This window comes from uncultured Tateyamaria sp. (genome assembly GCF_947503385.1).
Classification (GTDB): domain Bacteria; phylum Pseudomonadota; class Alphaproteobacteria; order Rhodobacterales; family Rhodobacteraceae; genus Tateyamaria.
In genome coordinates, this window is sequence record NZ_CANNDO010000002.1 from 504,245 (window position 1) to 559,445 (window position 55,201).

A 55,201-nucleotide genomic window follows, 5' to 3' on the forward strand; every position below is an offset into this window, starting at 1 on the left:
GCTGATGGACGACTATGCCGCTTGGCTGTCCTGACCGTTCTGCCCGCTACTTTTCCACGCTTTTGCGCAAGCGGCGCACAAGGCTCCAGACAAGGAACACCACCGGCAGGGTGACAAAAGCCGTCAGCATATTTTTTGACAGGCCCGTCGGTTCTTCGAGCGGGTAGAGCAGATAGGACGCAAGCGACACGGCATAGTAGCTGATCGCAACCACGGACAAGCCCTCGACCGTGCGCTGCAAGCGCAGTTGCAGGTCCGACCGTTTGTCCATGCTTTCCAGAAGCGCTTGGTTCTGGGCGGAGCGTTCCACGTCCACACGGGTTCGGAGCAAATTGGCCGCGCGCACACCCCGGCTCGACATCGCATCGAGACGTTCCTGCGCTGAGCGGACGGTACGCATTGCGGGCTGATAGCGGCGCACCATGAATTCGAGAAACGTCTGGCGTCCCGCGTGCCGTTCCTCGCGCAGCGCAGAGATGCGTTCGTTCACAATCGCCTCGTAGGCCCAAGTCGCGCCAAAGCGGAACGACGACTGGGCCGACAATGTCTCAAGCTCGGCCGAGATCGCCAAAAGCGCCTGCAACGTCTCTTCGGCCTTGGACCCTTCTTTCGACATTTCTTCCACCAGCGTCGTCAGGCGCGTGTCAAGCGTGCCAAGCTGCGCGCCCATACTGCGCACCCGGGCAAACCCCAGCATCGACATGGTCTTGTATGTCTCGATCTCGCACAGACGCTGAACGATGCGCCCCACGCGCCGTTTGCCCGTCTCCGCCCCCGCGAACACGGCAAACCGCATGTGGCCATTGGTGTCGATGCGAAAATCACCGGCCACCACGGCAGAGCCGTCCAGCACCTCACTGACCGCGAGGCTTTCTGGGACGAACCAATCCGCCAGCCGTTTCTCTATCTCCTTGGAAGGCGGCATGTCCTCGACCCGCAGCAGAATGGACGTGACCCGTTGGCCGGGTGCGGTCTCAAGCCAGTCCTGCGGAAACGGGTCAAAGGCCGCCGCTTCAAACGGGCGGTCCGCCACACCTTCGGTAAAGATCGTGTAGGTCACGAATTCGGTGTGCTGTTCCCATTTCAGCCAGTGCCTGCCGATCTGCCCGTAGTAATGCGTGGCACCCGGTTGCGGATGCGGCACACCGTGGCGGTCCAGAAGATCGTGCAAATGCGCGAGATCCTTGGTGCGGTCCCGGTTCGCCGCCATCTCAGGCTGCTTGAACGCGACATATATCGCCGCCGAGGGTGCCCGCATCGACGGAAACGGGCGGGCGTGCAACTCATTGGCCAGACGGTAGCGCAATGGGTGGTCTTCAATCGGGGCCATGTTTTGGGTCCTGCCTGCTGGTGCTATGCGATATAGCGCGCAATCCCCGCCATGCCAAAATATTTCTATATGTTTTTCAACATGTTAACAGAGTGCAATGGTATACACCGCCCGATCCGCCAAAATCCGGCGGAAATTGCGTCGGCCAGATTCCGCGCAGGCCGTATCCTGCGGGCAATGCCGCGTTGTTTGGTGGTCCGCGCCACGCCTATGCTTGTGCCACTTTTTCAGACGCGGCCCTTGGGGCCGATTATTTTCATAAAGGAGTTATTGATGTCACATAATTGTGGCTATGCCGTCGCGCTCAAAACTACGGCGGCCGGTGGCGGGGTCTTTAGCCTGACCCACGTTGATGGTGGCACCAGTTCCGCACCCCAGCGCGGACTTCAACCACGCGGATCCAGCAGCGGTGTGGGGTCACTGACCATCTACAACCCCAGCAGCAGTACAACGCCGCGCATGTATCCGGTCGAGGTCAAGTTCGACAGCAACGGGATCGCCTTGATCGACTTCATGTACGATCATGCAGTCATCCCGCATACAGTTGCAGGACCCGGCGGTATTCTGGCGACCAACTTCCGATACCGGACCAAGATCGGGTCGTCGATCGTGAATGGGAACGGGCAGTTGCTGCATTTTTCCAACATCGGCCACACCAGTCGCATGGGCCGCCACATGGCCACACCGTCCGTGCCCCTGCCCCGCGTCCAGAATGCAATTGATGCGATGGTTGCCCGTGCGCGCCAGTTGGCGGCGGTGGCCAATTCGATGTCGCGCCCCTGCCTTGCCGGTATCGTCATCGTGTAGGCCGTGTCCGACGGCACCGCGAGAGGCGCCGTCGGCATTGGTCGTTTAGTCGATCATCGGCAGCAGTTTGTCGATGGACGCCTTGGCGTCGCCGTAGAACATGCGCGTGTTCTCTTTAAAGAACAGCGGGTTCTCGATGCCGGAATACCCGGTGCCCTGTCCGCGTTTGGATACGAACACCTGCTTGGACTTCCAGCATTCCAGCACCGGCATTCCGGCGATGGGGCTGTTTGGATCGTCCTGTGCCGCCGGGTTCACGATGTCGTTCGAGCCGATAACAATGGCCACATCCGTATCCGGAAAGTCATCGTTGATCTCGTCCATCTCCAGCACGATGTCATAGGGCACTTTGGCCTCAGCCAGGAGCACGTTCATGTGACCGGGCAGACGTCCTGCCACCGGATGGATGGCAAAGCGCACGGTCTTGCCTGCGGCACGCAGCTTGCGCGTCAGTTCGGCCACGCCCTGCTGGGCCTGCGCCACCGCCATGCCGTAGCCGGGGATGATGACAATGCTGTCGGCCTCGTTCAGGGCGCTGGCAACGCCGTCCGCCTCAATCGCGACCTGTTCGCCTTCGACGGCCATCTGTTCGCCCGTCGCGCCCCCAAAGCCGCCAAGGATTACGGACACAAAGGACCGGTTCATCGCCTTGCACATGATGTAGGACAGGATCGCACCGGAAGAGCCCACAAGCGCACCCACCACGATCAGCAGGTCATTGCCAAGGCTAAAGCCAATGGCCGCCGCAGCCCAACCAGAATAGGAGTTGAGCATGGAGACCACCACGGGCATGTCCGCCCCGCCAATCCCCATGATCAGGTGCCAGCCGATGAACAGCGCCAGCGCGGTCAGCAGAACCAGCGGCAGCAGCCCACCCATGTTAAAGTAGATGATCGCAAGGATAAGCGAGCCACCGGCAGCAGCCGCATTCAGCATGTGCCCACCGGTCAGTTGCGTGGCCGCACTGTCGACCTTGCCCGACAGTTTGCCCCACGCCACGTACGATCCCGTGAATGTCACCGCACCGATCCAGATGCCCAGCACCAGTTCGATTTGCAGAATGGTGAATTCCACCGGTTCCTTTTTGGCCAGCAGGCCCGCGAACCCTTCGACGGTCGCCTTGCGCGTCGCCTCGTCCATGGCCAGCACAGAGGTCATTTCGATATGCGCGTTAAAGCCGATGATGACAGCCGCGAGGCCCACAAGGGCGTGCATCCCGGCAACAAGCTCGGGCATCTGGGTCATCTCGACCTTGGTGGCCAGTTGGTAGCCCACGACGCCGCCACCGGCGATCAGGATCAGCGACAAGAGCCACAGCCCCTGTCCCGGCCCGATCAGCGTGGCGACCACGGCAATGGCCATGCCGACAATGCCGTACCAGACGGCGCGTTTGGCACTTTCCTGACCCGACAGACCGCCAAGCGACAGGATGAAAAGAACAGCCGCAACAACGTAGGCGGCAGTGGTAAATCCGAATTCCATGAGTTCTGCCCTACCTTACGATTTCTGGAACATGGCGAGCATTCGCCGCGTCACGAGGAAGCCGCCGAATATGTTGATCGCTGCCATAAAGACGGCGAATATCGACAGGAAGGTGATGACCCCCGAGTTTGACCCAATCTGGATCAGCGCACCGAGGATCACGATCGACGAGATCGCGTTGGTCACGGCCATAAGTGGTGTGTGCAGGCTGTGCGCCACGTTCCAGATCACTTGGAAGCCGATGAACACGCTGAGCACAAACACAATGAAGTGCTGCATGAAGCTGGCAGGCGTATAGAGACCGGCAAGCAGGATCAGACCGCCGCCAATGGCCAGCAAGGTCACCTGCTGTTTGGTCTGGGCCTTGAACTCCGCAACCTCTTGGGCGCGCTTTTCCGCGGCTGTCAGTTCTTTGGCCGGCTCCTTTTTCGGAGCCGCAGCAATGGCGGCCACCTTGGGCGGCGGCGGCGGGAACGTGACGGCCTTTTCGTGGGTGATGGTCGCGCCACGGATCACGTCGTCTTCCATGTCGTGGTTGATGATGCCGTCTTTTTCCGGCGTCAGGTCCGTCATCAGGTGGCGAATATTGGTCGCATAGAGGCTGGACGCCTGCGTCGCCATCCGGCTGGGGAAGTCGGTGTAGCCGATGATGGTCACGCCATTGTCGGTCACGATCTTTTCGTCGGCCACGGTCAGCTTGCAGTTGCCGCCCTTTTCCGCCGCAAGGTCCACAATGACCGATCCGGGTTTCATCGAGGCCACCATGTCCTCGGTCCACAGTTCCGGCGCTTCGCGGTTGGGGATCAGGGCGGTGGTGATGACGATGTCGACTTCGGGGGCCAGTTCGCGGAACTTGGCCAATTGCGCCTCGCGGAACTCAGGCGAAGACACGGAGGCATATCCGCCCGATGACGAGCCGTCCTGCTGTTCCTCCTCGAAATCGAGATAGACGAACTCAGCGCCCATCGATTCGACCTGTTCGGCCACTTCGGGCCGCACGTCAAAGGCGTAGGTAATCGCACCCAACGATGTCGATGTGCCAATCGCGGCAAGGCCCGCAACGCCCGCGCCCACCACCAGAACCTTGGCCGGGGGCACCTTGCCCGCCGCCGTGATCTGACCGGTGAAGAAACGGCCAAAGTTGTTGCCCGCCTCGATCACCGCGCGGTAGCCCGCGATGTTTGCCATTGATGACAGGGCGTCCATCTTTTGCGCACGGGAAATCCGCGGGATCATCTCCATCGCGATGACCGTGGCGCCCTTTTTGGAGGCGGCCTGCATCTTGGCCTCATCCGCGACGGGGCTAAAGAACGAGATCAGCGTCTGACCATCCCGCAGCCGCTTCATCTCGGCGTCGTCGGGCACGCGCACCTTGGCGACCACATCAGCGGCCTTCCACAAGGCTGCCGCTGTTTTGACCACCTCGACGCCTGCGGCCTTGTAATCGGCGTCCGCAAAGCCGGCATCCAATCCGGCCCCCGTTTCGATCACACAGTCATGGCCCAGCTTTTGCAGTGCGGTCGCACTGTCCGGTGTCATCGCAACGCGGCGTTCACCGGCAAATGTCTCTTTTGGCGTACCGATTTTCATACGGCAGTTCCCCCGTCCTTCTTGGCAGTGGCAGAGTGCGCAACGTGATGCACATGGCGCGCCTGTCCACTACTCGCAACGCGCGGTCAGCGCAAGAACCGCCCCAACGTCAGGGCGAAACAATCGCAAAGGATTAAATCCAGCGGCGCACTTTCCTTTCGTAGCGTGCGAACTCTGCCCGAAACAGGCGGCGCATCCGGTCCTCCTCCGCGATGATAAAGTGCCGCTCAATCCACCAGACAAAGATCGGGATCAGCGGCAATGACAGGATCGCGTCAAATCGCAGGATCAACCCGGAAAGGATCAGCGCGTCAGCAAGGTAGATCGGATTGCGCGTTACACCAAAGACGCCACGCGTAATCAGTTTTGTCGGTTCCTGATGCGGAATGATCGTGGTGCGTGCGCGCCGGAATTCCCAAGCGGCCAAGGCGATCAGGACAACCCCGCCACCGATCAGCAGGCCCGCGATGGCCTGTGTGACCGCATGGTCCAACGACAGCCCAAGCGTCAAATAACGGCTTTGAAGCCACGCCAGCACAATGGCCAGCACCAACCAGACAGGCGGAATGTCGAACATCGGTTTCATGGCGCGAGCCTCGGGCGATGGACGACGCATGACAACTGCAAATCCGCATTGAGCCACGACAAAACTGTCGCGCGGCAGCATGACGCGGTGCAAAAGGAGGCAGGTTTGAGCGGTGTCAGGATACGTTGCGCAGCACAGGCGTGGCGCGCGCTCCGTCCACCCAAGCGCGACAGGCCGCGCCAAACGCTTCGAACAGCGGGCGCGAGACAGGGTCGCATTTGGCGTTCCATTCCGGGTGCCATTGTACGGACAGGGTAAAACCGGGCGCGCCGTCGATATACATGGCCTCCGGCGTGCCGTCGGGCGCATGGCCATCCACCACCACACGCGGTCCCGGTTCCTTGATCCCCTGCCCGTGCAGCGTATTGGTCGGCACAGACGGGCGTCCCATCAGATCGTGAAACACTCCGCCTTCGCGAAAGGTTACGTCATGGCGCAGGGCAAATTTCTCTTCCAGCGTACCGTCCGGGGGCATCCGGTGGTTGTCGCGGCCCGGCAAATCCCGGATTTCCGGGTAGAGAGAGCCGCCCATGGCCACGTTGACCTCCTGAAACCCCCGGCAAATGCCAAGGATCGGCTGGCCCCGCTCCACACAGGCGCGGATCAAAGGCAGTGTCAGCCGGTCGCGATTGCGGTCAAACTGCCCGTGCGCCTCGGTCGGTTCTTCGCCGTACTCTTCCGGATGGACATTCGCCCGCCCCCCGGTAAAAACAAATCCCGCACAATGTTCCAGCAGGTCGGACACACGGATAAAACTCGGATCCGCCGGGATAAGCATCGGCACCCCATCAGCCACTTCCGCCACCGCAGAGATGTTGATCATCCCCGCTGCCTGCACCTCGTATTCGTCGTTGATCACGTGATGGTTGGAAATGATGCCAATAATCGGACGGGCCATGCTGTTCCTCTGTGCGCTGCGTTCCAGACGATATATCGTCCGGCCCGCAGGCTGAACAGCCCAAGGCGCGCGCAATCCTATGTGCGTGGGTGAAGAGACAGGGGGTTTGCCCAAATCGCGGGCAGGCAGACCGGGCGACGACGCGCCGCCCGGCCCCATGGTCTCAGGCTGCGGGCCCGTCCGCGACGGCCTGCAAATGCGCGTCCGGGTTTTCCAGCCGCGTGACGACCTGCGGGCAGCGGTGGCAGGCCTCTGCGCCCGCCTGCGCATACCACCGGCACGTGCGGCGGATGGCGCAGGCCGGCAAGACGTCTGTCACAGGGTCCAACCCCTCAACGATCCGCCCGACAAGGCGACACGCGCCTTGCCGGAAATGCTGGCACCGCCCCGTTTCGCATTTGCCCGCAAAGCGCATGACAAGCGTGGGCGGCACCGGCCCGGTTGCGCTGACGACGTCGTCCGTTGCGGGCACATGACCCGCGGCATAGGCCAAACGCGGGCCACCAGCGTCCTGCTGGATCACGCCCAACACCTGCGCGTCCTGAAAATCAGGCTGCGCTGACGGGCATTTCAGATCGTCCTCATCCGTGGGCCGCGCGGTGTGCGCAGCATCGGTCATGGCCCAAACTGTTCAAACAGAATGTCAGGGCCTATCTTGCCGCCCATGGTGATGATGTTGTCGACCAGTTCGACCTGAAGCTCCACGCCGCGGAAACTGTCGGCCAGCCGGGCGTGGATGCCGCTCGCGGTCTTGACCAAATCCGCCGCCTGAACGCCGTCCAGCGATTTGCAAAAGATGCGACCGCCCATGATGCCGCCATCCAGAAACAGGCCAATCTCGACCTTTTCGGCGTTCCAGTTGCCCGCCCGTTCATGCAGGATTTTCATCGCAGCCTCGGTGGCGACCGAAGCCACCTTCTCCGTGGCAATGCTCTCGGCACGTTGATACTTCATTGAAAAATCTCCTTCGTTAAAAAACTGCCGGACCGGTAATAATCCGGCGGGTATCGAGGCCTGAAAATAGGTGGCCTCGATACCCTCATAGCACGAAATCGATCCAAAATCAGCCCGCAGGCGGCGACATGCGCTGTTCGCCGCCCATGGCAAGGGATCAGCCGTCGGCTGTCAGGCCCACCGCCTCGATCCCCGCAAGCGCCGCCAGCAGGTCGTTGTCGGACGTGTCACCGGTCACTCCGACGGCACCGATCACAGCGCCTTTTTTGTCGCGCACCAGCACGCCACCCGGAACCGGCACGACCTGTCCACCGAAGACGCCGTTCACAGCTGTCATGAAATAAGCCTGCGCCTCGGCCCGCGCCATCTGCGCCGTGCCCGCCATTCCCAGCATGACCGCACCATAGGCCTTGCCATGGGCAATCGCGAACCGGCCCGGCGCAGCACCATCCTCACGCTCAAAGGCCTGCACGTGGCCGCCGCCATCCAGCATCACAACCGACAGCGGTTTCAGTTCCAGCGCACGACCCTTTTCCAGTGTTTTGCGAATGATCGTGCGCGCCCGGCGCAATGAAATCGACATATTGTCTCCATGTGGAACGCCAGCCCGTCCCCGTCTCTGTCCAAAAAAATCCCGGGGAGCGCGAGGGGCTGGCCCCTCGTTCCCGTTGGCGTCACCCGCTCAGGCGGCCGCCTTGTACGCGAGACGGCGCGCATGAAGCACCGGCTCGGTATAGCCGGACGGCTGCACCCGCCCCTTGAGCACCAGATCACAGGCCGCCTGAAAGGCCATGCCGTCAAAGCCCGGCGCCATGGGCACATAGCTCGGATCATCCGCGTTCTGACGGTCGACAACTGCCGCCATTTTCTTGAGCGCGGCCAGCGCCTGCTCTTCGGAGATCACGCCATGATGCAGCCAGTTGGCCAAGCCCTGTGCGCTGATCCGGCAGGTGGCGCGGTCTTCCATCAGGCCCACATCGTTGATGTCAGGCACCTTGGAACAGCCCACGCCGGCATCGACCCAGCGCACGACGTAGCCAAGGATACCTTGCGCGTTGTTTTCCAGTTCGCGCGTGATTTCCTCGTCCGAGAAATTGCGACCAAGAGCCGACGGGATGGTCAGCAGATCCTCCAATGTGCCCCGCGCGCCACCGGCTTTGATCTCGTCCTGACGGGCCAGCACATCGACGCTGTGATAATGCGTGGCGTGCAGCGTCGCCGCCGTTGGTGACGGGACCCATGCACACGTGGCACCAGATTGCGGGTGGCCAATCTTGGTCTCCAGCATTTCGGCCATACGGTCGGGCATGGCCCACATACCCTTGCCAATCTGCGCGCGGCCCTTGAGCCCGCAGGCAAGGCCGATGTCCACGTTGCGGTCCTCATAGGCGCTGATCCACGCCGCGCCCTTCATTTCCCCTTTGGGGATCATCGGACCCGCTTCCATGGAGGTGTGGATTTCATCGCCCGTACGGTCAAGGAAACCGGTATTGATGAAAGCCACGCGAGATTTGGCCGCGCGGATACACTCTTTGAGGTTGGCGGAGGTGCGCCGCTCTTCGTCCATGATGCCCAGTTTGACGGTGTTGGCAGGCAGGCCCAGGACTTTTTCAACGCGGGTGAAAATCTCGTCAGCAAAGGCAACCTCTTCGGGCCCGTGCATTTTGGGTTTCACCACGTAGACCGATCCCTTGACTGAATTGCGCACGCCTTCGGCTTTTTGCAGATCGTGCATTGCAATCAGCGTGGTCACCATTGCGTCCATCAGCCCTTCGCCGATCTCAGCCCCGTCGCGGTCAAGGATCGCGGGGTTCGTCATCAGGTGGCCCACATTGCGGATCAGCATGAGGCTGCGGCCCTTGAGCGTGACCGCCGCGCCGTCGGGCGCAGTGAACACACGGTCGCCATGCATCCGCCGATGTACCGTTTTGCCGCCCTTTTCAAAGCTCTCCTCAAGATCGCCGCGCATCAGCCCCAACCAATTGGAATAGGCCAGCACCTTGTCTTCGGCATCGACTGCGGCGACGCTGTCCTCGCAATCCATGATCGTGGACAGGGCCGATTCAATGATCACGTCCGCGATGCCAGCCGGATCCGTTTCACCGATGGGGTGGGTCTTGTCGAGGCGTATAATAATGTGCAGACCGTTGTTCTTCAGGCAGATTTCGTCCCCGTCGTCAGAGCGTCCGACCAATTGTTCCGGCGCCGCCAGCCGCGTCTCAAGCGCCGCCGTGGTGGCAGTCAAATCGGACCCGCTCACGCCTATCGCCGTCACATCAGCCCAAGACGCACCCGCCAGAGGCACGGCCTCGTCCAGAAACGCTTTGGCACGCGCAATGACCCGTGCGCCGCGTTCCGCGTCATAGCCCTTGCCGGAGGGCAAATCGCCCAAGGCATCGGTCCCATAGAGCGCATCATAAAGGCTGCCCCAGCGTGCGTTTGCCGCGTTCAGCGCAAAGCGTGCGTTCATGATCGGCACAACCAGTTGCGGGCCGGGGGTGGCGGCAATCTCGGGGTCCACGTTTTCGGTCTCAATCTCGAAACCGGGGCCTTCGGGCACCAGATAGCCGATGTCGGTCAGGAATGCGCGGTAGGCTTCGGCGTCAAACCCTCCGGCCCGGTGTTCCACGTGCCAAGCGTCGATTTTGCCCTGAATTTCAGTGCGTTTCTGCAAAAGTGCCCGGTTCTTAGGTGCCAGATCATGCACCATTGCCGAGAACCCAGCCCAAAAATCCGCAGACCCCATGCCTGTTCCGGGCAATGCCTTGTCCTCAATGAATTGGGCCAGCGTGTCCGCAACTCTGAGATCTGCGCGGTCAAGATAGTTGGTCATGGCATGGGCCTCCGGCGTTCTGAAACTGTGTCAGGGCCGGTTTAGAGAATAAGTTTCCTATCGTAAACAAGATTGGTTTGGAAACATGACCAATTTATTTTGACGTCAGGTTAGTCTGGCTTAACCGAAGATTTGGCTGACCTGCGGCAGCGGTCCGAGCAGTATTTGACCTCGTCCCAGACGCGCTCCCATTTTTTGCGCCACGCAAACGGGCGCTGGCAGACCGGGCACATCTTTTCGGGCAGGTCCGATTTTCGGCGCATCCGGCCCATCAGAAATCAAACCCCATCTGGCGTGTGTCCTTTCGCTTGGGCGCGCGGTCGTTGACGAAATGGCCCTGCGGGTCTTTGCGACTGGCATGTTTGTCGATCACTTTGCGCGCCTCGTCCCGGAACGCACCGCCGCGCCGCACGGACCAGACCCGTTCGCGCGCCTCCCGTGCCGCTTGGGCGACGTCGACGATCGGCGCCGGATACGTGCGGCCCAGAATGCGGTCCGCCCCATCCCAGAGCCAAGGCTCTTGCAGATGTACGTCCGGCACGTCGCGCAGTTCCGGGCACCAACGGCGCGTGAATACACCTGTCGGGTCCTGATCCTTGCCCTGCTTGACCGGGTTGTAAATGCGCACGGTGTTCATGCCGGTAGTGCCTGATTGCATCTGCGCTTGTGGCCAATGAATGCCCGGTTCGAAATCCGTGAACTGACGCGCCAGATGCAGACCCGTCACGCGCCAGTCGAGCCAGAGGTGATAAGATGCCACCGCCATCACCATCGACCGCATCCGAAAATTCAGCCAGCCGGTCGCGTTGAGATACCGCATACAGGCATCGACAAAGGGCAACCCGGTTTCGCCCCGCTCCCACGCGGCACGCCGGGTCGCATCGTCGCCGCGCAGCCCCTCATAGGCGGAATGCAGGCAACGCTGTTCCAACGCCGGTTCGTCTTCGAGCTTTTGCATAAAGTGATCGCGCCATGCGAGCCGCGCCTGAAACGATTTGAGCGATCCGCCCCAGCCTTCGCGGGTGCCCTTGACCTCACGCTGACGCGCCGCAGCGGCTTGCGCCGCCTCACGTCCGCTCAAGCACCCAAAGGCAAGGTAGGGTGACAGGCGCGAGCAGGACATCTCGCCCGTGACGGGCGAAGACATATCCTTTCGATAATGCCTTCCCCGCTCGGTCAGAAACGATCCCAGCAGGCTGAGCGCCATGTCGCGCCCGCCCTGCTGACGCTGTGGGCATGGATCATCCGCGACCAGACGCGGCACAGTATCCGACGCCAGCGCCGGGCCGCTCAATCGGTCCGGTACGTCCACCTGTGGCTGGCGCAGGAAGGCGTTGCGCTGTTTGGCCCAGCCGTCGCGCCCGTTCAAACGACGCACAACGCCCGACTGCGCCAACTCTTCCCAAACGACGCCGTTGGCTCCACACCAAGCGGCCACGGCCCGATCCCGCGCATAGGTCCACGCGCTGCCCGTCTCTTCGTGGCTGATTACCCGCTCAAACCCATGCTCGGCCTTCAGCGCGCCCAGCACGTCGACAACCGCGCCCACCCGCACGGTGAGCGGCACACCCAATCTGTCGAGCGCGTGGCCAAGCGATGCGACACTCTCGGTCACAAAATCAAACTGGCGGCCTGACACGTCCGGCTCTGCCCAATACGCGGGCTCAAACACATAAAAAGGCAGCACCGCGCCCGACCCGGCGGCGCGCGCCAATGCCGGGTGGTCCGTCACCCGCAAATCCCGTTTGAACCACACAAGCGTTGTCATGCCGGTTCAGTTAGACTGGCGTGCGCCCCCGCCAAGGCCACGTCTTGCCGCACTCAGCCTGTCTCGCGGTCACGCAGGTGGCATATTGTGCCCGGAACGCCCGGCAGCCATGGTTCGCGCCGCACCGTCCAAAGCTCGTATTCGGGTTCGAACAGCCCAGGATCGTCAAGGCAGCCCAGATGCACCTCGACCTCGCCCGCGCTGCGGGCAAAGACGGACCCACCGCAGCGGGGACAAAAGCAGCGGTCGTCAAAAGCGGCATAGGCACCTTCGATCTCGACAGCGTCCGCCGGGTAGATGGCTGCGGCATAGAATACGGCGCCATGATGCTTGCGGCAGGCAATGCAATGACACATCCCCACCCTGTCGGGCGGCCCCGTCGCCACGATCCGCAGACTGCCACACAGGCACCCGCCCCTGACCTGTTTCATGCAAGCCCCATTGACCCAAACCGGAGCAGATGTCGCATGGATGCCGCGCCCAAACAACTGGCGACGCGCTGCCGGTCGCGCTCCACACGCGCCATTGCAGTCACCCGGCCCCGGACCTACGGTTGCGACAAGCCCCTGATCGAGAGAACACCATGCGCGACGCATCTCCCCAGACCATCTACCTCAAGGATTACACGCCTTTCGGCTTTGCCGTCGAAGACGTCCACCTGACCTTTGACCTTGCGCCATCAGCGACCCGCGTCACCTCGCGCATCAGGTTCGCGCCAAACCCGGAGGCAACGGATCAGACTTTTTTCCTGCATGGCGAAAACCTGTCGCTTTTGTCTGCAAGGATCGACGGCGAGACGGTCAAACCCACCATCACTGATGACGGGCTGACCTGCGAGGTGCCCAACGTCCCCTTCACATGGGAGGCGGAGGTTCAGATTGATCCGGCCGCGAACACCGCGCTTGAAGGGTTGTACCAATCGGGCGGCATGTACTGCACCCAATGCGAGGCCGAAGGCTTTCGCAAAATCACCTATTACCCCGACCGGCCCGACGTGATGAGCACCTTTACGGTGCGCATCAACGGCCCGCACCCGGTGCTGTTGTCCAACGGCAACCCGGTTGCAACAGGCGACGGCTGGGCCGAATGGCATGATCCGTGGCCAAAACCTGCCTACCTCTTTGCGCTGGTAGCGGGCGAATTGATTGCGCATCGCGACACCTTCACCACGATGGAGGGACGCAAGGTCGATCTGGCGCTTTATGTGCGGCCCGGCGACGAAGGTAAATGCGCCTTTGGGATGCAGGCACTCAAGGATTCGATGACATGGGACGAGGATGTCTATGGTCGTGCTTACGACCTCGACGTGTTCAATATCGTGGCCGTCGATGACTTCAACATGGGTGCGATGGAGAACAAGGGACTGAACATATTCAACGCCTCTGCCGTGCTCGCCTCGCCCGAGACGTCAACAGACGGAAACTTCGAGCGGATCGAAGCGATCATCGCGCATGAATATTTCCACAACTGGACCGGCAACCGCATCACTTGCCGCGACTGGTTCCAATTGTGCCTCAAGGAAGGGCTGACGGTGTTCCGCGACAGCCAGTTCACGTCTGACATGCGGTCGGCCCCCGTGAAACGGATCAGCGACGTGATCGACCTGCGCGCGCGTCAGTTCCCTGAGGATCAAGGACCGCTGGCGCACCCTGTGCGGCCCGAAAGTTTTCAGGAAATCAATAACTTCTACACCGCAACCGTCTACGAAAAGGGTGCCGAGGTCATTCGGATGCTCAAAATCCTTGTGGGGGATGAGGCATATACGCAGGCGCTTGACCTCTATTTCGACCGCCACGACGGGCAGGCCTGCACCATCGAGGATTGGTTGCACGTGTTCGAGGACACCACCGGGCGCGATCTGACGCAATTCAAGCGTTGGTACAGTCAGGCGGGCACGCCGCACGTGTCGGTCGAGGACAGCTTTGACAATGGCACCTACACACTGACCTTCCGTCAGCACACACCGCCAAGCACGGCCACGCCCGACCCGCAGCCGCAGGTGATCCCTGTCGCCGTGGGCCTGCTGGCCGCCGACGGGACCGAAGCGATGGGCACGCAGGTGCTGGAATTGACGGAGGCCGAGCAACGCTTTTCCTTCCCCGGACTGGAGGCCAAACCGGTGCCGTCCATCCTGCGCGGTTTCTCTGCCCCTGTGGTGTTGAAACATGATGCGGACCACGCGTTCTTGCTGGCGCATGACACTGATCCCTTCAACCGCTGGGAGGCGGCGCGGTCGCTGGGCAAGGCGTCGCTGCTGAACGCGGTGACCGAGGGCACCCCGCCCGAACAGTCCTGGCTTGACGGTGTTGCGGGTGCATTGACCGACGAGACGCTCGACCCGGCGTACCGGGCCTACACGCTTGCATTGCCGGGGCAGTCGCAATTGGCCGCCGATCTGCACAATGCCGGGCAGACACCCGATCCCGACGCCCTATGGGCCGCGCATGAAGCGCACCGGCAGGCACTGGCCGACCGTCTGGACGATGCCCTGCCCGGCCTCTTCGCCTCACATCAGGTCGATGCGCCCTATGCGCCCACTGCGGGCCAGTCCGGCACACGCGCGCTTGGCAACGCAGTGCTGGCCCTGCTCACCCGACAGGACGGAGGCGACGCAGCGCAGGCGCAATTCGATACCGCCACCAACATGACCCAACAGCTTAGCGCGCTGGCCTACCTGATCCGGGCGGGTCGCGGAGATGCGGCGCTGGCCAAGTTTGAGGCGCAGTGGCAGCATGACCGGCTGGTGATGGACAAATGGTTCGGTCTGCAGGTGATGGAGGCCAAGCCCGACGACGCCGCCGACACTGCGACTGCTCTGACAAAACATCCCGATTTCAACTGGAAAAACCCCAACCGGTTCCGTGCCACGCTGGGCAGCTTTGCCGCGCATCACGCCGGGTTTCACGCCAAGGACGGGTCGGGCTACACCTTGCTGGCCGATTGGCTGATCACACTGGACCCGGTGAACCCGCAAACCACTGCACGCATGTGCGCGGCCTTCCAGACATGGCGGCGCTACGACGCCATCCGCCAGTCAATGATTTCCCGTGAACTGGCGCGGATTGCGGACACGCCGGGCCTGAGCCGTGACACGACCGAAATGATCACCCGCATTCGCGACGCCTAATCCCGCCCCTGCCGCGCAAGGTACGACATCGTATGGACCTCTTTTCCGTTACCGTTCCGCCGCTGCGACGGCTCACCGATGCGGTGCCGCGGTTGCTGAGCCGGTTTCAGCACGACAGCCCATTGCGCGCCCGGCTGGCCGCCGACGGCATGGCCGGAGGGGAGCATTTTTGCGTGGCTCTTGGATATGTCGCCCGCACCGTGTTGCCGCTGACGGGACAAGCGGTGCCCGATCAACCATGCGCGCCGGACCGCGCCGTCATTCTGGCCCTTGCGGTCGAGATGCGCGCGCTGCTGAGCGATCTGACGCCCGAGAATTTTGCGGGCGCTGAGACGCGCCAAATATCCCATGCCGCCGGTGAGGCGCGTCTGACGCAGTCGGGCACGGATTATGCCCTGCTCTATGCTTTGCCCAACGCGCAATTCCATCTGACCCTCGGCTATGCCACCTTGCGCATGACCGGCGTGTTGGTGGGCAAGGGCGATCTGGATGGATTTCACCGCTATGCACCGGGTACAAATTTCGCGGCATCTGCCGACTGAGCAAAAGGACCACGCATATGACACACCGCCCCGTCTGCCTTATCACCGGAGCCTCAGCCGGGATTGGCGCTGCGTGCGCCCGGCTGGCAGCTGCTGACTATGATTTTCTGCTGACCTATCGCTCTGATCCGGACGGTGCGGCAGCGGTCAAAACCGCGGTCGAGGCGCAGGGCGCGCGCGTCATTTTCGTGCAGGCCGACGTCGGCGAAGAAGCCGGGATCAAGGCGATCTATGATGCGCTCGACGCCAGTTTCGGGCGTATTGACGTGCTGATCAACAACGCGGGCATCGTGGATCAATCCGCCAAAGTGACCGAGATTGATCACGCACGGCTCACCCGCATGATGAACGTCAATGTCATTGGCGCGATGCTCGTCGCCAAAGAAGCCGTGATCCGGATGGAGGCGCAAGGCGACGGCGGCGTGATCATCAACATCTCTTCTGCTGCGGCCCGTCTGGGATCGGGCAATCAATATGTCGACTACGCCGCGTCCAAAGCGGCCATTGATACCTTTACCAAAGGCTTGTCTGACGAAGTGGCGCCGTCGGGCATCCGCGTCATGTCAATCCGCCCCGGCCTTATTGATACGGAACTGCACGCCAAAGGTGGTGAGCCGGGCCGCGCGCAAAAGCTGGCGCACATGGTGCCGATGCGTCGCGAAGGCAGCGCAGAGGAGGTCGCAAGGGCGATCCTCTGGCTCGCCTCGGATGCGGCCAGCTATGTCACCGGCAGCACGCTTGATGTGACCGGAGGGCGGTAACCCATGCATATCATCCTTGGCATCATCGGGCTTGCGACCGCCGCGTATTTCCTTGTCCTGCGCGCCCGGCGCGGAGCCGAGGTCGCGAGCGACATGGTGGATGTGGGTCGCGATGTGGCCGCCGCTGCGCGCCGCTTTGGCTTTCGCCGCCGCTACAACCAGCACCCCGTCGACAGTGTGGACGAACCGAACCTCGCCATCGCAGCCCTCGCCACAGCGTTCATAGCGCTTGATGACCTGCCAACCGCCGAAGACCGCAAGCGGCTCGACATTGCGTTGCGCAAGCATCTGGACCTCGACGCCTCTGGTGCCGAAGAAATCGAAGTGCTGGGCCAGTGGCTGGTTTCGGAATGCAAAGGTGCGGAACCTGCGGTGCCCCGGCTCGCCAAACGGCTGAACAAGCTGGACGGCGGCGCGTCCTTTGGCACGTTGATGGAGGTGATCCAGACCGCCGCACGCACGCCGCTCAGCCAACGCCAGACAGCGGCGTTGCACGATATAAAGACTGCATTCCGGCTCCAATGACGCCCTACGCCTATCAGACCAGCGGGCGCAATCGTGCGACATTGATCACCGTGTTTGCGGTCTGGGCCATACTGGGCCTTGCCATCCTGTGGCTGGATGCGGCCCCTTGGCTGATGGGCCTGTTCGCACTGGCCACGATCCCGGCCCTGATCGACCTGATCAGCGGGCGTGCATCCGGCCTGCGACTGGATGTGGACGGTATGCACTGGTTTTCGGGTCGGCGCACGGGTGAGGTTGCGTGGCCGCGCATCTCGCATATTCGGCTGGACACGCGACTTGATTTTTCGATCCGCGCCAGTGCCGTGCTGACCTCGGGCCGCAAGGTGCGCCTGCCGCTGGAGGCAACGCCCCCCTCTGACGATTTCGAAGAGGCACTGACCAGCCGGGGCATCAAGGTCGAACGTCACCATTTTTCGCTGCTGGGATGAGAGGGGCGGCCCTTGTCCTGTTGGCATGGTTGGCGGCCTGTGCGCCCGTGCCGCGCCCTGTCTCAGACCCTTTGATCTACGATCAAGCGGCCTTTGCACGCGCCGACCATCTGGTGATCGGCATCCCCGGCGCGCTCAGCCCGGTGCGGGTGATGGCTCCGCTGAAGCGGCTTGCGACGCAGGATCGCGCCGTCGCCTTCTATCGCCTGCCCGGATTTGATGGTCGGCCCGCAGATGAATTCGTCAATATGGACTTTGCTGCCGCCCATATTGTCGACACGGTGGGACAAGGCGGTTTCAAGCGTGTCGATCTGGTCGGCCACTCGACCGGCAGCGCCATTGCCATCGAGGCCGCCAAGGCCCTGCGCCAGCGCATCCCGCAGGTCGACGTGCGGGTCGCGGCCATCTCAACCGCCCTGCCCGCACCGCAACCTGTGCTGGCCGGGGCGCGCGGCGCATTGGGCACGGTCGGCGCTGCGGCACGGGCCGGCAGTCTGTCACCGCGCAAGGTCTGGCTGGAGTATTACCGCACGCTTGCTTACGGCCCCAACGCGGACACCGACCCGCAGATCGCGCAAGCGGCGGATGCACTTGTCACCGCGAATGAAGGGCGCATCAGCCTGCCGCAGGACGGCTTGGCCCGCAGGCATACGCGCGCATTGCGTCGCTGGACCAATCCCGCCCCTGAAACCCTGCAAGGCGTTGAAATCACGCTTTATCATGGTGCCGTGGACCCGGTTTTTCCACCCCGCGCCGTGGTGCGGTTTGCCGACACATTGCCTCGTGCCGACGTGCAACTGATTGATGCGCACGGCCATCTGTTGATGCTGACCTACCCTGAGGTGTGGTCGCGCATCACCAGCCAGCTCAATCGCTAGTGCGTGATCCGTGGGCGCGCCTGTGGCCGTACATTGGCCAAAGGACGACAATAGGTCTGCCGCCGCAGCCAGCCCGCCATATCCGCACGTTTGGATGCGGACCGCATTGGCCCCCAATCCGCCGCAACCCCGCGCCCGCCGCGACCATAGATAACGCCATCACGCGGGACGGTGACAGCCATGATACGCACAGCACAGCTGAGATTTGCCGCGCCGTTCTTGAGCGCTTCTCCGGTGCCGACATTGCACTTGTAGCCACGCGCCGTTGCCGGAAGGATCTGCAACAGACCGTACCACTTGCCACCCCCGCCCACCGCACGCGGTTTGTAGGTGCTTTCGTATTTGGCCAACGTGGACATGAACCCCACCCAAAAGGCACGACGATCCGTTGGGGTGGCATCCGGATAGCGGGGGCACCAGTCGGCGATATCGCGCGGCACAAGATCAACAAGAGGTCGGCCATGGGATTTGAGCGCCGACAGCGCAGCGCGGTTCCACAACACGTGGTCCGGCTGATGGGTCCAGCGCGTGCGTGGCACATGCCCGTCCCGCGCTGGTGGTCGCAGCCCGCCAAAGGCGTCCGCCCCCAGCACCCGAACGTCCTGCGCCTGCGCGGGCAACAGGCCGATCACCCCACACAATACCGCGATGCAAATCGTCAATCTCATGGCGCACATTATGTCGGCTGGCCGCACAGCCTGTCCATGGCCCGCAAGACCTCTATCGGCGGCATTCCGAGCAGTGCGCGCAACAATCATCCCGGCGTGGTTGTACTGTGCGCACCATTGGTTGCAGTTTTCGCAAAATGATCTTGGCATTTGCCTGTTCTGGACCCGCGAGCGCCCTGATTACGTCTCAATCTGGGTGGATATTGTTCCCCGTTACTCAGTACTGGAAAGTTAATTATGGCCCTAGCAGAACGCGTCCTTGCTCCGCTGCAGCGTATGCGATCCCTGATCGCAGACCGCGCAGGTATTTCATCGCAAGCACGCGTTCTGCACAGCGCCTCCGACATACCGCCCTCGGCACCCCCTGTATGTGCACCTCAGGATATGCTCACGATCCCCTGCCCCGATCCCACGGCAGAAGAGCACGCGCGCGACTCGCACCAGAACGCAGGCCTCAAGCTGGCCCGGCAGGAGGATTGGGACACCCTTGCCCAGCAATTGCAGGCGCTGGACGCCAAATGCGCCAAAACCGACGGTGGGATGCCCATCGCCGAGCTTATGGCGTTTGGAGCACGCGCAGATGTGGTGGCAGCGGCCGAACACGCGCTGGTCACTGGCCGCCCGGCCCATGACGCCCCGATCATGGACGGCATCGAGGCGTTGGAGCAGGTTCTGGACGAACATCCCGACGATCCGATGATCGCCGCTATCGTGGCGCACGCGCATATCGACATCGGCTGGGCATGGCGCGGCACAGGTTGGGACATCGAAGTCCCAATGCCCAACCGCGAAGCCTTCGACGCCCATTTTGAACGGGCAGGAAACATCCTTGCCCCGTTTATCCGCGCAGGCAGCAACTCTGCACTGATTGCATCCGCGAAATGCGCGGTGAATGCGGGTGCCGGAGTACCCCTGTCGCGGGTTGTGGCGGACTATGAAAGCTGGATCACGCAGGACCCCCGCAATCCCAAGGCGATGCGCGCCTTTGGTGGCCATTTGCTGCCCCGCTGGCACGGCACATATGAGCGGCTGGACCTGGAGGCGCGCCGCATGGCTGGCCTCACCCATGATGTGTGGGGCGCTGGCGCTTATGCTTGGGTGATGATGGACGCAATCTCCACCGATACCGAGGCCTGTGCACGCCTTGATCTGGACTTTTTTCTGGACGGGTTGCGCGACATCCTGCGGTGCACCCGCGATCAGCACATCGTCAACCTGCTGGCCGCCTATTGCGCCAATACGATGGGTGCTACGCCGACGGGCCATGATGAGGCCGATTACATGCGCACACAGATCGCCGAGGCCGCCGCATGGATCGTTCGGGATCATCTGACAGAACTGCATCCGATGCTGTGGGCCCATGCCACGCGCGGCTTTGACAATGCCATGCGCATCCGGTGCCGGGACCGCTTTGCCTCTGCTGGCTATGCGGATGCCTTGCGTGTTCTGTCGGACCTGTTCCGCCGCGAGATTGCCGCAGGTCAGCGCATCGTGTTCACAAAAAACGGCCCTGTGACCCACGGTGCCTGAGCCGCCGTGCCGCCCCGGCAAGCAATGCGCGCGCGTAAATCCTGTGCGCACTCAATAGGCTGTGAAACACAGGCCCCAGTGTGAGCCGCCCACGCCTGTCCCGCACCGGCGTCACGACCGACCCAAAAGACAACCCGTCCGCCACCGACAGCCACGACATTGTGCGCCCCGATGCATCCACCATCAACAGCTCTGTGTCTGTGCGCGCCGACACGTGCCACACCGCAAACCGATCGATTTCCCCGCGCGCCAGTGCGGCAGCCTCATCGTCTGTCGAACGGGCACCGGCTGCAACCCGCAGCAGCAGACGCTCTGCCTTAAACAGCGGTTGTGTATAGAACGCCTCAATATAACCGCACAGGTCCGACTGTGCGCCGTGCGCGACAAAGCAATCGGTGTAATACCCTTCACGCGCGGCAAATTGCGCGATCAGACTGCGGTCAGGTACATCTGCCTCTTGAATATCCATGTGCGCACCATGCCGCGCGCCGCGCCCCTGCAAAAGGCGCGCAATGGTCGCGGCCCCTTGCGGCACGCCGCCCCCTGAATTACACCGCGAGCGTTGAAAAAGGACGACAGACGATGCTGGATCTGACCTACGACACGCCCAAAGTGAAAACCATTGCCGGTGCCAAGCATGACTGGGAACTGGTCATCGGGATGGAAGTGCACGCACAGGTGTCGTCCAACGCCAAACTCTTTTCCGGTGCGTCGACTCAATTTGGGGCCGAACCCAACTCCAACGTCGCATTTGTGGACGCGGCCATGCCCGGCATGTTGCCTGTGATCAACGAATATTGTGTGGAACAGGCCGTGCGCACAGGCCTTGGCCTCAAGGCCGAAATCAACCTGCGCAGTGCCTTTGACCGCAAGAACTACTTTTACCCCGACCTGCCGCAAGGCTACCAGATTTCGCAACTCTACCACCCCATCGTGGGCGAAGGCGAAGTGCTGGTCGAAATGGGCGACGGCACCGCGCGCCTTGTCCGGGTTGAGCGCATCCACATGGAACAGGACGCGGGCAAGTCGATCCACGACATGGACCCGAACATGTCCTTTGTCGATCTCAACCGCACAGGCGTCTGCCTGATGGAAATCGTGAGCCGCCCTGACATTCGCGGCCCCGAAGAGGCGGCGGCCTACCTGACCAAATTGCGCCAAATCCTGCGCTATCTGGGCACATGCGACGGCAACATGCAGAACGGCAGTATGCGCGCGGATGTGAACGTCTCCATTTGCCGCCCGGGAGATTACGAGAAGTATCAGGACACACAGGACTTTTCCCATCTTGGCACGCGCTGCGAGATCAAGAACATGAACTCCATGCGCTTTATCCAACAGGCAATCGAGGTGGAGGCGCGCCGCCAGATCGCCATCGTCGAAGGGGGTGGCAAGGTCGATCAGGAAACCCGCCTGTTCGACCCGGACAAACAGGAAACCCGCTCCATGCGGTCCAAGGAAGAGGCGCATGATTACCGCTACTTCCCGGACCCCGACCTGTTGCCGCTTGAGATTGAACAAGCCTGGGTTGACGACATCGCGGCGCATTTGCCAGAACTGCCCGACGCCAAAAAATCCCGCTTTATCAATGAATTTGGCCTGACAGACTATGACGCATCGGTGCTGACAGCCGAAGTGGCAAGTGCAGCCTATTTCGAAGATGTCGCCGCGGGTCGTGACGGAAAAACAGCGGCAAACTGGGTCATCAACGAACTCTTTGGAAGGCTGAAGCGCGACGACGACAAGGGCATCACCGCCTCACCCGTCTCGCCCGCCCAACTGGGCGGCATCATCGACCTGATCACCACGGGCGACATTTCCGGCAAGATCGCCAAGGACCTGTTCGAAATCATCTATACCGAGGGCGGCGACCCCGCCGCGGTGGTCGAGGCACGCGGCATGAAACAGGTGACCGACACCGGCGCCATCGAAACGGCGGTGGACGAGGTCATCGCAGCCAACCCCGCACAGGTCGAAAAGGCCAAAGCAAATCCAAAACTCGCAGGCTGGTTTGTGGGTCAGGTGATGAAAGCGACGGGCGGCAAGGCCAATCCCAAGGCGGTGAACGAAATCGTGGCCGCGAAACTCGGCCTCTGAACGTAGGCCGGGCTTCAGCCCGGCGCAGCCTTACGCATCCAGATCCAGCGCAAGTGCGTGGATGCGCGGCACGATATCGCCCAGTGCCTTGTGCACAGCGCGGTGGCGCGCCACGCGGCTCAGACCCGCCAGATCGGCGCTGCGCAGCATCACGTTGAAATGGCTCTCCCCCGCCGCAGGTGCGCCAGCATGTCCGGCATGGGACGCACTGTCATCCACGACCTCAATCTCGCGCACATCAAACCCGGCCCGCAGCCGCGCCTCAATCTCATCTCTTACAGACATTTTTTTCTCCTGCCCTCTTCCCTCTGCCAACCCATAGCCTAAACTGCCGTCCTCGAGTCGAAAAGGAGACATCCCATGCCCAAGCCCGATCCGTTCGGTTTCGATATGTCCGTCTCCTCGGCCAAGAAGAAAAATCCCCGTGGCCGGCGCGGAATGTCCGGCGCGTCCGAGACATCGACCCGCGTGTGCGACCATGACGGCTGCGAAGAAGCAGGCAAATTCCGCGCGCCCAAAGCGCCCGACGTTCTGGATGATTTCTATTGGTTCTGCCAACAGCATGTGCGCGAGTACAACACCAAGTGGAACTTCTTTGACGGCACGACCGAGGCCGAGATCAACGCGCAGCAATCCAAGGACAAAGTGTGGGAACGTCAGACAAAGCCCATGGGCGATCCCGAGGCGCGCGCATGGGCCCGCCTGGGCATCGAGGACCCGCATCAGGTGCTGGGCAAGAACGCCACACAAAACCCCGGACGTGGTGGTAATGCAGCCGCCCGCCGCCTGCCCCCCACCGAAAAGCGGGCCATCGAGATTCTGGAGGCCAAGCCCGACGACACCAAGGCCGATGTGCGCAAGGCCTACAAGAAGCTGATCAAGGTCCTGCACCCCGACATGAACGGCGGCGACCGGTCTCAGGAAGAACAGCTGCAAGAGGTGGTCTGGGCCTGGGACCAGATCAAGGACAGCCGGAACTTCAAGTGATCACAGTGGTTTGAACGGGTGCAGCGGGAGGCCGCGCACCCGCCGCATCGCCATATGAACCCCCGCCAGCGACAGGCCCCACGTCCCCGCAACAAACGGACTGGTGCCGATGCCGTCCGTCACCGCCAAAACGCCAAGCGGGACCGCACCGGACAGCGCGCGCCAACCACCGGACGGCTCAAAAATCGCGACCAGTAAAAGCGTCGCAATGACCGCACCCACCGCGGTCACAACCGGGGCCGCAACGATGGCGGCCAATGCACCCAGCCGCCCACGACGGCCAAAACCGTCAGCCAGCGCCGCACCCGCCACCGCAGCCCCAACAAAAGCCACCGCATGAAACAACGGCCCGTCCGGCAGAAACCGTGCCAGGCTGCCGCCAGCCACGGTCATGGCCACCGCCACTGCCAATCCCGCCGCGCCAGTCGCGGCGCCACATTTCACCCGTATTCTCTCTGCCTGTTCCATTGCGTGCCTCACCCGTTTTCGACACCGCCAAGACTGCATGGCAAATCCCCAGAGCTTGTGCAGAGCTTGCGGCGCAATCGCGCAGAAAGTGGCGATTGCCGCCCCCCCTTCCCCTTGCCCTTTCCCGCGTTATGTTGCACCACGATCAGCGCGCCCATTCGGGGCGCGTTTTCTATGTTAAAAGGGCATCAGGCATGGCGGACGGGGCAATGGACATCAACGCGAAACCCACCGAGGAAATCTCGGTCCGCGAGGTTTTCGGCATCGACACGGACATGGTTGTCAAAGGTTTTGCCGACGCGTCCGACCGCGTGCCCGCGCTGGACAGCACCTACAAGTTTGATCCCGACACGACATTGGCGATCCTTGCCGGGTTCTCGCACAACCGCCGTGTGATGATCCAAGGCTATCACGGGACGGGCAAGTCGACACACATCGAACAGGTCGCCGCCCGGCTGAACTGGCCTGCGGTCCGCGTGAACCTCGACAGCCACATCTCCCGGATCGATCTCATCGGCAAGGATGCGATCAAGTTGAAAGACGGCAAGCAAGTCACTGATTTCCAAGAGGGTATCCTGCCTTGGGCCCTGCGCAACCCCACTGCGATCGTATTCGACGAATACGACGCGGGCCGCGCAGACGTGATGTTCGTAATCCAGCGCGTGCTGGAGGTGGACGGCAAGCTGACGCTGCTTGACCAGAACCAAGTGATCGAGCCGCACCCCTATTTCCGCATCTTTGCGACCGCCAACACGGTGGGCCTGGGCGACACCACCGGCCTCTACCACGGCACGCAACAGATCAACCAAGGCCAGATGGACCGCTGGAGCCTTGTGGCGACGCTGAACTATCTCAGCATTGACGCGGAGACAGCGATCGTGCTGGCCAAGAACCCGCATTACAACACCGAAGCGGGCCGCAAAACGATCAAGCAGATGGTGACCGTCGCCGACCTGACCCGGACGGCTTTCATGAACGGTGATCTGTCGACCGTGATGTCGCCACGGACGGTGATCGCGTGGGCGCAAAACGCTGAAATTTTCCGCAATGTCGGTTACGCGTTCCGCCTGTCGTTCTTGAACAAATGCGACGAGCTGGAGCGCCAGACGGTGGCCGAGTTCTACCAGCGCCTGTTTGATGAGGAACTGCCGGAGAGCGCGGCCAGTGTGAGCTTGGGGTGAAGCTGAGCGCTTACATCGCTGCCGCTTTCATCGCATTTGGCGCACAGAATGCACTTGGTGCGCCAATGGAGCCGTTGACACGGCCAACCGCCAATGAACCAGATAGCCAGTTCGCCTTCTATGCGAGGTGCGCTGGCCTCGAACGCATATCGCGGCGAAGCAACGAACCGAGTTTTGCAGGCGTCTTGGGACTACCGCCCTCCGATGCTTTTTTTGCCGCATCAAAGAATGGTTACTTTTCTCGACGCGCGCATCACCATGCATTCGCAGACGCCGGATATGACTGGGACAAGTTGTGGGACGAGGCGCACGACAATGGCGGACTTCTGCCCCTATGGGTTCTTGCGCTGACGCTTGGCATAGATGAAGTGCAAAAAAGAAATGAAGGTCTCTATCGCCAGAGGCTGATACGCGCCAAGGCTGGAAATACTGAAGACAAGGCGTTTCTATTGGCAGATGCATCAACGTGTGTTGAGGTTGTGAACGAATGACCAAACCAAACGACAACCCCGCTGATCCGTTCAAAAAGGCGCTGGCCGAGGCCACCAAGGTCATGGCCAATGATCCCGAGCTGAACGTGTCCTACTCTGTCGACCCGGCGGGCCTGTCAGGGGACGCGATGCGTCTGCCGCAGGTGTCGCGCCGCATGACCCGCGAAGAGGTGCTGCTGGCGCGTGGCACGGCGGACGCGCTGGCGCTGAACCGCCGCTATCACAATGGCCAGACCCACGCCCGCTATGCCCCGCAAGGTGATATGGCGCGGGACCTCTACGAAGCGATGGAGACCGCACGCTGCGAAGCGATGGGCGCGCGCGACATGCCGGGCACCGCCGGAAACATCGACGCCAAGATCAACCATGACGCCCAGCGGCGCGGCTATGACCAGTGCAAGCAGGCCAGCGACGTGCCGCTTTCGGCGGCTGCGGGTTACCTCGTGCGCCACTTGGCCACGGGCCGCGATCTGCCATCCGGTGCGCAGAACGCCATGGAGCTGTGGCGGGGGTTCATTGAGGATCAGGCGGGCGGCACGCTCGAAAACATGGACGAGATCCTCGACGACCAGGCGGCATTTGCCCGCTTTGCCCGTCAGATCATCACCGATCTCGGCTATGGCGATCAACTGGGCGACGACCCCGACCAGATTGACGAAGATCAGGAAGACAGCGCCGAGGAAGGTGCCGAAGAGGAACAGGAACCCGACAGCACCGGCCAGGACGATCAGGACGAGGAAAACGCCGAAGGCACGCCCGAATCCTCGCAGGATGAACAGCAGGACGCGAGCCAGGCGCAGGTGTCCATGGACGACATGGCCGACCAAGAGTTGGGCGAAGAGGCCGACATGCCCGAGGGCGAGGCCCCGCTGGAGCCGCCTGCTCCACAGCCTGTGTCCGAGGCCGATCCCGATTACCGCGTCTACCTCGACACTCACGACGAAGAAATTGCTGCCGAAGACCTTGCCGAGCCGGTGGAATTGGAGCGGCTGCGCGCCTATCTCGACCAGCAACTTGAACCGCTCAAAGGGGCCGTGAGCCGTCTGGCCAACAAGTTACAGCGCCGCTTGCAGGCGCAGCAGAACCGGTCGTGGGAGTTTGACCGCGAAGAAGGGATGCTGGACGCGGGCCGTTTGGCGCGTGTGGTGGCCAACCCAACCACGCCCCTGTCCTTTAAGGTCGAGAAGGACACTGAATTCCGGGACACCTGCGTGACGCTGCTGCTGGACAATTCAGGCTCCATGCGGGGGCGACCGATTTCGATTGCGGCGATCTGCGCCGATGTGCTGGCCCGTACTCTGGAGCGCTGTAACGTCAAGGTCGAAATCCTTGGCTTTACCACCCGCGCGTGGAAAGGCGGTCTCGCCCGCGAGGCGTGGCTGAACGAGGGACGCCCGACACAGCCCGGCCGCCTGAATGATCTGCGCCACATCATCTACAAATCCGCAGACGCCCCGTGGCGGCGGACGCGGCCCAATCTGGGGTTGATGATGAAGGAAGGGCTGCTCAAGGAAAACATCGACGGCGAGGCGCTGGAATGGGCGCACCGGCGCATGATGGCACGGCCTGAGGCGCGCAAAATCCTGATGGTGATTTCCGATGGCGCGCCTGTGGACGATTCAACTTTGTCCGTTAACCCTGCGAATTACCTTGAAAAACACCTGCGCGACGTGATCGCGATGGTCGAACGCAAGCGCGCGGTGGAATTGCTGGCTATCGGGATCGGCCACGACGTTACCCGCTACTATGATCGCGCGGTGACCATCACGGATGTCGAACAGCTTGCCGGTGCAATGACAGAGCAACTTGCAGCACTCTTTGATAGCGACCCCCGCGCACGTGCGCGCATCATGGGAATGAAGCGCGCCAGCTGAACCCGGCCCTCCGGGGGGGATTTTTTTAGGACAGAGACAGGGGACCTGCATGTTTCAGACGTTTGAGGTCACAGCGCGCCCGGAACAAGGGCCACCCCGGTTGGCCGCACTGCGCGCGGTATTTGAGACTGAGGGCCTTGATGGCTTTGTCGTGCCGCGCGCGGATGCGCATCAGGGCGAGTACGTGTCGGTCCGGGATGAGCGTTTGGCATGGCTGACCGGATTTACCGGGTCTGCGGGTTTCTGTGTGGCCTTGCGCGACAAAGCAGGCGTGTTCATCGACGGGCGGTACCGCACGCAAGTCAAGGCGCAGGTGGCGGATATCTACACACCCGTGCCATGGCCCGAGACGTCCATGGGTGACTGGCTCAAGGATCAGCTTCCGGATGGGGGACGTGTAGGGTTTGACCCGTGGCTGCACACACTCGGACAGATTGAGGCGGCGGAAAAGGCGTTGGCAGGGACCGGCGTCGACCTTGTTGCATGTGACAACCTTGTGGACCGCTGCTGGCCGGATCAACCGGGCCCCGCTGCGGCACCGGCCAAGGTGCACCCGCTGGAATTCGCGGGCGAAAGCCATGACGACAAACGCGCGCGTCTGGGTGCCGCTCTGGCCGAGGCCGGTGCGGATGCAGCTGTCATCACCCTGCCCGATTCCATGTGCTGGCTTCTGAACATCCGCGGCGCTGACATTCCGCGCAACCCGGTGGTGCAGTGTTTTGCCATTCTGCATCGGTCGGGCGCTGTGGACCTGTTCATTGACCCCGCGAAACTGGACGACGTGCGGACACATCTGGGATCATCCGTATCGTGCCACAGCCCGGCTGTCTTCCTTGACGCCGTTCAGGCGCTGGAGGGTGTGATCCGCCTCGACAAGACCAGCGTGCCTGTGATTGTGGCCGATGCTGTTGGCGAGCGGGTGCAATGGGGTGACGATCCCTGTGCGCTGCCCAAAGCGTGCAAGAACGCGGCAGAGATTGCCGGGTCGGCGCAGGCGCATCTGCGCGACGCTGCGGCGGTGGTGGAGTTGCTGGCCTGGCTGGATGCACAGGCACCGGGGTCCGTGCGCGAGACGCAAGTGGTGCAACGGCTGGAACAGGCGCGGCGTCGTGACAACGCCTTGCAGGATATCAGTTTCGAGACGATCTCGGGCACTGGTCCCAATGGCGCCATCATGCATTACCGCGTGACCGAAGAGACGGACAGCACATTGCAGGATGGGCACCTTCTGGTGCTGGACAGTGGCGGACAGTACCTTGACGGGACCACCGATATCACCCGCACCATCGCCATCGGTTTGCCCCCCGAAGACGCGCGTATCGCCTTTACCCGGGTGCTGGCCGGTATGATCGGCATGTCGCGTCTGCGGTGGCCCAAGGGGCTTGCCGGGCGCGACATCGAGGCCATTGGCCGTGCCCCGCTCTGGTACGCGCACCAAGATTTTGACCACGGTTTGGGCCACGGGGTCGGGGCATATCTGTCGGTGCATGAGGGTCCGCAACGGTTGAGCCGCATCAGCACGGTGCCGTTGGAGCCGGGCATGATCCTGTCGAATGAGCCGGGGTATTACCGCGAGGGTGCGTTTGGCATTCGGATTGAAAACCTTGTGGTGGCAGAGATCGCCGAAGCACCTGAGGGCGGCGACGCACATCGCGAGATGCTGTGCTGGCGCACGCTGACCTTTGCGCCCGTGGACCGCCGCCTGATTGTAGCGGCTCTGCTGGATAGGCCCACGCGCGATTGGCTAAACGCCTATCATGCCGAGACGTTGGAAAAGATCGGGCCGCGGGTGTCGGATGAGGCGCGCACATGGCTTGCTGCGGCCTGCGCGCCCATTTGATCCCTTTGCCAAAGTGACGCCACGCCCGCCGGACCATTCGCATGGGTTTGAGGTTCCGCCGCAGGCACACTGATGTTACAGATGCGCTTCATTATCCGCGCAGCACTTGGAAAGGAGCCCATGCCATGGCCGACCACATCACGATCCGGACCGCACCCGGCACCTGGACTGTTCGCGCGGGTGGCGCCGTTTTGGGCGAAAGCACAGCCGCGCTGGAGTTGAGCGAAGGCAGCTATGCGCCTGTGATCTATTTTCCGCGCGACGATATAGCCATGGCGTTCCTCGACCGGACAGACAAATCCACGCATTGCCCGCACAAAGGCGATGCCAGCTACTATTCCGTGGTGACGAAGTCGGCGACGCTTGCCGACGCGGTCTGGTCCTATGAAGCGCCGAAAGAGGACGTGGCACGGATCAAGGACCACCTCGCCTTTTACACCGGCGACGGCATTACGGTCGAAAAAATCTAGATCCGCGCCTCGACTGCGGCGACGAAATCCGCGCCGCGTGTCTCAAAGCTGTCATATTGATCAAAGCTTGCCGCGGCAGGCGCGAGCAGCACCACATCGCCCGGCTCCGCGTCCGCCATGGCGGCTGCAACCGCTGCATCCATCGTGCCGCACACCTGCGCCTCTACCTCAAGCTGCATCGCGAATTGCGCCGCCTCGCGTCCGATAACATAGGCCTTGCGCACCTGCCCGGCTGCGGCATTCACGGCGTCAAGCCCCCCATCCTTTTGCAACCCCCCGCAGATCCAGCGGATGTTCTGAAAGGCCGCCAGCGCCTTGGCCGCGCTGTCCACATTGGTGGCTTTGCTGTCATTGACGTATACCACACCGCCCGCCTCTGCGATGCGCTGGCTGCGGTGCGGCAGTCCGGCAAAGCTGTCAAACGCGTCCGCGATCATCTTGGGGGCCACGCCGACACTGCGTGCCGCGGCATAGGCGGCACAGGCGTTCTGGTGGTTATGTGCCCCCGGCAGTCCGGCGACCGTACGCAAGTCAATTGACGCCACCTGCCGCCCCTTGCGCATCTCGGCCAGAAAACCCTTGCGGGCAAAGACGTTCCAGCCAGGACCGGTCAGCTTGCCTGCCGCAGAGACACGGATAACGCGGTCATCACCCGGTGCTTCGCACAGCTGCCCGGCGAGGTAGCGCCCCTCAGGCTCATCCACGCCGATCACCGCACGGTCGGGCCCACCTTCGGCAAACAGCCGACGTTTGGCCGCGAAATACCCGCCCATGCCAGCGTGGCGGTCCAGATGGTCAGGTGTCAGATTGGTGAACACCGCCACATCGGGTGTCAGGCTGCGGGCAAGGTCTGTCTGGTAGCTTGACAGTTCCAACACCACGATGCCCCCATCCTCTGGTGGGTCAATGTCCAGCACACCACGCCCGATATTGCCCGCCAACTGGCTGGACCGGCCCGCAACGTCCATGACGTGCTGGATCAGTGCACAGGTTGTGGATTTGCCGTTGGACCCCGTGACCGCGATCACCCGCGGTGCGGTGTCAAAGCGCGCCCAATCGTCGCCGCCAAGCGACTGAAAAAACAGGCCGATGTCGTTGTCCACGGGCACGCCCGCGTCCAACGCCGCCGCGATAACCGGATTGGGGTTCGGATAAAGATGCGGGATACCGGGAGATACAATCAAGCGGGCGACGCCGTCGAACGCACCCTGTGGCTTGAGGTCAGCGCAGACGAAGCCTTCGGCTTCGGCGGTGGCGCGCGCGTCCGGGTTGTCATCCCAGCACACCGGCAGTGCTCCACCCGCAACCAGCGCACGCGCCGCGGCAAGGCCGGACCGCCCCAGACCCAGCACAGCCACCCGAGCCCCCTTCAGACCACGGACCGGGATCATGGCAGCGCCGGAGTGGGGGCCAGCCCCCACACCCCCGTGGTATTTCTGGTCAGAAGAAGCTGCATCACCACGCCTTTTCAGTTCGGTCGCGAAAGAATTTGCCTGTCAGGTCGGCAGGCGCATCAAGGGCCAACCAGATCGCTGTGTCTGCGCCCTCTTTGGGTGTTCGCGGCGCAGCCTGTCCACCCATGCGCGTATGGACCCATCCCGGGCACATCGCATTGATGCTGACGCCGCGCGGCATGTCCCGTGGCAAAGCGTAAGACAGGGCATTCAGCGCGGCCTTTGCTACGCCATAACCTCCGGGCCCTTCCATGCCTTCGGAATAGGCACCCCACTCGGAGCTGAGGTTGACGACCCGGCCCGCGCCTGCCCGCGTCATGTGCGGCAGGCACAACAAAATCAGTTCGAACGGCGCGTGAAACATCACCTGCATCGACCGCCGCAGGCCGTCCGGGTGCGTGATCATGCTGTCCTCGATCAGGATGCCCGCATTGTTGACAAGAATGTCGATATCGCCTGACGCATCCACGGCGGGCGCAAAGGTGTCAGGCGCTTCGAGGTCGAGATGCACGGATGCGCATCCCAGCTCGTGCGCGGCCTCTTGCCCTGCCTGCACATCGCGGGCACCAATCACCACGTCAACGCCACGTGCGCACAGGCCCTCGGCAATGGCATACCCGATCCCCCGGTTTCCCCCTGTCACCAGTGCGCGCACGTCGTTTCACCCCATGTCATCATTCGGCGGCACAGTGCCGATGAACCCCGTGCACTGCAAGACCCGGCCCGTCATGTCCAATAGGCAAACAGGTTCAGTTCGGGACGCTCGTTTGCAATGCGCTCGATCTCTTCGTAACGTTTGGAGTGGCCCTGCATCAGCCAGCGATGCGTCTCGATCACGGTCAACCCAACTTGGGTCAACCGGTCTGTTTCCAGCAACCGCTCCATCAGGTCCAACTCCGCCCCTTCAATGTCCATCTTCAGAGCGCCACGCGCCCATGCTTGGCAATGAAGTCATCCACAAATGCAGTCGCATCGACCACTTTGACATCGACCGTATCCTCGGCATTGGCGACGGTATTGTCCGCGATCAGCGTAGATCCGGTCGAACCCTTGCGCGCGTTCTTTTCCAGCAGCGTGCTGCGGTACAGGGTCAATTGGCCCGCCTCTGCTCCGGCGGCGGCCTCGTGCAGCACAACGTTGGAAAAACCTGCGCAGGCCGCGGCGAGTTTGGCAAAATTATCGGGATCGGGTTCGAATGCGTGCACTGTCGCGCCCGTTTCCGCAAGCGGGACCGTTGTTTCTCCGACATTGGCGCCAAGATCGATACACACATCGCCCGGCCCAAGCGCAGCGCGCAATCCCATGACAATGCCCGAACAGTGGGAGCCGCGCATCTCGCGGTGCACTTTGCGCCGCATCTGGACGTCCAGCCCGGACTTCATTAGCCGTTTGAGCCCCGACTTGGTTGTACGCTCGATCATAGGCCCGGCCTGACTATCGCACCTTGAGCGTGGCGAGACCGATCATCGCCAGGATCAGCGAGATGATCCAGAACCGGATCACGATCTGCGGTTCGGCCCACCCCTTTTTCTCATAGTGGTGGTGGATCGGGGCCATGAGAAAGACGCGCTTTCCCGTCCGCTTGAAATAGAGGACCTGGATAATCACCGACAGCGCCTCAACCACAAAGAGGCCGCCGACGATGGCCAGCACCAGCTCGTGTTTGGTGGCAACCGCGATTGCGCCAAGCGCGCCGCCAAGAGCCAGCGAGCCTGTGTCACCCATAAAGACAGCCGCAGGCGGTGCGTTGTACCACAAAAAGCCCAGCCCGCCGCCAAAGAGGGCCGCGGTGAAGATCAGCAGCTCGCCCGTGCCCGGCACGTAATGCACATCCAGATATTCCGTAAAGTCGACCCGCCCCACAGCATAGGCAATAATGCCCAGTGTTCCGCCCGCAATCATCACCGGCATGATTGCCAACCCGTCAAGGCCGTCTGTGAGGTTGACCGCATTCGCGGCCCCGACGATCACGATGATCGAAAACGGAATGAACAGCAGGCCAAGGTTGATCAAAGCGTCCTTCAGCACTGGCACGGCAAGCTGGTTCTGCAAGGCTTCGGGATGATTTATGGCGGCGAAATATGCAGCGACACCCGCAATCAAAAATCCCAAGAGCAGCCGTATCTTGCCGGGCACACCGGCGCTCGTTTGCTTGGACACCTTGGCATAATCATCGGCAAAACCGATCAGCGCAAAGCTGAGCGTAACGCCCAGCACGATCCACACAAACGGGTTGTCGAGCCGCGCCCACAAAACTGTCGAGGTCGCAAGCGCGCCCACGATCAGAAGACCGCCCATCGTGGGTGTGCCCGCCTTGGCAAAATGACCCTCGGGGCCGTCATCGCGAATGGGTTGGCCCTTGCCTTGTTTGCGGCGCAATACAGCGATCAGCGGACGTCCGAACAGAAATCCAAAGAGTAGCGCGGTCAGAAATGCGCCACCGGCGCGAAACGTGATGTAACGAAAGAGATTGAAAAAGTCCCCTCCATCGGAAAGTGCCGTCAACCAATAGAGCATACTCGCCTCGCCTCACGCATTATCTTGTGGGTCGTCGCCCATTTCATTCGGATGGCCCATTTTGCGTATCGCGTCAACGATCAGCGCCAGTTTCATGCTGAGCGAGCCTTTGACCAACACCACGTCGCCACTGTCCAAACGGCGGGGAACCCGTGCCGCCAGTTCTTCGGAAGTGGCCGCCCAGAGGCCGCGTTGCGGTTCCGGCAAGGCGGCGTGCAGGTGCTGCATCAGCGGGCCGATGCAGTGAACGACATCAATCGCCCGCATCGCATCCAGATCAGCCAGCGCTGTATGCATTGCCTCAGCTTCGCCGCCCAACTCTTTCATATCGCCCAGAAAAGCGATCCGGCGCCCCTTGCTTACCCGGCCAATATCATGGGTCACCTGCGCACCGGCCAGCACCTCAAGCGCTGCGGTCATAGAGGTGGGATTGGCGTTGTAACTGTCGTCGATCAGTTCAAGCGTCAGGTGCGTGTCAACGATGTCCAGATGGATGACCTCGCGCGCGCCCCGCCCCTCAAAGGGAGACCAGCGGCCCAGCGATTGGGCGGCGATGGCAAGGTCCGCGCCAAGCGCTTCGACCGCTGCGAGCGCGCCGAGGCCGTTCATCGCAAAATGGCGGCCCGCGGCGCCGACCTTGAACAACAATGGCTCATCATGGGCGGTGGCCTGAACGACCGACGTATCGCCTTGAATATCGACTGACAAAAGTTTGAAATCAAAACCGTTTTCGCCGAAACCCACATCGCGACGCTGCACGTCGTGCGCCTTGGCTTGCAAGATTGCAGCGGTGGAGCAGTCATTGTTGAGGATGGCCGTCCCCCCCGCCTCCAGCCCTTCGAGGATTGAGGCTTTTTCCAGCGCGATGCCTTCGATGTTTTCGAACGCCTCGAGATGGGCGGCGGCAACAGTCGTGATCATGGCCACGTGGGGCCGCGCCATCAGCGCCAGCGGTGCAATCTCGCCGGGATGGTTCATGCCGATCTCGATCACGGCATATTCGGTGTCCACCGGCATCCGCGCCAGCGTCAGTGGCACGCCCCAGTGATTGTTGTAGCTGGCGACAGAGGCATGGGTGCGCCCCTGATCCCCCAGCATGTCACGCATCATCTCCTTGGTGGAGGTTTTGCCGACAGACCCGGTGATTGCGACAACCCGGGCGTTTGTGCGTGCGCGCGCCGCACGGCCCAAATCTTCGAGAGCGGCAAGCACGTCATCCACGATCAGCAGCGGCGCATCGTCCGAAACACCATCGGGCACATGGGTGACCAGTGCCGCAGCGGCCCCTTTTTCCAACGCCTGCGCCACAAAGCTGTGGCCGTCGCGGGCGGCCTTGAGGGCCACAAACAGATCGCTCGGTTGCAGGGTGCGGGTGTCGATGGACACGCCATTGGCCTGCCAATCGCACGTGGTGCGCCCCCCGGTGGCCTTGGCAGCCTCGGATGCAGTCCAAAGCGTCATGTGAGTTTCCCCTCCAAAGCCGCCACGGCGACGCTGGCCTGTTCGGCATCGTCAAAGGGCAGCACATCATCCCCAACGGTCTGGCCCGTCTCGTGCCCTTTGCCCGCAATCAGCAGGGCATCGCCCGGCTGCAAGGCATCCACCGCACGCAGGATCGCCTCGGCCCGATCACCGACTTCGGTGGCATCGGGGCAGCCTTCCATGACGGCGGCCCGGATGGTGGCGGGGTCTTCGCTGCGGGGGTTGTCGTCGGTGACAAAGACGATGTCGGCATGGGCCGCCGCCGCTGCGCCCATCAACGGGCGTTTGCCTGCGTCCCGGTCGCCGCCTGCCCCCACAATTGCTATGAGGCGGCCCAGCACATGCGGGCGCATCGCCTTGAGCGCTGTCGCTACAGCGTCGGGCGTATGGGCGTAATCGACAAAGACGGTGGCTCCATTGGCGCGGGTCGCGGCCAGCTGCATCCGGCCCCGGACCGTGCCCAGATGCGGCAAGGTCTCGAACACACGATCTGGATCAGCCCCGCACGCGATCACAAGTCCGCAGGCCAGCATCACGTTGTCCGCCTGAAATCCCCCGATCAAAGGCAGGCGCATGGCATAGGCCTTGCCGCGATATTCGAACCGAACATCCTGTCCGGACGCATCAAAGCGTTGACCAGAGAGGGTCAATTCGCCCCCATCGCGGCCCACGGTCATCACTTCCTGCCCTCGGGCGCGGGCAATGGCGGCCATGTCGACCCCGCGCGCGTCGTCCATGTTGATGACGGCCACGCCGTCTTCGGGCAAAACGCGGGCAAAGAGCCCCGCCTTTGCGTCGAAATAGGCCTCGAACGTCTCGTGATAATCTAAGTGATCCTGAGTGAAGTTGGTAAACCCCGCCGCGGCCAGCGACACGCCGTCCAACCGGCGCTGGTCAAGGCCGTGCGACGACGCCTCCATCGCGGCATGGGTGATGCCCGCAGCTTGGGCGGCGGCCAATGTGCGATGCAATGTAATAGGCTCAGGCGTGGTGTGCGCCAGCGGCGCAGTCCACGCGCCCTCGACGCCCGTGGTGCCCAGATTGACGGCGGCCAACCCCATCTCGATCCAAATCTGGCGGACAAAAGTGCTGACAGAGGTTTTGCCATTGGTCCCTGTCACAGCGACCATTGTTTCAGGCTGCCCCCCGAACCAAAGCGCTGCGGCGCGCGCCAACGCCTCGCGCGGGGCATCGGCGATGATCAGCGCAGCACCCTGCATGTGCGGGGCGGCAATTTCGGCACCGGCTGCGTCCGTCAGGACGGCAACCGCCCCCATACGCACGGCAAATTCGACAAATTCCGCGCCATGCATCCGACTGCCCGGCATTGCGGCAAACAGGTAGCCGTCCTTGACCTCGCGGCTGTCCACCGCGATGCCGGTGATGTCTGGATTGGCCCCAGCGCGCGCGGTCAATCCCAGCGCGGTCAGTGGTCTTGGCTGCTCACCCATATTTGGCCTTTTGGCTCGGGTGCGAAACGCACCTCAGTTGCTGCTGGTCAGCGTTATATCAGCCAGCGTTTTGGGTTCAACGCTGGGACGCAGACCCAGAAGAGGCGCGATGCGCCCGATCATCTCGGCGGCGACGGGCACGGCGGTCCAGCCTGCGGTGCGACGCGGTTCGTCCCCGGAGGTCTCGACAGGTTCGTCCAGCGTCACCACGAGCACGTATTTCGGATCATGCGCCGGGAACAAAGTGGCAAATGTCGCGATCACCTTGTCGTCGTAATACCCGCCGCGCGGGCGCGGCTTGTCCGCTGTGCCGGTTTTGCCACCCACGGCGTAACCCGGAACTTCGCCCATGCTGGCGGTGCCGGTTGTGACCACCTTGCGCAACATGCCCCGCGCTGCACGCGCGGCGCTTTCGCTCATCACACGCGGACCAAGTCGCGGGCCGGTCTGTTTCAGGATCGTGGGCGCAACGACGCGCCCGCCATTGGCAATCGCGGCATAGCCCGCCGCCAGATGCATTGGCGACGACGACAGGCCATGCCCGTAGCTGACCGTGACGGCGCTCAGATCGGTCCAACGTTTGGGCAGCAGCGGCTTGCCGGTGCGCGCCTCAACGATCTCGAACGGTGTCGCTTCGAAAAATCCGATGGACCGCAGGAACTCCTGTTGCCGCTCCACACCAATCTGAAGCGCAAGACGCCCCGTACCCCGGTTCGAGGATTTGACGATGATGTCCGCGACACTCAATTTGCCATAGTTCTTGTTGCGGAACTCACCGATTTTGAACCCACCCACCTTCATCGGCCCGCTGGTGTCGATGACCGTGGACGGGGACACAAGGCCAAGATCAACCGCCTGCGCCGCCGCAAAAATCTTGAAAGTCGAGCCAAGCTCGTAAACGCCCTGCACTGACCGGTTGAAAAGCGGGCTGTCGCTTTGGTCGCCGCTGGTTGCGGGCCGGGGCCGGTTATTGGGGTCAAAATCCGGCAGGCTCACAACCGAGATCACCTCGCCCGTGTGCACATCCATCAAAACGCTGGTGGCACCTTTGGCGTTCATCAACTTCATCCCGCCATACAGGACCTGTTCGGCGGCGGCCTGCACAGTCAGGTCCAGCGACAGGGCCAGTGGGCGCTGGCCATTCGCCGGATCGCGCAGGTAGTCGTCGAAATACTTTTCGACACCTGCTACACCAATCACTTCGGCGGCGCTCACGCCTTCCTTGCCAAAGCTGGCACCGCCCATCACATGCGCGGCAAGCGTGCCGTTGGGATAAAGCCGCATCTCGCGCGGACCAAACAGCAAGCCGGGATCACCGATTTCATGCACCGCCTGCATTTGCTCCGGGCTGATTTTCTTGCGTATCCACAGAAACTTACGCTTGCCCGTGAAATCCGCGAGCAATGCATCCTCTTTCAGATCGGGAAAGATCGCCGCAAGCCCCTTTGCGGCGGCGGCAGGGTCCACCATCAGGGGCGGCTGTGCGTAAAGCGCATGGGTTTCGAAATTGGTCGCCAGCAGACGGCCCTTGCGGTCGACGATATCTGCGCGCGCGGCGGAAATCGCGGCCCCTTGCGCGCTGGCGCGCGGTTCCATCGGCTCTGACGTGGCCAGCATCCCCATGCGGATCGCAACCGTCAGGAATGCGGCAAAGAAAAACACGCCAAGCACCAGCAGACGCCCTTCGGCCCGAGCGCGGGCGCGATCGCGCATCTCTTCGTGCCGGACACGCAGGTTTTCGCGCTCAATGGCGGCGGTGCTTTCGCCCGCGTCACGGGCAGGCAGGATGCGGGCCAGCGGGCGCAACGGGGTGCGGGTCATTCGCTTGCCTCCACGGTGCCGGACACTTCGACCGAGTCGGTGATCGGCGGCAAGTCAGGCGCGGGATACGCCACTTCGTCCACATAGCCAAATTGCTCCGGGCGCAGCGGCAAAAGGCCAAGCCGGTCAAAATTGATGTCCGCCAGATCGCGCAAACGGTCGGGCCGGTTCAGATAGGCCCATTCTGCCTTGAGCACCGCCAGACGTGAATGGGCGGCGCGAATATCTTGGCGCAGCGTGTCGACCTCGGACAGTGCCTCTTGGGTCGCGTAATTCTCGCGGTAGGCCCAGAAGGCAAGGCCGATCACCGCCAGCGTGGTCAGGACGAACAGAACATTGCGCATCAGATACCCCCCCTGACCTGCGGCATTCCGATGGATTTTGGATCAACAGCGCCTGCTGGTGCCGACGTGCGCGTCGCCACGCGCAGTTTGGCCGACCGCGCGCGCGGATTGGCCTGTATCTCGTCCGGTGAGGGCGCAATGGCCTTGCGGCTGCGCAGGGTAAAGGCAGGCGCGTCGGCTTCGGTCTCGGGCGCGTAACGGTTCGCACGGCCCGCACTGCCCGAACGTGCGGCCAAGAACCGTTTGACCATGCGATCTTCGATCGAATGAAAGGTCACAACGGCCAATTGACCACCCGGCTTCAGTGCGCGTTCAGCAGCCATAAGTCCCTGATAGAGCTCATCATACTCGTTGTTCACCGCAATGCGCAGCGCCTGAAAGCTGCGTGTGGCGGGGTGCGACTGGCCCGGCTTGGGGCGTGGCAGGCATTTTTCGATGATGCCCGCCAGTTCCAGCGTGGTGGTGATGGGCCGCGCTGTTATGATGGCGCGCGCGATCCGACGCGAGGCCCGCTCTTCGCCGTAGTGAAACAGAATATCGGCCAGCACAGTTTCGTCGGCGCTGTTGACGACATCGGCTGCGGACGGGCCGTGCTGACTCATCCGCATGTCCAGCGGGCCGTCCTGCATAAAGGAAAAGCCGCGGGCGGCCTGATCCAGCTGCATGGAACTGACACCAAGGTCCAGCACCACGCCATCAAGGCCTAACCCATATGTATCAAGCTGCGAAAACACGCCCGGCTGCATAACAAGGCGGTCGCCATATGCGGCGGCCCAGTCCCGCGCCATGTCAAACGCCAATGGATCGCGGTCCACCGCGATGACCCTATCGGCCCCCGCGTCCAACAGGGCGCGGGTGTAGCCCCCTGCCCCGAACGTGCCATCCAGCCAAACGCCTTGCACCGGCGCGCAAGCGTCCAGAATCGCGTCGATCAGTACAGGAATATGTGGCCCCCCAGCCGTCATCTACCCCAGATCTCCGTCAAGGTAAGCGGATGGGTCAAGGTCAGGATCGAACCCGTCATCATCAAGGGCCGCCATGCTGTCGTCATAGGCTTCGGGCTTCCAAATCTCGAACGTATCACCCGAAGAGACAAAGCGCGCCATACCCTCCAGCCCGATCTTGTCGCGCAGCTTGGCGGGCAGAACGATGCGACCTGTATTGTCGACCTCCGCCTCGACCGATTGAGCGGAATAGAGCCGCTCCATCGCCTTCCGCTTGGCGGAGCCGCGTGGGAATTTCGAAATTTTGTCGTCCACCTCATCCATGGCTTCCATGGTAAAGCCTTCGAGGTAATTGCGCGTCGCGCCGCCGTAGACGATGATCAGGCGGGGCGGCAGGCCATCGGTCCAATCGGGGTCACAAGCCTCGATCACACGGCGAAAGGAGGCCGGGATAGACACCCGCCCCTTTGCGTCCACCTTGTGGTCGCTTTCGCCTCTGAACCTGCGTGCCACCGTTTTGGCCCGTCCCTGTTTTTCCGTACCCGCCCAGGTCTCTGAAATGGAAACGGCGGGTTGATCTGCTGCCACTGATCAACCCGCCGCCCTCGTCCCGCTCTGCGGGATCTCCAGCTGCGCGCGCCACCTGGGGGGATGTCTGCTCGCTCGCGCGCCGGATCTCTTATTTGATGAAAGCGAGGTGCCTGTATGAAACCTGCTAGAGTTTTGTTTTTGCTTGGGGTCGTTTGTTGCCCCGGGCTCGTTCTCATCTTGTGCATTAGGGATGCCATGGGAAAACGTGGGAAGCAATGGTTTTTTGCTGCACTATTGTGAGGCGTGCTGGCTTGAGATCGGATTGTTCGCGCAGAAATGTGTCCTAGAGGAGCCAAGAAATGGCAGATCGTGACCATCAGATGAGGTCATGCACAACATATAGTTCACCACATGACTTACCAATCCTGCCCATAATTTCCCAAAAAACTTCTGAGCAAATACCGCCTGCCGCGAATGTTTATTCTTTGTTCTCATTCAGTTTGGGCAAATCAATTTCGCCACGCCCAAATTTGATTCGAATTCTGTGTCGAAAGCGCGGGCATTCCCACGCTTTCCCATGCGCGCCACGTTGAACGTGGTGTCAGGCCATGCCGCCCTTGATCAGCCCTTGGGCGATCTGGGCATACGCTTGGGCCATTGCCCCTTCACCCGCCGCGATCGGGGTGCCCCCGTCCCCCGCCAACCGGGTTTCAAGGTCGATGGGCAGCGCGCCAAGCAGCGGCACGCCCATATTGCGCGCCTCGGTCGCGACGCCGCCCTGCCCGAACAGAGCATGTTCCGACCCGCAATCGGGACAGACGAACATCGACATGTTTTCGATAAGGCCCAGCACGGGCGTGTTCAGGGTCGCAAACATGTCGATGGCCTTGCGCGCGTCAATCAATGCAACATCCTGCGGCGTGCTCACCACTATGGCGCCGGTCAGTTCGGATTTCTGACACAGTGTGAGTTGAACGTCGCCGGTGCCGGGCGGCAGATCGACAAGCAGGACGTCCAGTTCGCCCCACTGCACCTGCCCCAGCATCTGTTGCAGCGCACCCATCAGCATGGGCCCGCGCCAGACAATCGCCTTGCCCTCTTCCATCATGAACCCGATGGACATGAGCGTGACACCATGCGCCCGAAGCGGAATGATGGTCTTGCCGTCCGGGGACGCAGGGCGTTTGTTTACGCCCATCATGCGCGGCTGGGACGGACCGTATATATCAGCGTCCAGCAGGCCAACTTTGCGCCCCTGCCGCGCCAGCGCTACCGCAAGGTTGGAGGACACGGTGGATTTGCCCACCCCGCCCTTGCCCGACCCGATGGCAAGAATGCGCTGCACGCCTGCGGGTTTGGTCGGGCCAGCCTGTGGCGTTGGGTGTCGCCCGATCTTGAGGTCAGGCGGCGGTGCTTTGGGGGCCGCCGGGCCATGGGCGGTGAGCGCCACGCGCACGTCCCGCACACCATCCAGCGCGCGCACCGCAGCCTCTGCGGCGAGGCGGACCGGTTCCATCCGGGCCGCGTCCTCGGCGCTTGGCGCTTCGATCACAAATGTCACAACACCATCATTGACGGTCACGGCGCGCACAAAATCGGCGCTCACAAGGTCGCCACCGCTTGGCAGCGCGATCCGCGCCAGTGCAGCCATGATGTCGGAGTTTGTCATTGATGCGCCCGTTTCTTCGCCAGTTCGCTGCATTAACTGGCAGGTTTACGCAGGAGAACAAGGGGGGCGCGGCAATTTGCGGGCCAGCGCATAAACCTTGTGCGCAATGCCTCGGATTTCAACCGCAACCCCATGCAATTGCTGCATAGCAGCATTGAGCCAGTGGCTATTGTGCAATCGCAGCATTTCACTATCTTTGTCTCAACGAAGACGAACATGAGGCGAAAAAAATGGCCTATTACAACGAAGTCGCACAACGCAGTGATCTGGTGGAACGCCTTTTGGGCTCCGCCGCCCGTTACCTGACCGCAGCCGCAGAGCGTCGCGCAGTGCGTCGCACGTACCGCACGACACTGGCAGAGCTGCAGACCCTGTCGAACCGCGAACTGGCGGATCTGGGCCTGCACCGGTCTGAACTCAAGCGCATCGCTTGGGACTCCGCGCACGGCAACACCGTCCGCTAAGAACACCGAGATCAGATGTTCCTCTCCTCCTCCCTGGGACATCTGAGATTTGCGGCGGCGCCGACCTCCTCCCTGGCGTCGCCGCACCTTTAACACCGCGTCGAACCTTAGGCGCACCAAGCTACATCTCAGCCGGTCTTCCTCCTCCCTGACCGCAGGATGTAAAAAGAACGGCGGCCCCTCCTCCCTGGGGTCGCCGTTTCTTTTTTATGCCAACGGAACACGGCGTGTTCCGCGCATCTCGGTGCGTTGGGTCCTAAAAGGGGATGTCGTCCGCACTGCTGATAAAGCGTGAGACGACCTTTTTCAGCCCTGCCTTCTCAAATTCGATATCGAGCTTGTCGCCCTCGATCCCGACAATGGCACCGTAGCCGAATTTTTGGTGAAACACCCGCTGGCCCACCGTAAAGCTCGACACGGCGTTCATGTCGATCACGGTGTTGCGGCTTTCCTTGGGCTGACTGATGGGCCGGTCACCGGCCCGCGCCTGCAACCGTTTCCAACCCGGCGAGTTGTAGACGTTCGCCTCTGCCGCAGCCTGATGCAACGTCGATTGCACGCCACCAGGGGCTGCCGCCGCGCCAAACCCGCCACCGTAGAGGCCAGGCGGCGTCAGCACGTCCACGTGATCCTCGGGCAATTCGTCAATAAAGCGCGATGGCATCGACGATTGCCATTGACCAAACACACGCCGATTGGCCGCAAAAGAGATTGTGCAGACTTCCTCGGCGCGGGTAATGCCCACATAGGCCAGCCGCCGCTCTTCCTCGAGCCCCTTGATCCCGCTTTCATCCATACTGCGTTGAGACGGAAACAGGCCGTCCTCCCAGCCGGGCAAAAACACTTGCGGAAACTCCAGCCCCTTGGCCGCGTGCAGGGTCATGATGGACACTTTGGCCCCACCATCATCCTGTTCGTTGTCCATGATCAGCGACACATGTTCGAGAAAGCCCTGCAGGTTCTCGAACCCTTCGAGCGCCTTGACCAGTTCCTTGAGGTTCTCCAACCGCCCAGGCGCCTCGGGCGTCTTGTCGTTCTGCCAATGCGCGGTGTATCCGCTTTCGTCGAGGATAATTTCGGCCAGTTCCACATGGCTGACAGGTGGCGGGCCGTAATCCACGCGCAGCGGTGCGACACCGTCGTCCAGCACCGCGTCATCCTCGACCACTTCAATGCGCGGGCCGCGCAATTTGCTGTTCCAGCGGGCGATGCCGTCGACAAGCGCGCGCAACTCGGCGCCGCCCTTGCCCTTGATCAACCCCTGATCCACCGCCAGCCGCGCCCCCTCGACAAGGCTCACGCCATTGGCGCGCGCGGTGATCTGAATGGTCTGTTGCGCCTTGTCCCCAAGGCCCCGTTTGGGCGTGTTCACGATCCTTTCAAACGCCAGATCATCTTCCGGGGACACCACAACGCGAAAATAGGCCATAGCATCGCGGATCTCCATCCGCTCGTAGAACCGAGGGCCACCAATCACACGGTAGGGCAGCCCAATGGTCAGAAATCGGTCTTCGAAGGCCCGCATCTGGTGGGATGCGCGCACGAGGATGGCCATGTCATCAAGGCTTATGGGCCGCATCCCGCGGGTGCCTCTTTGCCCGGCCTCAATCTCCTCGCCGATCCAGCGCGCCTCTTCCTCACCGTCCCAATGACCGATCAGGCGGACCTTTTCGCCGTCGTTCTTGTCGGTCCACAGGGTCTTGCCCAGACGGTTTTCGTTGCCGTCGATGACGCCGGAGGCCGCGCCAAGGATATGCGGCGTAGAGCGGTAGTTCTGTTCGAGCCGTACAACATGCGCCCCCGGAAAGTCCTTTTCGAATCGCAGGATGTTGCCCACCTCAGCGCCGCGCCAGCCATAGATCGACTGGTCGTCGTCACCCACGCAGCAGATATTCTTGTGCCCCTGCGCCAACAGCCGCAACCAGAGATATTGCGCGACGTTGGTGTCCTGATATTCGTCCACAAGGATAAAGGCGAACCAGCGCTGGTACTGCGCCAACACGTCCTCGTGGGTCTGAAAGATCGTGACCATGTGCAAGAGCAGATCGCCGAAATCACAGGCATTCAGTTCTTTCAGTCGGGTCTGATACTGCGCATAAAGCTCCACACCTTTGTGATTGAATGCCCCGCCATCGGCGGCAGGCACTTTGTCAGGCGTCAGCGCGCGGTTCTTCCAGCCATCAATGATCGAGGACAGTTGGCGGGCGGGCCACCGCTTGTCGTCGATGCCTGCGGCTGAAATGAGCTGCTTCATCAGCCGAATCTGGTCGTCCGTGTCGAGGATGGTGAAATTGGACTTGAGCCCGACAAGTTCGGCGTGTCGGCGCAACAGCTTGACGCAAATGGCGTGGAACGTGCCCAGCCATGGCATCCCCTCGATGGACTGGCCCAGCATCTGGCCCACGCGATTCTTCATCTCGCGGGCTGCCTTGTTGGTGAACGTCACGGCGAGGATTTCGTTCGGGCGGGCCCTGCCCGTGTTCAGCAGGTGAACGATGCGAGCGGTCAGGGCGCGGGTCTTGCCCGTGCCCGCCCCTGCCAGCATCAGCACCGGACCATCCAGCCGCTCCACCGCTTCGCGTTGCGCGGGGTTCAGGCCATCCAGATAGGGTTGCGGACGCGCCGCCATGGCGCGCGCCGACAACGAAGCGCCCTCAAAGGCGTCCATTTCATCGAAACTGCTCATGGCGCACAGTCTAGCGTGACTGCGCGCCAAACAAAAGGTGTTCACAAAATGTTCCCGCGCTGATCCTGATAAAAGGTGCGCGGGACCGGATCAGGCGGCGGAGCGGGCCAGCAACTCGGCCGCAGAGGGCAGGCTCAGGTCCCGGCCACGGGGTTCCGGCACGGGAAATGGGGCGCGGGCGGATGTCGGCTGGAACTGTTGCGTCATCGCGGTTTGCGCGCCGGACAGTCCGATACGGATCGCCAGTTCCGGTGTCACCTCGGTGCCCAATACCGCACACAGGGTCGGGAACGCCTCGGCCAGCGTGTCCATATCCCAACCGACATTCTGCGACCACAGAACCGTCGTCAGGCTCGTGTTGCGTTCTTCGGCAAGACCCAGCAGATCACCAAGCGCGTCGCCAAAAGCATCGGCGCTGGCCACAAGGACATCCACCGGCAGGCGTGTCAGCGCCTCTTCGCCCACAGCGAGGTTTGCCGTGGCGGTCGCAAAAATGTTGCGTTCCAGCGACGCCATCATGGTGCGGTCGCGCCGGTCCGTCTTTTCGTCAATGATCAGTACTTGCATGGCCAGTTGCCCTTCCTCTTGTGCGATTGTTCGACTCGCAGATTGCGCAACTGCTCTTAAAATTATCTGAAGATTCGCGAGATTGCTGGACAGGCTCCGCACAGCGATAAATGGTGCGCGTCATGGACCTGAATACCCGCTATCCCGCCCTGTCTGATCTGCGTGCCCGCGCGCAGGCACGCATCCCCAAATTCGTGTGGGAATATCTCGACAGCGGCACAGGCGTCGAGGCGACGAAAACACGTAACCGTATGGCGCTGGATCGTGTTGGCCTGACCCCATCCATCCTGCATGGCGAATTTACACCCGATCTGAGTGCATCGCTGTTCGGGCACCAATTTCCCCTGCCCGTCGGCATCGCGCCCGTTGGGATGTCGGGACTGATCTGGCCCGACGCAGAGCGGATGTTGGCGCAGGCCGCCGCCCGGATTGGCGTGCCCTACACCTTGTCCACTGTGGCCACCGTCGCCCCCGAGGATATCGCGGACGCGTTGGGCCCGCACGCATGGTTTCAGATGTATCCGCCCCGCGATCCCGACATTCGATCCGACATGTTGCGGCGCGCGCGCGGGGCCGGGTTTTCGACCCTTGTGCTGACAGTGGATGTGCCCGTCGCATCGCGGCGCGAACGGCAAACCCGGTCGGGGCTGACCAACCCACCCAAGCTGACGCCGCGCCTGATGGCGCAAGTGGCGACCCGCCCCGCTTGGGCCATGGCCATGGCACGTCGCGGGATGCCCCGGATGCGGATGCTGGACGCCTATTCCGATGGCACGGCGGGCAACCTGCCGACCACGGCGCATGTGGGCTATCTTTTGCGAACCTCGCCCGACTGGGACTATGTCGCTTGGTTGCGCGATGCGTGGGAGGGGCCGTTTGTGATCAAGGGCGTGCAGCGCCCCAAGGACGCCAAACGGCTTGAGGGGATGGGGGTTGATGCGATCTGGGTGTCGAACCACGCGGGCCGCCAATTCGATGCAGGGCCTGCCACGATCGAGGTGTTGCCTGCCATTCGCACCGCCACCACGTTGCCGATCCTGTTTGACAGCGGAGTTGAGGGTGGTCTGGACATCTTGCGCGCGTTCGCATCGGGCGCGGATTTCGTGATGATGGGCCGTGCCTGGCATTATGCCATTGCGGCCTTGGGCGCGCGCGGACCGGATCATCTCGCGCATATTCTGAGCGAAGATCTCAGGGCCAATATGGGCCAGTTGGGCGCCCACGACCTGACGGCTTTGGGCACGCCCTTTGCATTGCGCTGAGCGCTACTTGGCCCCCGGTTTACCGGACAGGAAATAGGTCAGCGCGGCAATCACCACACCACAGCCGACACCGTAGCCCAGCAGGTCGCGTTCGCCGTCCCAGCCCACAACCTGACCCAGAAACAGCACCCCAATCACGACAATCACAACCGCGATCAGCTTGTTTTTGAGATCATCCAGCGTTTTGATCGACAGCCATTCCGGCACGGACACGTCCGAACTGATGAACAGCTCATAAAGTCCCAACGCGATGATGTAGAAAACAGTACCCAGCAAGAACAGATCGACAATCTCGATGAATTCAAGGGCCAGCGCCTTGGCGCCTTTGCGCGACACCTCGCCGGTCTCAACCGTGGTCCAGATCAGCTGGATCGATTCCAGCAGGCCATAAACCAACAAGGTCACCGCCGCGAGAAGGGACCCAAGAACGGCCAAGATAATCAAAAAGCGGCTTGAGCCGAGTAATCTGCTGAGCATGATCCCGTTGTGCGCGACCGTGTCGCGTTCAACAAGAGGCCGGGCGCGATTTTCTTTGCCGCATCCTGTCCAGTAGAAAGCGCCGCGCCAGCGCGCGCGCCCGCGCCGGTTCAGGCCGCCAGCAACTGGCAATTTCCATGGCCAAGGCTGCGCGCGCCTCGGTCGTGGTGCCGCGTCCCAGCGCGACCCTGTCAAAGCCTGGATGATCCAGCCGCGCCTCGTCCCAGTCGATTACGGTAACCCCGTGCACGCTGCGGATCAGGTTTGTCCGATTGAGATCTCCATGAACGACCCGTGGCGCTGTCTGCGGCAGCGCGGCCCACGCCCGGCGCACGGCCCGCAACAGGGGGTTTGGCACGGTCGAGAGATCAATGTCGCCACTGCAGGGAACATATCGCAACGCGCGCGTGTGGGCAAAGCCGGGCCGCTGACCAAAAGCGGTCGACAGATATGGCCACACCCGGCGCAGCGCCGACGCATCGCATGGCGCACCATGAACAAAGGGTTCGCAAGTCCAGCCCTGGACGACCAACGCACCGCGCGCGCTGCGCATGGGGCGCGGAGCGTGCAGACCGCGCATCGCCAGCGCCTCCATCACCGGCAGCAACCACGCCACAGCCGCCTCTGTCCGGCGGGTGGATTTCACCACATGATTGCCCACCCTCAACACGGTGTTGCGGTGTCCACCCGGCAGTGGCACAGGCGCGCCCGATAGACCCCACGCATCAAGCGGCGGCGTCACTCCAGTTCGACCAGCAAATCCTTGGCGTCGATCTGACCACCGGCAGAGACATGCACCGCCTTGATCACGGCGTCGCGCTCGGCATGGATGCCGGTCTCCATCTTCATCGCCTCAATGGTTAGCAGCAGATCGCCTTCGCTGACCTCCTGCCCTGCGCTCACGCCAACGGTGGCGACGACGCCCGGCATCGGGGCACCCACGTGGTCGGCATTGCCGTCTTCGGCCTTGGGACGGCTCACGGTGTTTGCCTTGACCAGACGGTTCGGCACGCGGATCGTGCGCGGCTGGCCGTTGAGTTCAAAGAACACCCGCACCTCGCCGTCTTCGTTTGTCTCGCCCACGGCCTGCATCCGGATTTCCAGCGTCTTGCCGGGGTCGATCTCGGCGGTGATCTCTTCGCCCGGCTGCATCCCGTAAAAGAACGTCTTGGTCGGCAGGGTCCGGACGGGTCCGTAGGTGCGATGCCGTCCCATGTAGTCGAGAAAGACCTTGGGATACATCAAATAGCCGCTCAGGTCTTCGTCATCGACCGCGCGGCCATCAAGCTGTTTGGACAGATCGGCCCGTGTGTCTTCGAGGTCCACAGGTGCGACACCCTTGCCCGGTCGATCCGTGTTCGGGCTCTCCCCCTTGAGGACCTTGGCTACAAGCGCATCCGGAAAACCACCGGGAGGCTGGCCCAGATTGCCGCGCATCATGTCCACCACACTATCGGGGAACGCAACCTCTTTGTCGGGATGTTCGACATCCGCGCGGGTCAGGTTCTGGCTGACCATCATCAGCGCCATGTCGCCCACCACTTTGGAGGACGGCGTCACTTTGACGATATCGCCAAACATCTGGTTTACGTCCGCATAGGTACGGGCGACCTCGTGCCAACGATCCTCAAGGCCAAGGCTGCGGGCTTGCGCCTTGAGGTTGGTGAACTGACCACCGGGCATCTCGTGCAGGTACACTTCGGAGGATGGGGCCTGCATTCCGCTTTCGAACGCAGCATAATGATCCCGCACCGCCTCCCAATAGTCTGAGATGTCGCGGATTGCGTCCACGCTCAGCCCGGTATCGCGGTCAGTGTTCTTGAGCGCGCCCACCACGGTACCCAGCGTTGCCTGACTGGTGTTGCCCGACAGCGCGTCCATGGCGCAATCGACCGCGTCCACGCCCGCCTCGGCGGCGGCGAGGATGGTGGCGCAGGCGATACCGGCGGTGTCGTGGGTGTGGAAGTGGATGGGCAGACCCACCTCTTGCTTCAACGCGCGCACCAGCACGCGGGCGGCAGCAGGTTTCAAAAGGCCCGCCATATCCTTCAGGCCCAGCACATGCGCGCCTGCATCTTTCAGCTGGTTGCCCATGTCGACATAGTATTTCAGGTCATACTTGGCCCGGTCCGGGTTCATGATGTCGCCGGTGTAACAGATTGTGCCCTCGCAGACCTTGTTCTGCTCTTGCACGGCATCCATCGCGACGCGCATATTTTCGACCCAGTTGAGGCTGTCAAAGACGCGGAAGACGTCAATGCCGGTGGTGGCGGCCACGCGCACAAATTCCTGCACGACATTGTCCGGGTAATTGGTGTAGCCCACCCCGTTTGCCCCGCGCAGCAGCATCTGGGTCATCAGGTTTGGCATCTTTTCCCGCAAGCCGCGCAGACGCTCCCACGGGCATTCCTGCAAGAACCGGTAGGCCACGTCGAACGTGGCCCCGCCCCAGCATTCAACGCTGAAGAGCTGCGGCAGGTTGGCGGCGTAGGCGGGCGCCACCTTGATCATGTCATAGCTGCGCATCCGCGTGGCCAGCAGCGACTGGTGCCCGTCGCGCATCGTGGTGTCGGTAATCAGCAACTGGCTTTGCGCTTTCATCCAGTCAGCGACGGCTTGCGGGCCTTTTTGTTCCAGCAGGTTGCGCGTGCCCATCTGGTGGGACGGGTCAGCCTCAAGTGCGGGCGGTTTGGGGTCCTTGAGGTCGGCGCGCGGGCGCGGACGGTCCTTCACCTCCGGGTGCCCGTTTACGGTGATGTCGGCAATATAGGTCAGCACCTTGGTGCCCCGGTCCCGGCGGCGCTTGAACTGGAACAGACCCGGCGTGTCGTCGATGAACTTGGTCGTGTATTCATTCGACAGGAACGTGGGGTGTTTCAACAGGTTTTCGACAAAGGCGATATTGGTGCTGACCCCGCGGATACGGAATTCGCGCAAGGCGCGGTCCATCCGGGCAATGGCAATTTCAGGTGTTGGACCCTTTGCCGTGACCTTGGTCAGCAAGCTGTCGTAGTAGCGCGTGATCACACCGCCCGCGTAAGCCGTGCCGCCGTCCAGACGAATGCCAAGCCCCGTGGCCGACCGATAGGCGGTGATCCGTCCGTAATCGGGGATGAAATTGTTTTGCGGATCCTCGGTGGTCACACGGGTTTGCAGCGCGTGCCCGTTCAGTTGCACGTCGTCCTGCGTGTCCTTGCCGGTCGCTTCGGCGATGGTCTTGCCTTCGGCAATCAGGATTTGCGCACGCACGATGTCGATGCCTGTGACCTCTTCGGTCACGGTGTGTTCGACCTGCACGCGGGGGTTCACTTCGATGAAGTAGAACTTGTCGGTTTCCATATCCATCAGGAATTCGACCGTACCGGCGCATTCATAATTCACGTGTTTGCAGATCTTGTAGCCAAGATCGCAGATTTCGGCGCGTTGTGCTTTGGTCAGGTACGGCGCGGGCGCGCGTTCGACGACCTTTTGGTTGCGGCGCTGGACGGAACAATCCCGTTCATAGAGGTGATACATGCCGCCATGCTTGTCGCCGAGGATTTGCACCTCGACATGGCGGGCGCGGGTGATCATCTTTTCCAGGTAGCCTTCGCCGTTGCCAAAGGCTGCTTCGGCCTCGCGACGGCCTTCGAGCACCTTTTCCTCGACCTCGTGTTCGCCGTGGATCGGGCGCATTCCGCGACCACCCCCGCCCCATGACGCCTTGAGCATCAAGGGGTAGCCGATTTCGGCGGCCTCTTTCTTGATCGCGACCATATCGTCGCCCAGCACCTCGGTTGCCGGGATCACCGGCACACCCGCCTCGACCGCCACTTTGCGCGCCGACGCCTTGTCGCCCAGCGCCCGCATGGTGTCGGCCTTGGGACCGATAAAGGTGATGCCCGCCTGATCGCAGGCATCCACAAAATCCGGGTTCTCCGACAGCAGACCATAGCCCGGATGGATTGCATCCGCGCCGCACATCTTGGCCACGCGAATGATCTCTTCGATGCTCAGGTACGCGGCAACAGGCCCCATCCCCTCGCCGATGCGATACGCCTCATCCGCCTTGAACCGGTGCAGGCCCAGCTTGTCTTCTTCGGCAAAGACGGCGACCGTCTTTTTCCCCATTTCGTTCGCCGCCCGCATAATGCGGATGGCAATTTCGCCACGGTTTGCAATCAGGATTTTTTGGAAATCGGGCATGAGAGCTGTCCCTTGAGCACGTCTTTTGCAGTTGCAGCATGGTCTATGACGTTTACGTGACGGGAACAACTCGTAGTTCTGGGTATGAACGGGCGCGCGACCTGCGCACCCGTTCGTGGTTTCAGCCCTTGTTGTAGTAGAACACCTCGCGCACGACCTTGCCGTCCTTCCACGTCTGGAAGGCGACCTGACGCTGTATGATGCGGTCACCGCCATGGGGCGTCATCTCGAACTCCCATTCGATGGCGGCTTCGTTGCCGTCAATGGCGATACGGCCCACGCGCGCCTCGTGGAATGTGACGGAGGCCACGAACGCCTCTTCGAAGGCGCGGTTTTCGGCCTTGCCGACGCGGTCTTCGACGCCGTTCTCGCTCATCACGATGTCATCGGCATACCATGTGTCAAAGGTCTCAACGATTTCGCCACGCAGAATGCCGTCAATTACGGCTTGTACATTTTCACGGATGGACATGGTGCGTCTCCTCACTCATTTGTTGTCTGCTACCGAACATACGTCGCGCAAATTTGCAAAAAACTGGTATTCCTACAGATCAATGGTTCAAAAATGCACATAACCGCTTTCTCCATCCTCGTGCCGGACTACGACACCGGTATCGCCTTTTTCTGCGGTACGCTGGGGTTCTCGTTGATTGCGGACGAAAATCAAGGGCGCAAACGCTGGGTTGAGGTGCGCGCGCCGGGTGCGCAAACCTCCATCATTCTCGCGCGCGCGGACGGGCCAACGCAACAGGCCGCCATCGGGCAACAGGGCGCGGGCCGCGTTTGGTTGTTTCTGGAAACGGATGATTTTGCGCGTGACCATGCGCGACTGACACAAGCCGAGGGGATCACGTTCGAAGAAGCCCCGCGCCATGAACCCTATGGCACGGTCGCGGTCTTTCGCGACCCGTTCGGCAATCGTTGGGACCTGATCCAGCGCGCCTGACCTGCTGAGCGCTTAGATGGGAAAACCGTCAGCGGCATAGCCGATCAGTGGCGACGCCTCTGAGGATGACCAGCCAAGCGGCTGCATCAACCCGACGGGCAGTCCATGCAATGGTATGGCCTTGCGCGCCGCACGTGGGCATGGTTTGCCTCCAGCCCCAGTGCCACGGCCCCACCCATCGCATTGTAGTGCCAGCCACTGCGCGGGTTGCATTACCAGAATTCGGCTGCGTTGGGATCAAAGGGCACGTCGTTCACCGCCACGCCAAAGGAAGCACCGCGCGGCAAGGGACGTGCAGCACCAAGGCGCGGCGATACCGGCATTTCGAACCTGTGACGCGGGCCCACCCTAGGGTTCGGATTGCGCGCGTTCGGAAATTGACCAACCCTGTGTGTGGGCACACCGTTGGAGGTGATGATGCGTGTGCGTCCGACGACTGCCATCTCACCGTGCCCGCCGCGCACCTGTTGACGTGCATTCGCCAGCGGGATGTCTCCCGCCTCCGTCGCGCTGTGTTGGAGCAGCTTGGGCTGTGCATCTGATTGCGCGACACAGGCCACCACAATCGCCACGCTCAGCATCATCAGTTTCCACGTGCTCCAACTTGCCAACATTTCAACGCTCCTTGTGCAATCCAGACATCGCCTGCGCCCGATCCGGGATGACCACGACGCCGCCCTGCCCGGCTGCGCCGAAACCAATGTTCAACATAAAATTGCCCGGCGGCTCTGTGTTGAAGCGCAACCGGGTCGAGATTGCGGTGTCCTGCGCAAATTCAACCGGCAGCGGCTCGGGCAGGTCCAGCGCCGCCGCAGAAGCGGACAGGCCGCTGATGGTCAGGTCCTGCCCATGCAGCCCGTCATGGGCTTGCGCGAACCCCACCCACAGGCTGAGCGCCGCAGCGGTCAACAAGACGACCAAGCGGGTCGCGATCTGTTTCATCCGTGCCATCCCCATTCAACGCGGCGCATGTCGCTTTCCGTCGCGTGAGCGCGCTATTTTTTGACTGCCCCCATTTTTCCTCTTGCAGCCAGCCCGCGAGATAAGTATCTGACCCCCACCCAAGGAAGCGGGCGTAGCTCAGGGGTAGAGCATAACCTTGCCAAGGTTAGGGTCGGGCGTTCGAATCGCCTCGCCCGCTCCAATTTCTCCTCTTCGGAGAAGGACTGACAGGGTCGCCAACGGGCGGCCCTTCGTCGTTTCGGGGACCATGTGTGCCCACTGTGCTGCAAAACCACGCTTTGCGCTTCACGCTGCACTGGCCCTTGGCCCACAGGCCCCTGCCCCCTATAGAAGCGCGGAACGATTGCAGGAGCCTGCCCCATGCGCAGCCACACCATCACGCGCACCACCGCCGAGACGGACATATCGGTCGAACTGAACCTCGACGGGACCGGACGCTATGACAACCAGACCGGTGTCGGTTTTTTTGACCACATGCTGGACCAGTTGGCGCGTCATGCCCTTATCGACATGACGGTGCGGTGCGCGGGTGATCTGCACATTGACGACCATCACACGGTCGAGGATGTGGGCATTGCCATTGGTCAGGCATTGACTGCCGCGATGGGCGACAAGACGGGCATCCGCCGCTATGGATCGTGCCTGCTGCCGATGGATGACGCGCTGGTGCGTGCGGCACTCGATCTGTCGGGCCGACCCTTCCTTGTGTGGAACGTGGACATGCCGACGCACAAGATCGGAACCTTTGACACGGAACTGGTGCGCGAATTCTTTCAGGCGCTCAGCACCCATGGTGGCATCACGTTGCACGTGGACATGCTCCACGGGTTGAATGCGCACCACATAGCCGAGGCCGCCTTCAAGGCGGTGGCACGCGCCCTGCGCGACGCGCTGGAGGTGGACCCGCGACGCGCCGATGCGATCCCGTCGACCAAGGGCGCTCTATGAGCCTCACGGTCCTGATCGACTACGAAAGCGGCAATCTGCATTCGGCCCAGAAGGCGTTTGAACGCATGGCTTTGGACGCGGATGCGGGCGACGTGGTTGTCACTGCGGACGCCGATCTGGTGGCGCGGGCTGACCGGATCGTGTTGCCGGGCGACGGGGCCTTTCCGGCCTGCGCGGCAGCGCTGCGCGGGGCGGGCGGCATCTATGACGCGCTGCGCGAGGCCGTCGAGCAGCGCGGGCGGCCTTTCCTTGGTATCTGCGTCGGGATGCAGTTGATGGCCACGTGGGGGCGAGAATACGAGGACACGGCGGGTCTTGGCTGGATCGATGGTGACGTGGTGCGCATCACGCCCCAAGACCCTGCGCTGAAGGTCC

The 55,201-nt window shown here is 62.1% G+C and carries 58 protein-coding genes and 1 tRNA gene (2 of these 59 cut by a window edge); 22 read left to right on the top strand and 37 right to left on the bottom strand.

All coding sequences use genetic code 11. The features are described 5' to 3' along the window. On the top strand, nucleotides 1–34 hold the 3' end of the coding sequence (locus Q1A85_RS08490) for a GFA family protein (protein ID WP_299687281.1). 416 nt of this gene lie to the left of the window's left edge; the window shows 34 of its 450 coding nt (coding positions 417–450); the start codon falls outside the window, past its left edge; its stop codon occupies nucleotides 32–34. Between the two features lie 12 nt (nucleotides 35–46). On the opposite strand, the gene Q1A85_RS08495 is transcribed toward Q1A85_RS08490, so the two are convergent. After that, nucleotides 47–1,330, bottom strand: coding sequence for a DUF3422 domain-containing protein (locus Q1A85_RS08495; RefSeq protein ID WP_299687282.1), 1,284 nt, complete (start codon nucleotides 1,328–1,330; stop codon nucleotides 47–49). A gap of 273 nt (nucleotides 1,331–1,603) precedes the next feature. Between Q1A85_RS08495 and Q1A85_RS08500 the strand changes: the two genes are divergently transcribed. Next, a complete protein-coding gene (locus Q1A85_RS08500; protein ID WP_299687283.1) occupies nucleotides 1,604–2,137 on the top strand; it encodes a hypothetical protein in 534 nt (177 codons plus the stop codon). Nucleotides 2,138–2,182: 45 nt separating this feature from the next. Here Q1A85_RS08500 and Q1A85_RS08505 read toward each other — a convergent pair whose 3' ends face one another. The 11 genes from Q1A85_RS08505 to Q1A85_RS08555 all read right to left on the bottom strand — a co-directional run bounded on the left by Q1A85_RS08505 (nucleotide 2,183) and on the right by Q1A85_RS08555 (nucleotide 12,679). Then, nucleotides 2,183–3,619 carry an NAD(P)(+) transhydrogenase (Re/Si-specific) subunit beta gene (locus tag Q1A85_RS08505; protein WP_299687284.1) on the bottom strand — a complete coding sequence of 479 codons (1,437 nt, stop codon included), beginning with the start codon at nucleotides 3,617–3,619 and terminating at the stop codon, nucleotides 2,183–2,185. Between the two features lie 15 nt (nucleotides 3,620–3,634). Next, a complete protein-coding gene (locus tag Q1A85_RS08510) occupies nucleotides 3,635–5,209 on the bottom strand; it encodes a Re/Si-specific NAD(P)(+) transhydrogenase subunit alpha (protein ID WP_299687285.1) in 1,575 nt (524 codons plus the stop codon). A gap of 133 nt (nucleotides 5,210–5,342) precedes the next feature. After that, nucleotides 5,343–5,795 (bottom strand): isoprenylcysteine carboxylmethyltransferase family protein, encoded by a 453-nt coding sequence (locus Q1A85_RS08515; RefSeq protein WP_299687286.1) that lies wholly within the window; start codon nucleotides 5,793–5,795, stop codon nucleotides 5,343–5,345. 115 nt (nucleotides 5,796–5,910) lie between these two features. Then, nucleotides 5,911–6,693: a gamma-glutamyl-gamma-aminobutyrate hydrolase family protein gene (locus Q1A85_RS08520; protein WP_299687287.1), complete on the bottom strand. Its 783-nt coding sequence runs from the start codon at nucleotides 6,691–6,693 to the stop codon at nucleotides 5,911–5,913. Between the two features lie 163 nt (nucleotides 6,694–6,856). Beyond that, nucleotides 6,857–7,312 (bottom strand): hypothetical protein, encoded by a 456-nt coding sequence (locus Q1A85_RS08525; RefSeq protein ID WP_299687288.1) that lies wholly within the window; start codon nucleotides 7,310–7,312, stop codon nucleotides 6,857–6,859. Then, entirely contained in the window at nucleotides 7,309–7,647 is a 339-nt protein-coding gene (locus Q1A85_RS08530) for a hypothetical protein (protein WP_299687289.1), read from the bottom strand. Before Q1A85_RS08530 ends, Q1A85_RS08525 begins: the two co-directional genes overlap by 4 nt. 157 nt (nucleotides 7,648–7,804) lie before the next feature. Next, a complete protein-coding gene (locus Q1A85_RS08535) occupies nucleotides 7,805–8,230 on the bottom strand; it encodes a heme-binding protein (protein ID WP_299687290.1) in 426 nt (141 codons plus the stop codon). A 99-nt stretch (nucleotides 8,231–8,329) separates the two neighbouring features. Continuing rightward, nucleotides 8,330–10,480 (bottom strand): malate synthase G, encoded by a 2,151-nt coding sequence (locus Q1A85_RS08540; RefSeq protein ID WP_299687291.1) that lies wholly within the window; start codon nucleotides 10,478–10,480, stop codon nucleotides 8,330–8,332. A gap of 110 nt (nucleotides 10,481–10,590) precedes the next feature. Continuing rightward, nucleotides 10,591–10,752: a DUF2256 domain-containing protein gene (locus tag Q1A85_RS08545; protein WP_299687293.1), complete on the bottom strand. Its 162-nt coding sequence runs from the start codon at nucleotides 10,750–10,752 to the stop codon at nucleotides 10,591–10,593. Then, the gene (locus Q1A85_RS08550) at nucleotides 10,752–12,248 is read right to left on the bottom strand and encodes an FAD-binding domain-containing protein (protein ID WP_299687295.1); all 1,497 of its coding nucleotides are present in this window, start codon (nucleotides 12,246–12,248) and stop codon (nucleotides 10,752–10,754) included. The genes Q1A85_RS08545 and Q1A85_RS08550 overlap by 1 nt, the downstream gene beginning before the upstream one ends. A 53-nt stretch (nucleotides 12,249–12,301) precedes the next feature. After that, complete coding sequence (locus Q1A85_RS08555) at nucleotides 12,302–12,679, bottom strand: GFA family protein (protein ID WP_299687297.1); 378 nt, start codon at nucleotides 12,677–12,679, stop codon at nucleotides 12,302–12,304. Between the two features lie 152 nt (nucleotides 12,680–12,831). Between Q1A85_RS08555 and pepN the strand changes: the two genes are divergently transcribed. Genes pepN through Q1A85_RS08585 form a run of 6 tightly spaced genes read left to right on the top strand, consistent with a single transcriptional unit; the run spans nucleotide 12,832 to nucleotide 18,509 of the window. Then, nucleotides 12,832–15,375: an aminopeptidase N gene (pepN, locus tag Q1A85_RS08560; RefSeq protein ID WP_299687299.1), complete on the top strand. Its 2,544-nt coding sequence runs from the start codon at nucleotides 12,832–12,834 to the stop codon at nucleotides 15,373–15,375. 32 nt (nucleotides 15,376–15,407) lie between these two features. Next, nucleotides 15,408–15,917, top strand: coding sequence for a DUF1993 family protein (locus tag Q1A85_RS08565; protein WP_299687301.1), 510 nt, complete (start codon nucleotides 15,408–15,410; stop codon nucleotides 15,915–15,917). Nucleotides 15,918–15,934: 17 nt separating this feature from the next. Then, the gene (locus tag Q1A85_RS08570; protein WP_299687303.1) at nucleotides 15,935–16,678 is read left to right on the top strand and encodes an SDR family oxidoreductase; all 744 of its coding nucleotides are present in this window, start codon (nucleotides 15,935–15,937) and stop codon (nucleotides 16,676–16,678) included. A 3-nt stretch (nucleotides 16,679–16,681) separates the two neighbouring features. After that, nucleotides 16,682–17,203: a hypothetical protein gene (locus tag Q1A85_RS08575; RefSeq protein WP_299687306.1), complete on the top strand. Its 522-nt coding sequence runs from the start codon at nucleotides 16,682–16,684 to the stop codon at nucleotides 17,201–17,203. Further along, complete coding sequence (locus Q1A85_RS08580; RefSeq protein ID WP_299687307.1) at nucleotides 17,200–17,631, top strand: hypothetical protein; 432 nt, start codon at nucleotides 17,200–17,202, stop codon at nucleotides 17,629–17,631. The genes Q1A85_RS08575 and Q1A85_RS08580 overlap by 4 nt, the downstream gene beginning before the upstream one ends. Before the next feature lie 47 nt (nucleotides 17,632–17,678). Beyond that, entirely contained in the window at nucleotides 17,679–18,509 is an 831-nt protein-coding gene (locus Q1A85_RS08585) for an alpha/beta hydrolase (protein WP_299687309.1), read from the top strand. Here the strand turns inward: Q1A85_RS08585 and Q1A85_RS08590 are convergent. Continuing rightward, nucleotides 18,506–19,177 carry a transglycosylase SLT domain-containing protein gene (locus tag Q1A85_RS08590; protein ID WP_299687311.1) on the bottom strand — a complete coding sequence of 224 codons (672 nt, stop codon included), beginning with the start codon at nucleotides 19,175–19,177 and terminating at the stop codon, nucleotides 18,506–18,508. The two genes, Q1A85_RS08585 and Q1A85_RS08590, sit on opposite strands and share 4 nt — an antisense overlap. 384 nt (nucleotides 19,178–19,561) lie before the next feature. Here Q1A85_RS08590 and Q1A85_RS08595 point away from each other — a divergent pair, with 384 nt between their 5' ends. After that, nucleotides 19,562–20,707: a hypothetical protein gene (locus Q1A85_RS08595; protein ID WP_299687313.1), complete on the top strand. Its 1,146-nt coding sequence runs from the start codon at nucleotides 19,562–19,564 to the stop codon at nucleotides 20,705–20,707. On the opposite strand, the gene Q1A85_RS08600 is transcribed toward Q1A85_RS08595, so the two are convergent. After that, nucleotides 20,673–21,176 carry a hypothetical protein gene (locus Q1A85_RS08600; protein WP_299687318.1) on the bottom strand — a complete coding sequence of 168 codons (504 nt, stop codon included), beginning with the start codon at nucleotides 21,174–21,176 and terminating at the stop codon, nucleotides 20,673–20,675. The genes Q1A85_RS08595 and Q1A85_RS08600 overlap by 35 nt on opposite strands. 113 nt (nucleotides 21,177–21,289) lie before the next feature. Between Q1A85_RS08600 and gatB the strand changes: the two genes are divergently transcribed. Then, nucleotides 21,290–22,804, top strand: a complete 1,515-nt coding sequence (gene gatB / locus Q1A85_RS08605; RefSeq protein WP_299687320.1) for an Asp-tRNA(Asn)/Glu-tRNA(Gln) amidotransferase subunit GatB — start codon at nucleotides 21,290–21,292, stop codon at nucleotides 22,802–22,804. Between the two features lie 30 nt (nucleotides 22,805–22,834). Here the strand turns inward: gatB and Q1A85_RS08610 are convergent, their stop codons facing one another. Further along, entirely contained in the window at nucleotides 22,835–23,089 is a 255-nt protein-coding gene (locus tag Q1A85_RS08610) for a BolA/IbaG family iron-sulfur metabolism protein (protein ID WP_299687322.1), read from the bottom strand. Between the two features lie 75 nt (nucleotides 23,090–23,164). Between Q1A85_RS08610 and Q1A85_RS08615 the strand changes: the two genes are divergently transcribed. Beyond that, the gene (locus Q1A85_RS08615; RefSeq protein WP_299687323.1) at nucleotides 23,165–23,791 is read left to right on the top strand and encodes a J domain-containing protein; all 627 of its coding nucleotides are present in this window, start codon (nucleotides 23,165–23,167) and stop codon (nucleotides 23,789–23,791) included. Here Q1A85_RS08615 and Q1A85_RS08620 read toward each other — a convergent pair whose 3' ends face one another. Continuing rightward, nucleotides 23,792–24,259: a hypothetical protein gene (locus Q1A85_RS08620; protein ID WP_299687324.1), complete on the bottom strand. Its 468-nt coding sequence runs from the start codon at nucleotides 24,257–24,259 to the stop codon at nucleotides 23,792–23,794. It abuts the gene before it with no gap. 194 nt (nucleotides 24,260–24,453) lie between these two features. On the opposite strand from Q1A85_RS08620, the gene cobS reads away from it, so the two are divergent. The 5 genes from cobS (at nucleotide 24,454) to Q1A85_RS08645 (ending at nucleotide 30,115) form a co-directional block, all read left to right on the top strand. Next, nucleotides 24,454–25,440 (top strand): cobaltochelatase subunit CobS, encoded by a 987-nt coding sequence (gene cobS / locus Q1A85_RS08625; RefSeq protein ID WP_299687326.1) that lies wholly within the window; start codon nucleotides 24,454–24,456, stop codon nucleotides 25,438–25,440. Beyond that, complete coding sequence (locus tag Q1A85_RS08630) at nucleotides 25,437–25,931, top strand: hypothetical protein (RefSeq protein WP_299687328.1); 495 nt, start codon at nucleotides 25,437–25,439, stop codon at nucleotides 25,929–25,931. Before cobS ends, Q1A85_RS08630 begins: the two co-directional genes overlap by 4 nt. After that, nucleotides 25,928–27,805, top strand: coding sequence for a cobaltochelatase subunit CobT (gene cobT, locus Q1A85_RS08635; protein WP_299687329.1), 1,878 nt, complete (start codon nucleotides 25,928–25,930; stop codon nucleotides 27,803–27,805). The genes Q1A85_RS08630 and cobT overlap by 4 nt, the downstream gene beginning before the upstream one ends. Nucleotides 27,806–27,854: 49 nt before the next feature. Further along, the gene (locus Q1A85_RS08640; protein ID WP_299687331.1) at nucleotides 27,855–29,645 is read left to right on the top strand and encodes an aminopeptidase P family protein; all 1,791 of its coding nucleotides are present in this window, start codon (nucleotides 27,855–27,857) and stop codon (nucleotides 29,643–29,645) included. Between the two features lie 125 nt (nucleotides 29,646–29,770). Continuing rightward, nucleotides 29,771–30,115 (top strand): DUF427 domain-containing protein, encoded by a 345-nt coding sequence (locus tag Q1A85_RS08645; RefSeq protein WP_299687333.1) that lies wholly within the window; start codon nucleotides 29,771–29,773, stop codon nucleotides 30,113–30,115. Here the strand turns inward: Q1A85_RS08645 and murD are convergent. The 12 genes from murD to Q1A85_RS08705 form a co-directional block, all read right to left on the bottom strand. Then, a complete protein-coding gene (gene murD, locus Q1A85_RS08650) occupies nucleotides 30,112–31,506 on the bottom strand; it encodes a UDP-N-acetylmuramoyl-L-alanine--D-glutamate ligase (RefSeq protein WP_299687334.1) in 1,395 nt (464 codons plus the stop codon). The genes Q1A85_RS08645 and murD overlap by 4 nt on opposite strands. Before the next feature lie 64 nt (nucleotides 31,507–31,570). Next, nucleotides 31,571–32,224 carry an SDR family NAD(P)-dependent oxidoreductase gene (locus Q1A85_RS08655; protein WP_299687336.1) on the bottom strand — a complete coding sequence of 218 codons (654 nt, stop codon included), beginning with the start codon at nucleotides 32,222–32,224 and terminating at the stop codon, nucleotides 31,571–31,573. Nucleotides 32,225–32,295: 71 nt separating this feature from the next. Next, nucleotides 32,296–32,484 (bottom strand): hypothetical protein, encoded by a 189-nt coding sequence (locus tag Q1A85_RS08660; RefSeq protein ID WP_299687338.1) that lies wholly within the window; start codon nucleotides 32,482–32,484, stop codon nucleotides 32,296–32,298. A gap of 2 nt (nucleotides 32,485–32,486) precedes the next feature. Continuing rightward, nucleotides 32,487–32,990 (bottom strand): FkbM family methyltransferase, encoded by a 504-nt coding sequence (locus Q1A85_RS08665; protein ID WP_299687340.1) that lies wholly within the window; start codon nucleotides 32,988–32,990, stop codon nucleotides 32,487–32,489. A gap of 13 nt (nucleotides 32,991–33,003) precedes the next feature. Further along, the gene (gene mraY, locus Q1A85_RS08670) at nucleotides 33,004–34,086 is read right to left on the bottom strand and encodes a phospho-N-acetylmuramoyl-pentapeptide-transferase (RefSeq protein ID WP_299687342.1); all 1,083 of its coding nucleotides are present in this window, start codon (nucleotides 34,084–34,086) and stop codon (nucleotides 33,004–33,006) included. A gap of 12 nt (nucleotides 34,087–34,098) precedes the next feature. Next, nucleotides 34,099–35,547, bottom strand: a complete 1,449-nt coding sequence (gene murF / locus Q1A85_RS08675; RefSeq protein ID WP_299687344.1) for a UDP-N-acetylmuramoyl-tripeptide--D-alanyl-D-alanine ligase — start codon at nucleotides 35,545–35,547, stop codon at nucleotides 34,099–34,101. Continuing rightward, nucleotides 35,544–37,019 (bottom strand): UDP-N-acetylmuramoyl-L-alanyl-D-glutamate--2,6-diaminopimelate ligase, encoded by a 1,476-nt coding sequence (locus tag Q1A85_RS08680; protein WP_299687346.1) that lies wholly within the window; start codon nucleotides 37,017–37,019, stop codon nucleotides 35,544–35,546. The genes murF and Q1A85_RS08680 overlap by 4 nt, the downstream gene beginning before the upstream one ends. 33 nt (nucleotides 37,020–37,052) lie before the next feature. Next, on the bottom strand, nucleotides 37,053–38,840 hold the full coding sequence (locus tag Q1A85_RS08685; RefSeq protein ID WP_299687348.1) for a penicillin-binding protein 2: 1,788 nt from the start codon (nucleotides 38,838–38,840) through the stop codon (nucleotides 37,053–37,055). Then, nucleotides 38,837–39,184 (bottom strand): cell division protein FtsL, encoded by a 348-nt coding sequence (locus Q1A85_RS08690; RefSeq protein WP_299687350.1) that lies wholly within the window; start codon nucleotides 39,182–39,184, stop codon nucleotides 38,837–38,839. The genes Q1A85_RS08685 and Q1A85_RS08690 overlap by 4 nt, the downstream gene beginning before the upstream one ends. Continuing rightward, nucleotides 39,184–40,149, bottom strand: a complete 966-nt coding sequence (rsmH, locus tag Q1A85_RS08695) for a 16S rRNA (cytosine(1402)-N(4))-methyltransferase RsmH (protein WP_299687352.1) — start codon at nucleotides 40,147–40,149, stop codon at nucleotides 39,184–39,186. Before rsmH ends, Q1A85_RS08690 begins: the two co-directional genes overlap by 1 nt. Continuing rightward, a complete protein-coding gene (gene mraZ, locus Q1A85_RS08700) occupies nucleotides 40,150–40,641 on the bottom strand; it encodes a division/cell wall cluster transcriptional repressor MraZ (protein WP_299687354.1) in 492 nt (163 codons plus the stop codon). A 619-nt stretch (nucleotides 40,642–41,260) separates the two neighbouring features. Next, a complete protein-coding gene (locus Q1A85_RS08705; protein WP_299687356.1) occupies nucleotides 41,261–42,328 on the bottom strand; it encodes an Mrp/NBP35 family ATP-binding protein in 1,068 nt (355 codons plus the stop codon). A 230-nt stretch (nucleotides 42,329–42,558) separates the two neighbouring features. On the opposite strand from Q1A85_RS08705, the gene Q1A85_RS08710 reads away from it, so the two are divergent. Further along, nucleotides 42,559–42,792 (top strand): DUF1127 domain-containing protein, encoded by a 234-nt coding sequence (locus Q1A85_RS08710; RefSeq protein WP_299687358.1) that lies wholly within the window; start codon nucleotides 42,559–42,561, stop codon nucleotides 42,790–42,792. A gap of 256 nt (nucleotides 42,793–43,048) precedes the next feature. On the opposite strand, the gene Q1A85_RS08715 is transcribed toward Q1A85_RS08710, so the two are convergent. Together Q1A85_RS08715 and Q1A85_RS08720 are read right to left on the bottom strand one after the other, a co-directional pair. Next, on the bottom strand, nucleotides 43,049–45,478 hold the full coding sequence (locus Q1A85_RS08715; protein ID WP_299687360.1) for a UvrD-helicase domain-containing protein: 2,430 nt from the start codon (nucleotides 45,476–45,478) through the stop codon (nucleotides 43,049–43,051). A gap of 90 nt (nucleotides 45,479–45,568) precedes the next feature. Next, on the bottom strand, nucleotides 45,569–46,045 hold the full coding sequence (locus Q1A85_RS08720) for a hypothetical protein (RefSeq protein ID WP_299687362.1): 477 nt from the start codon (nucleotides 46,043–46,045) through the stop codon (nucleotides 45,569–45,571). Nucleotides 46,046–46,167: 122 nt separating this feature from the next. Between Q1A85_RS08720 and Q1A85_RS08725 the strand changes: the two genes are divergently transcribed. Continuing rightward, complete coding sequence (locus tag Q1A85_RS08725; protein ID WP_299687364.1) at nucleotides 46,168–47,307, top strand: alpha-hydroxy acid oxidase; 1,140 nt, start codon at nucleotides 46,168–46,170, stop codon at nucleotides 47,305–47,307. 3 nt (nucleotides 47,308–47,310) lie between these two features. Here Q1A85_RS08725 and Q1A85_RS08730 read toward each other — a convergent pair whose 3' ends face one another. From Q1A85_RS08730 to Q1A85_RS08745, 4 genes are all read right to left on the bottom strand, one after another. Continuing rightward, nucleotides 47,311–47,784, bottom strand: a complete 474-nt coding sequence (locus Q1A85_RS08730) for a YqhA family protein (RefSeq protein WP_299687365.1) — start codon at nucleotides 47,782–47,784, stop codon at nucleotides 47,311–47,313. Between the two features lie 28 nt (nucleotides 47,785–47,812). Continuing rightward, a complete protein-coding gene (locus tag Q1A85_RS08735) occupies nucleotides 47,813–48,526 on the bottom strand; it encodes a phosphotransferase (RefSeq protein ID WP_299687367.1) in 714 nt (237 codons plus the stop codon). Next, a complete protein-coding gene (locus Q1A85_RS08740) occupies nucleotides 48,523–51,969 on the bottom strand; it encodes a pyruvate carboxylase (protein WP_299687369.1) in 3,447 nt (1,148 codons plus the stop codon). Before Q1A85_RS08740 ends, Q1A85_RS08735 begins: the two co-directional genes overlap by 4 nt. Nucleotides 51,970–52,090: 121 nt before the next feature. Continuing rightward, a complete protein-coding gene (locus Q1A85_RS08745) occupies nucleotides 52,091–52,441 on the bottom strand; it encodes a nuclear transport factor 2 family protein (RefSeq protein WP_299687371.1) in 351 nt (116 codons plus the stop codon). A gap of 93 nt (nucleotides 52,442–52,534) precedes the next feature. On the opposite strand from Q1A85_RS08745, the gene Q1A85_RS08750 reads away from it, so the two are divergent. Continuing rightward, the gene (locus Q1A85_RS08750; RefSeq protein ID WP_299687373.1) at nucleotides 52,535–52,915 is read left to right on the top strand and encodes a VOC family protein; all 381 of its coding nucleotides are present in this window, start codon (nucleotides 52,535–52,537) and stop codon (nucleotides 52,913–52,915) included. Nucleotides 52,916–52,927: 12 nt separating this feature from the next. Here the strand turns inward: Q1A85_RS08750 and Q1A85_RS08755 are convergent, their stop codons facing one another. The 3 genes from Q1A85_RS08755 to Q1A85_RS08765 all read right to left on the bottom strand — a co-directional run bounded on the left by Q1A85_RS08755 (nucleotide 52,928) and on the right by Q1A85_RS08765 (nucleotide 53,857). Next, nucleotides 52,928–53,026 (bottom strand): YHYH protein, encoded by a 99-nt coding sequence (locus Q1A85_RS08755; protein ID WP_299687374.1) that lies wholly within the window; start codon nucleotides 53,024–53,026, stop codon nucleotides 52,928–52,930. A 101-nt stretch (nucleotides 53,027–53,127) separates the two neighbouring features. Continuing rightward, the gene (locus Q1A85_RS08760) at nucleotides 53,128–53,529 is read right to left on the bottom strand and encodes a hypothetical protein (RefSeq protein WP_299687375.1); all 402 of its coding nucleotides are present in this window, start codon (nucleotides 53,527–53,529) and stop codon (nucleotides 53,128–53,130) included. Nucleotide 53,530: 1 nt separating this feature from the next. Next, nucleotides 53,531–53,857 (bottom strand): hypothetical protein, encoded by a 327-nt coding sequence (locus Q1A85_RS08765; protein ID WP_299687376.1) that lies wholly within the window; start codon nucleotides 53,855–53,857, stop codon nucleotides 53,531–53,533. Nucleotides 53,858–53,984: 127 nt separating this feature from the next. On the opposite strand from Q1A85_RS08765, the gene Q1A85_RS08770 reads away from it, so the two are divergent. The 3 genes from Q1A85_RS08770 to hisH form a co-directional block, all read left to right on the top strand. Then, a tRNA-Gly gene (locus tag Q1A85_RS08770) sits at nucleotides 53,985–54,059 on the top strand. Nucleotides 54,060–54,238: 179 nt separating this feature from the next. Beyond that, on the top strand, nucleotides 54,239–54,826 hold the full coding sequence (gene hisB / locus Q1A85_RS08775) for an imidazoleglycerol-phosphate dehydratase HisB (RefSeq protein WP_299687377.1): 588 nt from the start codon (nucleotides 54,239–54,241) through the stop codon (nucleotides 54,824–54,826). Then, nucleotides 54,823–55,201, top strand: partial view of an imidazole glycerol phosphate synthase subunit HisH gene (gene hisH / locus Q1A85_RS08780; protein ID WP_299687378.1) — the 5' portion only. Its footprint extends 263 nt past the window's final position; the window shows 379 of its 642 coding nt (coding positions 1–379); the start codon lies at nucleotides 54,823–54,825; the stop codon falls past the right edge of the window. The genes hisB and hisH overlap by 4 nt, the downstream gene beginning before the upstream one ends.

Bases quoted from the DNA above. Each gene is read 5' to 3' on its own strand.
- Q1A85_RS08495 (WP_299687282.1), bottom strand. From the start codon at position 1,330: ATGGCCCCGATTGAAGACCACCCATTGCGCTACCGTCTGGCCAATGAG.
- Q1A85_RS08500 (WP_299687283.1), top strand. From the start codon at position 1,604: ATGTCACATAATTGTGGCTATGCCGTCGCGCTCAAAACTACGGCGGCC.
- Q1A85_RS08505 (WP_299687284.1), bottom strand. From the start codon at position 3,619: ATGGAATTCGGATTTACCACTGCCGCCTACGTTGTTGCGGCTGTTCTT.
- Q1A85_RS08510 (WP_299687285.1), bottom strand. From the start codon at position 5,209: ATGAAAATCGGTACGCCAAAAGAGACATTTGCCGGTGAACGCCGCGTT.
- Q1A85_RS08515 (WP_299687286.1), bottom strand. From the start codon at position 5,795: ATGAAACCGATGTTCGACATTCCGCCTGTCTGGTTGGTGCTGGCCATT.
- Q1A85_RS08520 (WP_299687287.1), bottom strand. From the start codon at position 6,693: ATGGCCCGTCCGATTATTGGCATCATTTCCAACCATCACGTGATCAAC.
- Q1A85_RS08525 (WP_299687288.1), bottom strand. From the start codon at position 7,312: ATGACCGATGCTGCGCACACCGCGCGGCCCACGGATGAGGACGATCTG.
- Q1A85_RS08530 (WP_299687289.1), bottom strand. From the start codon at position 7,647: ATGAAGTATCAACGTGCCGAGAGCATTGCCACGGAGAAGGTGGCTTCG.
- Q1A85_RS08535 (WP_299687290.1), bottom strand. From the start codon at position 8,230: ATGTCGATTTCATTGCGCCGGGCGCGCACGATCATTCGCAAAACACTG.
- Q1A85_RS08540 (WP_299687291.1), bottom strand. From the start codon at position 10,480: ATGACCAACTATCTTGACCGCGCAGATCTCAGAGTTGCGGACACGCTG.
- Q1A85_RS08545 (WP_299687293.1), bottom strand. From the start codon at position 10,752: ATGGGCCGGATGCGCCGAAAATCGGACCTGCCCGAAAAGATGTGCCCG.
- Q1A85_RS08550 (WP_299687295.1), bottom strand. From the start codon at position 12,248: ATGACAACGCTTGTGTGGTTCAAACGGGATTTGCGGGTGACGGACCAC.
- Q1A85_RS08555 (WP_299687297.1), bottom strand. From the start codon at position 12,679: ATGAAACAGGTCAGGGGCGGGTGCCTGTGTGGCAGTCTGCGGATCGTG.
- pepN (WP_299687299.1), top strand. From the start codon at position 12,832: ATGCGCGACGCATCTCCCCAGACCATCTACCTCAAGGATTACACGCCT.
- Q1A85_RS08565 (WP_299687301.1), top strand. From the start codon at position 15,408: ATGGACCTCTTTTCCGTTACCGTTCCGCCGCTGCGACGGCTCACCGAT.
- Q1A85_RS08570 (WP_299687303.1), top strand. From the start codon at position 15,935: ATGACACACCGCCCCGTCTGCCTTATCACCGGAGCCTCAGCCGGGATT.
- Q1A85_RS08575 (WP_299687306.1), top strand. From the start codon at position 16,682: ATGCATATCATCCTTGGCATCATCGGGCTTGCGACCGCCGCGTATTTC.
- Q1A85_RS08580 (WP_299687307.1), top strand. From the start codon at position 17,200: ATGACGCCCTACGCCTATCAGACCAGCGGGCGCAATCGTGCGACATTG.
- Q1A85_RS08590 (WP_299687311.1), bottom strand. From the start codon at position 19,177: ATGAGATTGACGATTTGCATCGCGGTATTGTGTGGGGTGATCGGCCTG.
- Q1A85_RS08595 (WP_299687313.1), top strand. From the start codon at position 19,562: ATGCTCACGATCCCCTGCCCCGATCCCACGGCAGAAGAGCACGCGCGC.
- Q1A85_RS08600 (WP_299687318.1), bottom strand. From the start codon at position 21,176: ATGGATATTCAAGAGGCAGATGTACCTGACCGCAGTCTGATCGCGCAA.
- gatB (WP_299687320.1), top strand. From the start codon at position 21,290: ATGCTGGATCTGACCTACGACACGCCCAAAGTGAAAACCATTGCCGGT.
- Q1A85_RS08610 (WP_299687322.1), bottom strand. From the start codon at position 23,089: ATGTCTGTAAGAGATGAGATTGAGGCGCGGCTGCGGGCCGGGTTTGAT.
- Q1A85_RS08615 (WP_299687323.1), top strand. From the start codon at position 23,165: ATGCCCAAGCCCGATCCGTTCGGTTTCGATATGTCCGTCTCCTCGGCC.
- Q1A85_RS08620 (WP_299687324.1), bottom strand. From the start codon at position 24,259: ATGGAACAGGCAGAGAGAATACGGGTGAAATGTGGCGCCGCGACTGGC.
- cobS (WP_299687326.1), top strand. From the start codon at position 24,454: ATGGCGGACGGGGCAATGGACATCAACGCGAAACCCACCGAGGAAATC.
- cobT (WP_299687329.1), top strand. From the start codon at position 25,928: ATGACCAAACCAAACGACAACCCCGCTGATCCGTTCAAAAAGGCGCTG.
- Q1A85_RS08640 (WP_299687331.1), top strand. From the start codon at position 27,855: ATGTTTCAGACGTTTGAGGTCACAGCGCGCCCGGAACAAGGGCCACCC.
- Q1A85_RS08645 (WP_299687333.1), top strand. From the start codon at position 29,771: ATGGCCGACCACATCACGATCCGGACCGCACCCGGCACCTGGACTGTT.
- murD (WP_299687334.1), bottom strand. From the start codon at position 31,506: ATGATCCCGGTCCGTGGTCTGAAGGGGGCTCGGGTGGCTGTGCTGGGT.
- Q1A85_RS08660 (WP_299687338.1), bottom strand. From the start codon at position 32,484: ATGGACATTGAAGGGGCGGAGTTGGACCTGATGGAGCGGTTGCTGGAA.
- Q1A85_RS08665 (WP_299687340.1), bottom strand. From the start codon at position 32,990: ATGATCGAGCGTACAACCAAGTCGGGGCTCAAACGGCTAATGAAGTCC.
- mraY (WP_299687342.1), bottom strand. From the start codon at position 34,086: ATGCTCTATTGGTTGACGGCACTTTCCGATGGAGGGGACTTTTTCAAT.
- murF (WP_299687344.1), bottom strand. From the start codon at position 35,547: ATGACGCTTTGGACTGCATCCGAGGCTGCCAAGGCCACCGGGGGGCGC.
- Q1A85_RS08680 (WP_299687346.1), bottom strand. From the start codon at position 37,019: ATGGGTGAGCAGCCAAGACCACTGACCGCGCTGGGATTGACCGCGCGC.
- Q1A85_RS08685 (WP_299687348.1), bottom strand. From the start codon at position 38,840: ATGACCCGCACCCCGTTGCGCCCGCTGGCCCGCATCCTGCCTGCCCGT.
- Q1A85_RS08690 (WP_299687350.1), bottom strand. From the start codon at position 39,184: ATGCGCAATGTTCTGTTCGTCCTGACCACGCTGGCGGTGATCGGCCTT.
- rsmH (WP_299687352.1), bottom strand. From the start codon at position 40,149: ATGACGGCTGGGGGGCCACATATTCCTGTACTGATCGACGCGATTCTG.
- Q1A85_RS08705 (WP_299687356.1), bottom strand. From the start codon at position 42,328: ATGACAAACTCCGACATCATGGCTGCACTGGCGCGGATCGCGCTGCCA.
- Q1A85_RS08710 (WP_299687358.1), top strand. From the start codon at position 42,559: ATGGCCTATTACAACGAAGTCGCACAACGCAGTGATCTGGTGGAACGC.
- Q1A85_RS08715 (WP_299687360.1), bottom strand. From the start codon at position 45,478: ATGAGCAGTTTCGATGAAATGGACGCCTTTGAGGGCGCTTCGTTGTCG.
- Q1A85_RS08720 (WP_299687362.1), bottom strand. From the start codon at position 46,045: ATGCAAGTACTGATCATTGACGAAAAGACGGACCGGCGCGACCGCACC.
- Q1A85_RS08725 (WP_299687364.1), top strand. From the start codon at position 46,168: ATGGACCTGAATACCCGCTATCCCGCCCTGTCTGATCTGCGTGCCCGC.
- Q1A85_RS08730 (WP_299687365.1), bottom strand. From the start codon at position 47,784: ATGCTCAGCAGATTACTCGGCTCAAGCCGCTTTTTGATTATCTTGGCC.
- Q1A85_RS08740 (WP_299687369.1), bottom strand. From the start codon at position 51,969: ATGCCCGATTTCCAAAAAATCCTGATTGCAAACCGTGGCGAAATTGCC.
- Q1A85_RS08745 (WP_299687371.1), bottom strand. From the start codon at position 52,441: ATGTCCATCCGTGAAAATGTACAAGCCGTAATTGACGGCATTCTGCGT.
- Q1A85_RS08750 (WP_299687373.1), top strand. From the start codon at position 52,535: ATGCACATAACCGCTTTCTCCATCCTCGTGCCGGACTACGACACCGGT.
- Q1A85_RS08760 (WP_299687375.1), bottom strand. From the start codon at position 53,529: ATGTTGGCAAGTTGGAGCACGTGGAAACTGATGATGCTGAGCGTGGCG.
- Q1A85_RS08765 (WP_299687376.1), bottom strand. From the start codon at position 53,857: ATGAAACAGATCGCGACCCGCTTGGTCGTCTTGTTGACCGCTGCGGCG.
- hisB (WP_299687377.1), top strand. From the start codon at position 54,239: ATGCGCAGCCACACCATCACGCGCACCACCGCCGAGACGGACATATCG.